The following is a 42711-nucleotide window of genomic DNA, read 5'->3' on the forward strand; positions in this document are numbered from 1 at the left end:
TTCTTTTCTTGTTCTTTGCCTTCTTCATTCTTTTTAGGATCTTCTGGTTTCTTTTGATCATCTATTTTAGGATCACTAGGTTTTTTATCATTATTTGAACTGCAAGAAATAACAGTTGCAGCTGTTATAAAAGGTATTGAAATGCTTGCTAATGTTAATAAAATTTTGTTAGATTTCTTCATGATATCTCCTTAGATAAAATTTTTATATACAAAACAAAATTATAGTTTTTTTTTTTTTTTGCAAAATTTGGTAGCAAAATAGCAAGAATTTGTTTTTTTGTATGCCATAACATATTATTTTAGCTTTACTACGAATTTGCTATTATCAAAAACATATGCAAAAATAAAGGTATCATTATCATTAACTTGTTCGTCAAATAATTATATTTATGAGAATTTTACAATTAAAATTAACTTAAAAAATGAGATAATGTTGTTTCCAATTTAAGGCATCTCTTTAATCAGACTCAATTTCTCAGTAGACACAAATGATAAATAACAAAAAAATAACCAAACATCAGATACAAAAATTTTTTCAATTATTTTGTTGTTTGGTTATTTTTATATAATAAATTTAAATTTGTGTAATTACCATTCTCAAATCTCTTAATAAAAAGTAAGCTAGAAATTAATTTACACAAAAAATTCTTACACTTCCTTATTAAAAAGATTTAAATTATGTTCCTTATTTTTATACTTAAATGGAGGGCTATAGGAAAGCAAAATTACTTTTGCTACCTTTTTTATTTTTTTTAAAAAATCAAGCTTTAAGTTAAAGTTTATTTAATTTTTTAAGCTAAACGATACCTCTTAACTTCTGAAAAATTTATTAATCTAATAGCATTTCAGCATTCCCTTAGTGAATTTATGAAATGTTTATGCATTATTTTATTGCTTCTTTATTTTTTGAAGTTCTTTTTCTTTAACAGATACATTTTCTTCTTCTAATTTTAATTCTTTTTCATTTTTTAGAATTTGTTTTTTTATATTATCACTTTCGCTAAGAATATTTTTAATACTTAAATCAGCATCGTTTATTGTTTTAATTATTTCTTGATTAAGACTATAAATATCATTAAATTTATTTTTTGCTTTCTCTAATTTTTGCTGTTTTAGATTAATTTCAATAGCTATTTTTTCTAATTCCTTTTGTGCTTCTTTGAGTTTATATTTTTCATTATTTAGTTTCAGTAAAGCAGCGTCATTTTTTTGCTTAGCATTTTCATATTCTTTTTGTTTTTTATTTGTTAAATTATTATTATTATTATTATTATTATTATTATTATTATTTGTTTTATTGATAGCTTTTTCAATATCTTGCAGTTTTTTTATTATTCGCTCTACTTCTTTAGTTTTTTGGCCTACATTTTCAAACAAACTTTGAACTTTATGATTAGCACTATTTAATTCATGTTGAACTTTTTGCAATTCTATATTATTCTTGTTAGCTTTTTGCACAGATGCATTTTTATTAGAAGCTAGCAGTTCACGTCTTTTATTTAAATCACTTAATTCGTTACTTTTTTGATTTAACACATCAGTTTTTAAAGAAATATCATTGTTAATACTTTCAAGCGCCTTCATTAATCTCTTATTATTCATAAAAGAATTTTGCTTTTGCACTTCAACATTACTTTTACTTTTCTCATTTTTAGCTACTTCTTTTTGCTTTTCATCCACAATTTTTTTTGCGTCCCTTAGGCTTTGTTCCAATGCAGCTAAAATATCATTAGAACTATTTAATGCATTATTAGCATCTTGAATCTCTTGATTTTTTGTTATTCATTTTTCCTTAGTTAATCTTAAATTGTTTTCTGCATCTTTTCTACGTTTTTTAGCTTCAGCGGCTTCTGCTCTTGCCAATTGTAATAATTCAAACTTATCATTCTTTTGCTTCTCTTTGATTGCTACATTAGCATCAGCTTCTTTTAGTTTTTTTTCAGATTGGGCTTTTCTTTCAATATTTTCGTCTTTTTCTTTAGTTAACTCCAACAGTCTTTTCTCTGCTTGTAATATTTTTCCATCAAAATCTCAATATTCTTTTACTACTGGCACAATTTCCTTTTCGAGTTTTTTCTTTTTTTCTTCCCATTCTGCCAATTCTTTTTGTGCCCTTTCATAATCTTTCTCAATACTACTCTTTTCAGATTGAAGTCGATCAATTATCTCTCAAATTCTATCCTCCGCCGCAACTCCTCCATCACCAATACCAGTATCAGATCCATTGGCCTCAGCAATTCTATCTAATGTTTTATGATAATCACTTATATTTTTATTATATGAATCAATTAGTTTCTTATTTTTTTCAACCAATTCAGATACTTCTCCGATCTTGATTCTCATAGATGTACGATTATTCCCTAGTTCAACTAGGTTATTTTCTAATAATTTTTTTTGATTAGTAAATTCAGCTATATCTAATTTTTTTTGTTTTATTTCTTCTAAATTTTGCTTAATTCTTTTTTCGATATTTATAGAACTTTCAGCAGCACCATCTTTAAGATCATTTGCGAGTTTTAAATTTTGTTTCAAAATTTCATATTCAATGTTTAACTGGTTAGCATAACGATCTTTATCGATTTCGTCATTTCTAATATCAGCAATCAATTTTTCTATTTTCTTAATGGTTTCATCAACTAATTTTATTTCATTACCTAGTTTATTAATCTCTTCATTTTTTTGCTTTTTATTTTTTTTAATTTCATCTAATTGTGTTTGTAAGTTATTTTGTGTATCTTGAGCCTGTTTCAATAATCTTTTTGATTCTTCCAATTCATTATTTATTTGATTAAAATTTTGCTCTTTTTCTTGATATTCACGTTTAGAATTTTCAATTTGTTTTAAGATGTTTTTTTGATTGTCCTTTGCTTTTACTAGATTATTATTTGCTTCCTCTAATTCTTTAAAAATACGACCTGTGTCAATGGAAATTTCTTCTTCAAGTCTACTTGCTTCTTGAACTTGATTGTTTAGTTCAATGTTGGCAGAAATAAGACTATTCAGTTTTTGAGTTGTCTCACTTACTTCCTGCTTTGCATCATTAAGTTGTTTATTTGCTTGATCTAGTTGTTTTTGAGCATTATTTAATTCATTATTTATTCTATTTTTATCACTATTAAGAGCAATTATAGTATTATTAGCTTTTTCTGATTCTTTTTTAGCTTCTTCTAATTCCTTAGTTTTCTTTGCCAAATCATTATCTATATCAATAGCGTTAGAAGTTAAAGATTCAACGCTTTCTTGAGCATTTTTAACCTTATTTTTAGCTTTTTCTAGTTTCCTATTTGCTTCATTTAATTCTTTGGTTAGTTTATCTAACTCATTATTCGCATAAATAACGCTATTTTCTAATTCTTGTTTATTTTGCTCCGCATCTTTTTTTGATTTTTCAAGCGCTTTTATTTTTTCTTTAATAAGTTGAAGTTGTTTTTCCAAAGCTTCCTTATTTTTCCTGGTTTTATTTAGTTTTTCATTAGCCTTGTTTAATTCTTCTGCCTTAGAAATTACATCCCTATTTTTTAATAAATCATTTTGCTTTGCTTTCTCTAGTTCGCTGTTTGTTTTATCTAATTCATCTTGTGAATATTTTTGCTCAGCTTTTAAGGTTTTAAATTGATGAATAAAAACAATTTTATTATTATAAACCATCTGGAATTCATAATCAGTATTAGGAGATAACGGTTTCTCATTATTTATCCCAAAATGCATATTTTCGCTATTTTTTCCGACTGTGTAAGACTTTCTAACTATTTCATATGGTGTTTTTTTGGCATAAAATAAAACTAAAAATGTTCTATCCATATTATCATTTTCATCAATATTTTTCAAATTAAACACTGCTGAGTTTGAAGCAATTTTCTGGTCCTTTATTTTTAAACCTTTAATATCATTTGCGCTATTAACTCCATTTTTATTGGCATTTAAGAAATAATAAGCAACCAAAGCGCCTGTTGCAACGATTGATAGTGAAAGGGATAAAGCTAAAATAATGTTGCCACGTCTTTTCTTTTTTTGTTTGTTTTCGCTGGTGTTTTCCATAAATTTATACTCTTTCTTTTTTTAAGCTATCATTTTCAAATATTTTTCAATTTTTATAGGTTATATGTTACATTTTTTTTTTTTTTTTCGCAAAGTTGCTTATTTTGTAAGGCTATCATTATTTATAATAATGATAAAATTTGTATATGTTTTAGCTTATTTATCCAATATATTCATGCTTTTTAACCCTGGGTAATAAAAAAGAGGCAACTGCCTCTCTCTAAAATAATTTACTTTTAAAACAGGAATTCTTACATCTTCTTATTTTAAAATTTATTGTAAATAATTTCATTGCTTTCATCATCATTTGAATATTTATTATTCAAATGGGATTTAGATTTAGATGAATCAAAACCTGAAATTGTCAAATATTCTTGTGTATCATCATCTGTATGATTTTCGATTTCACTATTTGTGAGTTTAAAATCATTTTCTTCTTTATTGTTGGTTCTATTTATTCCTGTAGCAATTACAGATACATAAATTTCACCAAGTTTTTCTGCTTCTTCATTAGCAGGAGAACCAACGCCGAATATAACATCAATATTTTCGCCAGCAACATTCTTTAAAACATCAATTGCGGCTTCAAAATCATTGATAGTACTATTTCTTGATGACGAAAAATAAACTATTGCCTTAGTGATACCTTTTATATTACTTTCTAAAATAGGACTGCTTATCGCATTATGCATTGCTTTCTGCGCCGCATTTTCACCAGTTGATTGTCCGATTCCTACAATGGTTTCGCCACTGTTTTTAATTAACGTTTCTAGGTCGGCTAAGTCCAAATTAATCAAACCAGGTACAGCTATAATATCGACAACAGTTCTAATAAATTGCTTAACAATATTATCTGCAACCTTAAAAGCATCCTTAAAAGAAATTTCGCCAAAAGATTCTTTCAATTTATCATTTGAAATAATAATATAAGAATCTACATTTTTCTTTAATTCTTCAATCCCTTGGAGTGCAATCTGACTTCGCTTTTTTCCTTCAAATGAAAAGGGTGTAGTTACAATTGCTATTACCAAAGAATTTTGTTCTTTAGCTAATTTGGCAATCACAGGGGCTGCTCCAGTACCGGTGCCGCCACCCATCCCAGCAGTAATGACCACTAGGCTAGCATTTTTTATCTTTTCCTTTATTTCATGTGTTGAATGCTCGGCAGCTTGTCTTCCAATTTCTGGATTAGCACCAGCCCCGATACCTTTTTTATCACCTAATTGTAGTGTTAGTGATTTATCAAATTTATCTAGAATTTGTCTATCTGTGTTTGCAACAACAAATTCTAATCCATCAATTTTTGTATCAAGAAGACTTTGAATACTATTATTTCCACCACCACCAACACCGATAACCTTAATATTAGCAACGGAATTGAAATTTTCAAATTCTGGCATGGCAGTACTCCTTACTTTTTTCTACTTTATCTTTAATTTAACTAAATTATATAAATAAAATTGATTTTATTTTTTGTAATTAAAAGAATATCCTTTTTCCTCTCGTTTATTTACGTCTAAAATAAATAATTCAGAGGTTATAGTCATTTCTTTAATAGTATTTTGTCTTTTGTTAACAAGATTAATAATTCCCATCATTTCATAACTAATAACATCAATTGCGCAATAAGCTTTGTCTGATAAATAACTTAAAATTTTAAAGTTTTTAAACGTTTTTATAGTTTCTAGGAATTTGCTATTACTTACATTAAAATTAACTTTTATATTAATATCTTTTATATTTTTTAAAAAAGATTCAACATAATCATTAATTTTTTTTAAATAATATCCCAGAACTTTTTTAAATAATAAATTATTGCCAGAATTTAAGTTACATTGCCATAAATTAAATTTAGTATAAGCTATTTTTTTGGTAGTTTTCAATTGTTTAGCAATGAATTCAATTAAATAATCTATTCCTAAATTAACATTTTTTTTAATTATAACTACATCATTTTTTAAAACATTTAATTTCAAGCTGTAATCATCTAAATAAATTTGGGTAGCTATTCCAGAATCTCTTTGTTGATTAAAATAAATATTTTTAAGGAATTCATAGTCATAAATTTTTAAAATATTTAGGTTATTTTTCTTAAATAGATTAAAAATGTTTTTAGCAACATTTCATTCTAAAAGATTAAGACTTATTAATTGATTGTTATTATCATTATTTAGATATGAGTAATCAAATAAGTAATTACTATTTGATTTTTCTAAGTAGTATAGTTTCTTGGCTAATTCATAATTAGTTAGCTTTTGATTACTTTTATTAGAAATTATTTTCTTATTAATTTTCAAAAAAGGTGAATCTTGAATAACTACAACAACATTTTTTATTGTCAAAGATATGGTTGCTTCAATTTCTTTTTTAGTTTTGCAAATAAATGAATCTAACTCAAATAGGTTAAAAATTGTGCTACTAATGCTTCTTTTATAAATCAAAATATTTCCAAAAGAATTTTGCTCTATAACCTCAACAGAAAAACTGCTGACCTCAAATTTGTATGCTATAATAACACTTTTCTTCATAAATTAACCTATTTTTGTTATCACTCTCATTTTTGCGCTACGTGATCTTTTATTATTCTCAAATTCGCTTTGAGAAGGAAAAATAATTTTTTGTTTTCACTTTAATTCAGTCTGAACTGGCAATCTTTTTAATTTAGGATCTACATAATTTAAATTTTGAAAGAATCTTTTGACTTTTGCATCTTCCTTGCTATGAAAGGTTATAATAGCTAACTTGCCGTTAACATTTAATAAATCTATAACCTGATTTAGCAAATCATCTAATGCATTTAATTCATCATTAACCGCAATCCTTAAAGCTTGAAATACAGCTTTCGATGGATTCTTTTGTCTAACAATTTTGGCTGGTAATGCTTTTTTAATAATTTCATTTAATTCAAAAGAAGTACTAATTGGTCTATTTTTAACAATTGATTTCGCAACTATTCTTGCTAGCTTTACATCACCATAATCGTATAAAATTTGTGCAATTTTATCTTCTTCTCACTCATTGACTATTATATGTGCATTAAGTTCTGCATCCAAATCCATTCTCATATCCAGTTTTGTATCCTGTGAATATGAAAAACCTCTTCTAGCATCATCTAGTTGTGGACTAGATACGCCTAGATCAACTAAGATTCCATCAACTTTTTCAATATTAAGTTTCGCTAATTCTTCTTTCAAGAATCTAAAATCACTCTTAACTAATATAAAAAGGTCACTCACTAATTTTAATTTTTGTTCGGAATCACGTATTGCTTCAATATCTTTATCAAAGCAAATAAGTCTCCCGTTACCTTGGTCTTTTATTTTTTTTAAAATTTCAACACTATGTCCAGCTCTTCCTAAAGTTAAATCAAGATAAATCCCATTTGGCTTAATGTCTAATGAACTAACTACTTCATTTAGCAAAACAGGAATATGTTTTTCTATAATTTAACCCCTTGTTCAAATAATTTCTGAGCTAGATTATTAATGTCAATTTCATCTTCGAAATATCTTTCTTTTGCATCATAAACTTCTTTTGCAAAAAGTTCACAGGTGTTTCCTGATCCGATGAAGACAACATCCTTTTTGATAGTGGTTTTAAAAGCTAAATGTTTCGGAATAATAATACGATTTGACTTATCTGGCACAACTAATTCTGTATTTGCAAAGATAAATCTACTTAATTCTCTCAAATCTCTATTAAGCAAATTATTATCCTCAAGTTTAGATTTTAGTTTTTCAAACTCAACCTTATCTCTCAAAACTAATTGTTTGTCAAAACCAATTGTGATAAAAAATTCCTTTCCTAAATCATTAAGTATTTTAGGCGGAATGACAACTCTTAACTTGTCATCTAAGCTTCGCTCGTATTTACCATACATTTCCACTTCCTCCCACTATCAACCAAATTTTACTATTTTTATAAACTATTTTTTGAAAAAAGTATTTTTTTAATAAAAAGCGACAAATTTATATTTTTTAAAATTAACAAATGAATAATTAATAATTTAGAAAATTACTTTTTTACTAAAATTTGCTAAAATAATTTACATGCTGGTTTAGCTCAGATGGTAGAGCAACTGATTCGTAATCAGTGGGTCGGGGGTTCGATACCTCTAACCAGCACCATAATTGCCGATAATACGAGATATGATGGTGCTTATATAAATAAATTAAAAATTTTTATTAAGAAATATTTTTTTAGGTTATAATAATTAAGCATTTACTTATATGAGTGCCGACTTAGCTCAGCGGTAGAGCAGCTGGCTGTTAACCAGTTGGTCGTTGGTTCAATCCCAATAGTCGGCGCCAGTATGGCCCTATGGTGAAGTGGTTAACACATATGGTTTTCATCCATACATGCGTGGGTTCGAGTCCCGCTAGGGTCACCATTTGGAGAATTAGCTCAGTTGGGAGAGCATCGCCCTTACAAGGCGAGGGTCGTGGGTTCGAGCCCCTCATTCTCCACCATTTGTAAATCACCAATAAATAATGCCCTCACGGCATTTTTTTATGTTTATTTGTTATCCACTAATTTAAGTGCATAACAAATAAACCAACATAATAAGATTTTTAACTATAAAAAAAAGTAATTGCGATTACCGCAATGAATTATCATATATGAAATAATTGCATCAATATAAAAATCACAAGCACCCAAACTAACTGCTTTAAAATTCAATTTATGCTCTAAATTCTTAAGGGTTTTATATTGACTGCCAATGCCTGAAAACATTTCAAATAATTTTATTTTCCTCATAACATATTAAGTTTAGCGCGCAATTTGAATTATATTAATTATTTTTTCATTATAAAATTTAAAATAAAAAAGAAAGGCATTTATAGCCTTTCTAAACAACATATTTAATGATATGGTGCGCGAGGAGGGACTTGAACCCTCACGCCGGAAGCATTAGTGCCTAAAACTAACGTGTCTGCCAATTTCACCACTCGCGCATATATGGTGCCGTTTATAGGACTTGAACCTACGACCTACTGATTACAAGTCAGTTGCTCTGCCAACTGAGCTAAAACGGCTTACTTATTTAATGCTATATTATTATATATAATTTTTTTGTTATTTAATAAAAAAAGTAGCATATATTTTAATTTTTTGAAATATGATTCAAAACACCTATTTTTATTTTATACACTTTTATAAATTAGTAAATTAGTGTTTTTTATAAAATAAAGAGATATTTTTTAACTAGCAAATCAAGTAAAACTTGTCTCATGATAAATATGGTAATCTTCGTTAATACATAAATCCAACACTTAATTTAAAAACTAAGAAGATAAAGCTTTTGATATTCAGTTATCTCATCAATAACCCCTTCAATTGACTAAATAATTTAAAAATGATATAATAAATTACATTGAGGAAAAATGTTTTTTAAGATTAATAAAAAAAGAGGAGAATCAAGTTTTTTTGCAATTAAAAAATTTGCAAAAGAACATAATATTAAAAAGATTGGTCATAGCGGTACTCTTGATCCGTTAGCCCAAGGTCTTTTAATAGTTGCTAGTGATGATGATACAAAAGTTTTGCCATGACTTATTAATGATACAAAACAGTATTTTGTTGAAGCTTCACTTCATTGCTCTTCTAAAAGTTATGATGAAGGTGAAGAAGTTATTTTTTTAAAAAATAAAAAAATGATTACCAAGGAGCAATTAGAAAATGCGCTAAAACATTTTAAAAATCAAACCAAACAAATTCCTCCAGTTTTTTCGGCCAAAAAAATAAATGGACAAAGAAGTTATGATTTAGCTAGAAAAAACATAGATTTTTCATTAGCAGAATGTAATATTAAAATACACAACTTGGAGTTAATAGATTTTAACTATCAAAAACAATCATTCATCATTAGGACAAAAGTATCAAAAGGAACTTACATAAGGTCATTAATTCATGATATTGGAACATATCTTGAAACGGATGCTGTTGTAAATATTTTAAAGCGAGAGAAAATTGGGAATATCAAATTAAATGAAAGTCTCGATTTTGAGCAAATCAATAACATAAACTCTCTTTTTAGAGTAAAATTATATACACTTACACATTTTGAAGTGAAATTAATAAAGTCAAAATCGGTTTTTTTCGATAGATTTAAAAACTTTAACGGAAAAGGCCTTTTTACATTTAATAATCAAATAATTGGTTGAGGACAAATAAATAACGGTTTCATAACCTTCGACAAGGTTTTATTCAACCGTATATTTTCATTGCCTAGTTAAGAGGTTAAAATGAATAACAAGTACAAGATGGTTGTGTTTGATATAGACGGTACATTGCTACCATTTGGCATAGATGAACTTTCTCTAAGAATGAAAGAAATGTTTCGCAAATTAAAAGATGCAGGTTATATTAATGTGCTTTGTTCAGGACGTGATATTTTTACAGTCGGAAAACAAATACATAATCCATATGTTGATTATTTTATTGGTGCAAATGGAACATTTATTTTAGATTTAAAAACTAATGAATACATATTTGAACAAACTATTGATTATAATGATTTTGTAAAGTTCAGATTATTTGCTAATGAAAGAAAGATACCATTTTCATTTGTAGGATATAAATGGGGCTATTATAATGATTTATTTAATCTAAATCACTGATTCTATCTACCTTATAAAGATAAATTTATATCAGAAAAAGAATTCGAAACAAAAAATGATAAAAACTATCTAATCACTGTTAGCACAAATAATCCCGAATATTGATCTAAGCAACTTAATATTTTATTCGAACACCATAATATGAATATGTGAGTTTTAGCAACATGACCTGGGGGAATATTTCTTTCAGCCAAAGGCATTACCAAGGCCGTGGGTCTAGAAGTATTGGGCAAACTGTTGGATATTAAGCCAAGTGAAATGGTTGCATTTGGTGATTCTGAAAATGACATTGAGATGCTAAAACTAGTTGGTTTAGGGATAGCTATGGGAAATGGAGAAGATACCACTAAAGATGTTGCTAATGAAATTTGTTTACCTGTTACTGAAGATGGACCATATTTCAAACTAAAAGAAAAAGGGTTTTACGAGTAATCGTAAAATTTTTATTTATTTTTAAAATTATTAATTAAAGTAAAATTATTAATATGAAAATTTTTGAATGAAATTTTAAACAAATTTTTGAAATAAATAATGACTTAATTATGGTTTTAGGCAGTTTTGAAACTCTTCATCTAGGGCACTATGAATTAATCAAAATTGCAAAGGACCTAAAAAATTCAGGGGCAAATTACAAATTAGCAATTATGCTATTTAACCAACCATATAAAAAGTCGAAAATACATGAAAACAAGGCCTTCCAAGTCCAAACAAGACTATATACATTATTTAATTTAGGATTCGATTTCGTATTTTTGGTTGATGTTAATGAAGATACAATGAATGTTTCACATTATGATTTTTGCAATAATTTAAAAAATAATAACGTTAAATATGTTGTATGCGGTAATGATTTTTATTTTGGCTTTCGTAGAAGTGGCGATGTTAATTACCTTAAAAAAAATTTTGAAGTCTATACAGCAAACGAACGAAAGATTAATAAAAGAAAAATTTCCTCAACATTAATAAATGAATTAATTGATGAAGGCAACATTTCGGCAATAAATAATCTACTTATTGAAAAATATGCTTTTATTACCAATTTTGAGAAATTTCATTTTAAATATCCTGAAAATATCAAAAAAATTAAATCAGGAATTTATATTACAAACGTTGTAATTAATGATATAGAATATCACGGTTTAGTTAAAATTGGCATAAAAAATGATGAAGGTTTTGATAATGTTGCCTATCTTTTAGATCTTGATATAATTCCAAGCAAGTATCAAGAAATATTTGTCGAGTTTGAAGCATTAATAAGATATATCAGTCTTAATCATGAAAATAAAATTCAAGACAGCGATATACAAATTGCCAAAAAATGATTTGCTAAATAAATTAAATTTGGATACTGTGGATAATTTTGTATAAATCAGTCTCAAACTTATTTTGAAGGTAATATAGAAAATTTTGTGTAAATTTATCTCTGGCTTACTTTTTATAGTAAGAGATTTTTGAGATTAGCAATTACTAAAATCTAAATTTATTATGCAAAAAACAACCAAACAACATGACAAAATTGGAGAATTTTTCTTCCAAATATGTTGTTTGGCGGTACTGTAGATAATTTTGTGTAAAAATCTTCTATTAAATATTTGCTATTTAGTGATCTCTACACAAAATTATCTACGATAGCATTTTAAAGCACGAATGCTATAGACTTTCAATAAAATCATCAATTTTTTGACTAAATTCGGTGGTTTTTAATTTATTGAAAAAAGGCATACCAATAACTCTTCAATTACCATTATTTGGCACAAGATTGATGTCACTGTTTATCAAGCTCAATAAATTCGCTTTCCAATTATCATGTTCGATTAGATGTGTACCTTTAGGTTCGACAAATACTTGCGAACTTATTTTATTGGTTTTGAAATAAAGAAGAAAATCAGGTTCAAAACGATCACCACTATCAAAATCATAAAGTGCAAGATCACTAAAACGTTCATTTCTAACTAAATAGAATTCAATATTTTTGTTTTCGAGTCGCTTTGCATAGTTATCACTAAATCATTTGACAAATTCTTTTTCTTCACTTGTTCCATAATTTTCATTAAAAACATATCATTTTTTAGAACTAAGATCCATTCTAAGTTTTTCGCTTGCTTTACTTTGAGGGTTACCATTTCCGTCTTCATCCTCAACATTAGCAACATATATTAATTTATCTTCAATAACATCTTTAAGATATTTAGGACGTAGAACTTTTTCACCTACACTTGCATCTTTAAGCGAATAAAGATAATTTTCAATTTGTTTAAACGCAGCCATAACAGCACTAAAAATATCTCTTCCACTTATTTTTGCTTTCGAGTCATTAGACTTAAAGATAATTTTAACATTTGAACCTAGATAATCAGATGAAGTTAAAAATTCTTGAAGTGATTTAAGATTAGAAAACTTAGATTTTAGAAAATCAAACTTCAGTGTTTCAAAATAAAGCGCACAGCCCTCAAGAATGTGATATTCAACATCTTGAAGATTAAGTTGTTGAACAATTTTAAGTTCTTCTATTTCATTATCTGATTGTGTGTCTAAATCAAAAAGTTTTTCCTCATTAGCCTTAATTTGTTTAACTTTAAAATCAATAGTTTTAGTAAAATTAACTTTATCTTGCTCGCTTGGCATACTATTTTGTTTTGGAACTCTTTTGTTAGTTCAAACTAAAGCATTTTGAAAAAATTCTGAATTTTTAAATTCTTCTTTGAGTTTAATTTCAACTACTTTACCATTATCATCATCAATAAGACCAGTTTGTTTAAGTGTATTTTGAAGGTCATTGATATAGCGTGAATCGTTTTTGCAGTGATAATAAAGAGTTTCTAGAACACGATATTTATTGCTTAAGTCTGCATCGAATTTTCGTTTGTTTCGATTTTGCTCATCATTGTTATACACAAAAGGACAATAACGGGCTCCACGTCCAATTAATTGAGCTTCTTTGATTGTATACTTGTTGGTTTTTACACGTGTATTTTCTTGACGTTCATCATGCAGTCTAACAATGTCAAAAAGGTTAAGCACATCTCAACCCTCGTTTAGTTGATCAACTACAAAAATACCTCGCAAGACATTGTCTTTATCTTCCAACGTATTGAGTAACACTTGCATTTGTGCATCAATCGCGCTTTCAGCGGATGAGTTAATAATGACTAGTGTTTGCTCACGAAAACTTTCTTTAAGTAGATTAACTAATAATTGATAATCTTGATGTCCTATTTTTTTAAAGTAACTAAGACTTTGCTTCATAATTGGAATATCAATAGTTTTAAGAGCCAATATGTCTTCAATGCTTAGTTTTTGAATTTTTTGCTTAAACTCTTCAAAAAAATTTTTACTTTCTGCAATGCTTTTTGATTTAAATAAAACCACAGGTTTTATTTCTAAACCTAAATCATTAAAAAGCATATGACGATATTCACTCATAATTAATGCTATAAGCGATCTTTGTCAATATGTTGTCTCAGAACTTATGTTTTGAAAGTTTTTGGTTCATTTTTCGTCTCTAAAAGTTTTAAGTGGATAGTCAAAAACTAGCTTATCAATGTATTTTTTGTTAATATCTTCATGATTAAGACCTGCAGTTGCGCTAAATTCAAGTAGAAGCGATTCGGGATGTTTATTATATAAACTAATTACAGTGTTTTCCCAAGAAGGTTCTTCAAATATCTCGGGTTTTTGTACTTTACTTTTGGCTTTTGTGCTTGCATTTAGATGATGAGATTCATCGCTAATAAATACTACTTTATGATTGCTAAAATCATATTCACTCATAGCATTTTCGCGTGGACTAATAATGTCATTATGTAATTTTTGAATGGTTGTAAAACATATATTAATTGAGTCTTTATCAATGTTTGAAGCTTGAAAATTATCAACAATATTGATTTTTATTGTTTTATTGAAGCATTTTAAAGGCGAAGCAAATAAATATTTTGAACTTGCTGGATTTGCAAAGTTTTCTTTAGTTTTTTCAAGAATATTGGTTTGTGATACAAAGAAAATAAAGTTTCTATAACCTTGTTGATATAAAAATAGAATTAAAGCAGCCATTATTACTGTCTTCCCACTCCCTGTTGCCATTTGGAATAGGTTGTGTATTTTATCTTGAGTACGTAATTTTGTATTACCTTCATCAAGATAATACAAAATAAATGACTGAATTGCTCTAGTTTGGTAATCTCTCAATTTAATTTTAGGATTTAGTCCATTTACAATAAATGTATCAAGGTCTTTAGGTGGAAAATAATCTAATATATTTTTTAATTTATCAGCTAAATTATTATTCATTCTCTGCCTCATAAAACGATTTGCTAAATTGCTTGTCAGCTTCACTAATTCCATATGACTCATCATCTATTTGAGAATAATTTACATACAATTTGTTTTTGTTAATTATTGAAATAAGACGAGCTTTTTTCTCATCAAGACTAAGTGAATCAAAAGCACTTAAGCTAGATTCAATTTCTGCTTTACTTAAATAAGGAATTATGTCATTAGAATTTAGTATTTGGTCTTTAACACAAACAATGTCTTTGCTAGTTGCTTTTTTTACCAAATCCACTCATTTTTGTGTATTTTGGGCTAATTCACAGTACACAAATGAACCGCCTCCTTGTCAGCCTACTAACTGAGATATTCCGCCTTGTTCACCATCAATAACTTTTTTAAGCCTTGCTAGCGTGATGTCTTCGATATAGTCCATTTGCTCAATACCAATATATTGTCGATTCATTTTGTGTGCTACAGCAGCGGTTGTTCCTGAACCAAGAAAGAAATCTAGAATAATATCACCCTCATTTGTAGTAGCATCAAGGAGTTTTTTTATCAATTCTTCAGGTTTTTGACCCGCACCAAAACCTACACTTTGTTTTGCTCCTACGATCCAATCCATTGAATAAATCCCGTTTTCCTTTGCTTTTATAATGCTTGAAGTCATTATTTTAGAACCTGAACTTGATAATTCAAATGTATAGGTAGGTTTATAAAAAATTTTATTACGCACCTTACAAAAATGGTAGATCGTTTCATGAACACGAGGCCATATGGTGCTAGTCGCTTTATACCCAAAAGGTTTTCCGCTTTCTCATATTAACTCTTTAAAATAATCAAATCCCAAACTTCTAATCAAAATATCTAAATATGACTTCATATTTTCGTCTATACTTATAAAAATACTTCCATCATCCCTTAATAATTTTTTGGCTAGCTCTAATCTGTTCTTCATAAATACAAGTCATGTTGAATTGTTGAATTTATCATTATAATTAAATGAATCATTGCCAGTGTTGTAAGGTGGATCGATATAGATACATTTAACTTTTCCCTCATATCTCTTTAATATAGAGCTTAATGTTATAAGATTATTCCCTTTAATGATAAGATTATCTTTTTTATTAAATAATATGTTTTGTTCAACTCCTTGTGAGCTATAACGTTTTGCATTAACTAGGGCTTTAGGATCAAGAAGTCTGTTAATATCATCAAGCCCAAGAGTTTCATTAAGCATAACTTCGCTGCGTTTTTGGTCATCTTTGTCTTGATTGCCAACTAAAACACAATCTTTGTAAGGGAATGAAAGTACAACATCGTTGCTTTCGTCAAGAAAGTGTCCATTGTTATCAACAAGGCCAATGCGATTTTTAAAAGAAGTAAAACTATCAGGCATAAAGTCTTTTAGATTGATAAAATCTATGAATTTTTTGTCATTAAAAATTCAGATTTCTTTAACCTTAACAAAGAAATTTTTGCGTATTAACTCATTTGAATAAAGAATCTCCATAAGATCGCTATCATGATTATTAACTGCAGCAAAAATATTACCTAATAAAAGCTTATTTTGTTCAGAAGAATAATACTTATTATTATCTTTAAGTATATCTAATAAACAATGAGTTAATGACGTGATTTTTAGTTCCATATTAATCCTTTCTTTGCGGTTTTTTGTTGCAAAAACTATAATTAAATTTCTTATCTTGTTCACTTATGTTGCGGGAAGTAAAAAACTATAATTTTGTTTGAATTATATAAAAATTTTATCTAAGTTAAGGTGATATTGTTAAGAAATACAACAAAATTTTATAGACATTAGAAAGTATTTTACTACTATTCATAAATACAACAGCAGTTATTCCTAATTGAGGACCTGCTTTTAATTAATTACAAATTATTTTTGAAAAAGAAAATTAAATAATTAAAATAACCAAACAACATATTTGGAAGAAAATTTATCCAATTTTACCATGTTGTTCGGTTGTTTTTTTGCCTAATAAATTTAGATTTGTGTGATTGTTATTCTCAAATCTCTTACTAAAAAAGTAAGCAGGAGATAAATTTACACAAAATTTCCTACACTACCGTGGATTATTTATTTTGAAAACTAAAAACCTAAAATGTTTATTAAAAATATATGATTATTAATGTTTCATATTAAGAGATTCTAGCAATCCATTAGCTTTTGAAGCCTCTTTTTTAGCCCTATCAAGTTCTTCGATTTTACTATTTGAAATAGATTCTTTTTGTTTAATTTCCTTATTTGATTGGGAAATCTTCTTATTTAATTTTAAATCCTCTAATAAAGCATTCTGAAGATTATTATTCGTTGTGTTAATCATAGAATCTGCTTCCTTATTTTTTTGGATTGCTTCTTCATTATCTAAAATCGCTTTGTCTAGTTGTTTTTGCTTTTGATACAAATCGTGAGTTTTATTTTCAAAGTCTTTATCAACATCTTTTATTTGGCCTTGAATATTGTTCTTTTCAAATAAAGAATCATTATTTGATTTCTTAGCATTTTCATAATCTAATTGCTTCTGAGCTAATAAATCAGTTTTATTTTTTACATCTTGATTAGCTAAATTAACCTTATTTTTAGCATTGTCCTTAAGGTTATTAGCATGAAGTATTGCCTGATTTAATTCACTTAAACTATTATTTTTATCTTCCAATTCTTTCTTTTTTTCTTCTAAATTAGTATTTAAATTTATAAGATCTTGTTCTGTTTTTGCCTTATTTTGCGATGCTTGTTCAATCAATTTAGCATTATTTTTTAATTCATTATTTTTATCAGCAACTTCTTTACTTTTATTATTTGTGTTTTCAAGTTCTTGTTGGTACTTTTGATTAGCTAAAGTTATATTATTAAGTGCCTCTTGCAATTTATTATGAATATCGGTTTGTTTTTGAATTAACGCTTGATGATTTTTTTGCAACTCTTGATGCTTAGCATTTGCACCATCTAAAGCCTTTGTTTTTTTATTGACATCTTCTTGTTTCATGCTAGCTTCTTCATTCGCACTTTGCAATTTCTTTTCCAAATCTGTTTTGCTTTTTAGTGATTTTTGGATTTGCTTATTAGCGTCTTGAACAGCACCTTGCTTTTGAGATACTAAAGTTGTCTCATTATTAACCTTTTGTTTTAATTCATTTAATTTTTCTTGTAAGAAAGACTCTTCGTTTTTAGCTTGTTGCAATAATTTTTGAGCGCTCTGAAGTTGCTTATTTTTATCATCTTGTTCTTGTTTAGCTGATTGCAATCGATGTTCTGCATCTTTTTTAGCCTGGCGCGCTTGTTCTGCCTCAACACGCGCAACTTCTAATCGACTAAGTTTTTGTTTAATTTCTTCTTCCTTATCCTTTACGGCCTTTATTGCTGTATTTTGTTTCTGCACAGATTGAGATTTTAGCTGCTCATTGTTAGATTTGGATTCTTCTAGCATCCTTTTATCATTTGTCTTCTTGGTAATATCAGCTTCAATTTCTGAAATTTTTCGCGAAGTTTCCCCAATTAGATGTTGTTGCTGATTTATCTGGTCTTCATATTTCTTGAGAGAACTAGTCGAAATACTAATATTTTTATTAATTTCAGCAATTTTATTATGAATAGCATTTTCATTATTCTCTTGCTCATAATATTTTTTAACAGCATCCGACCATTTTCTTTCAGCTTCTTGTTCTTCTCTTAAAGCTTCATTATATAGAGATTCTTTATGTTGCCTAATAAAATATTCATCTCTACCTCTTTTTGAATTAATTCAATCTTTTCTTTTTTGCTCTACGTCAGCCTTTTTTTGTAAATAAGCTTGATATGCCTTTTGCTTTTCATCTTCCAATGAATTCTTGCTTCTTAATATCTTTTCCAGTTCCTTTTCTTCTTTATTACGCTCATCAACTTCCAAACCATTTTTTGTTTTTAAATCTTCATAATCATGATTCAATTCATTAAGTTTTTTATTATGATTTTCTTTAATGCCCTCTTGCTCTACTTTCATCCTATTAGCTTGATCAATATCTTTTTGCTTTTGTGCTAAATCTTTAATTGTTTTTTCAAGATCTCTATTTCTTCTATCGACTTCGCTTTCTGCGCTATCCTTTAAACCTTGAAGTCTCATTAGATCTTGCTTTAATATTTCATACTCATTATTCAATTGATTAGCATATTGGTCTTTATCAGTCTCATTTTTTGATGCGCTATCTAGCTCTTTTTGAAATTTATTTCTATCATTTTCTGCGTCGGTTTTTGCTTTGTTTTTCTGCATTAAGTCATCATTTTTTTGTTTAGTGTTTCTTGCTGCTTCTTCTAGTTGAGACTCAATTTCTCGGTTTTCAGATGTGGCTTGTGCTAACGATTTTTTAGCTTCTTCTAATTCCTTGGTTTTTTGATTTAAATTTTGTTGTTTTTGCTCATAATCAAAATTGGATTTTTTTATTTGTTCAGCAATACTGTTTTGAGTTTCTTTTACCTTTGACAATTCAGAATTTGCATCTTGCAAATCTTTAGAAATACGAGCTATATCATTAATATTCTCTTTTTCCAATTCATTAGCTTGTTGTACTTCATTATTTAGTCTTATATTTTCGTTGGTAAGGTCTTCAGCTTTTTGTCTAGCATCATTTGCTTCTTTTTGTATATCTGCAAGTTTTTGATTTGCTAAAGCTAATTGTTGCTTAGCGTTGTTTAACTCATTATTGATTCGGGTTTTGTCAGTATCAAGAGTATTAAGAATTCTATTTATCTCTGCAACTTCATTTTGCATACGATTTATTTCTTTTTCAGATTCATTTTTAGCCCTTAATGCACTATTATATTCATCCGTTTTTGAATTAAGATCCTTAATTTTTTTATTGATATTTTCCTCTTGTTGTTCAAATTCAGAATTAGCACTGTTTTGGGCATTTATTGCATCTTGCAATGCTTTTTTTGCTTCATCTAACTCTTTGACTTTTTTAGCTAAATCATCAGATTTTAGAATAGCATCTTTATTAACGCTATCATGATCTGAATTAGCCTTATCTTTTTTATTTTTTGCCTCTTCTAGGGCTTTTTTTGCTTCTTCAAGTTCTTTGGTTAAACGCTCAACTTCTTTAGTGGTGGAAATTACATTATTATTTGTTAGTAGCTTATTTTGTTCGGCTGCTTTTTTTTGTTTTTCAAACTCCTTAATTTTTTCCTTAATACTTTGTAATTGTTTTTCCAATTCATCTTTAGATTTTTTAGCTTCTTCTAGTTTCTTATTTGCTTCACTTAGCTCGTTGGTTTTGGAAATAACATCATTATTTTTTAATAAAGCGTTTTTCTTAGCTTGCTCTAGATCTTGTAATGCCTTTTCTCTAGCTTTTTTAGCTTCTTCTAGATCTTTATTTGCTTTATCAAGTTCTGCCTGCTTGTCTTTTTCCTCTAGCTTCAAAGTTTTAAAGTGATGAATTAAAACTGTTTCACCATTATAAATCATCTGAAACTCATAATCAGTATCTGGATATAAAGGTTTTTCATTATTAATCCCAAATGACATAGATTTTTCTTCTTTATTAATAACATGAGTCTTTCTTTGCACATTATAAGGAGTTTTTTTAGCATAAAATAAAACTGAAAAAGAACGGTTAGTGTCATCATTTTTATCAATATTTTTTAAATGAAAGATCGCTGAGTTTGCAGTAATTTTCTGGTCTTTTATTTCCAAAGCCAAAAGGCTTTTTTTATCATGCTTATTTTTGTTTGTAAGATAAAAGGCTGCAATAGCTCCGGTTGTAATTGATGCTGCCAATAAAGCTGATGTTAATAAAATAACATTACGTTTTTTTCTTTTTACTTTGTTTTCTTCTACATTTTTATTCATAATTTCTTATACCTCTCTTTGATAAAATTAGCTTTTGTAAAATGCCCAAGATTTTTCAAGAAAATATTAACATTTTTTTTTTTTTTTTGCAAACTTGCTACCAGTGTTTATGTATCATTATAAAATAATGATAAAAAGAGGCTATATGCCGCCTCTTTTATCATGTTTTAAAAAAAATTGCTATCTTTTTAATTTATTCAAATCTTTTTTTAATTCATCCAGCTTATTTGTTTTTTGCAAAATCTCTTGATTCTTCTTATTAACTTCCTTATTAATTTTATTTAACTCTTGGTGTGTCTCATCCTTGATTTTTGATAATTGCTTAATCGAATTAACCATTTGATCTATGTTTTTTTCATTCTTTGTTTTTTGATTATTAAGGTCTTTTAATTTCTGTGCTAATATCGATAAGGAATTTTCTTTTTCTTTTTGTTGTTTTTCATAGTTAGCAATATTTTTAGACTCCTCATCTAATTGCTTTTTAATAATTTCTTTTGAAAACTGCGATGCTTGTGTTTCTTGCAAAAGAAGATTTTTATCATTTGTTTTAGCTTCAACGTTCTTTTTTTGTAAACTAATGTTCTTATTTTGCTCTTCAATTTGATGTTGAACTTTTGAAATATCTTCCTTAGCTTTTTTGATTAACTCATTTAAGAGAGGAATTTCATCATTAGCTTTTTTTAATTCTTTCATTCTATTCATTAGTTCATTTTCTAGTTCGAGCAATTTATTATCAATAGCAGCCTTTGCTTCTTTAGCTTCCTTAAATTCATCATCTTTTTGTTTAACATCTTTTATTTTTTGGGTAACTTTATCATTTTCTTGAGTTAATTTTTCTCTTTTTTCTTTCCTTAGTTCTTCAGCTTGTTTTTTATCTTCTAGTAATTTTTGCAGTAGCATTTCTGCATCTTTTTTCTTTTGCGCTACAGCTGCCATTTTTTGTTTAACATCATCTAATTCATTGGTTTTTTGTTCTAATGATTCTCTTTTTTGCTTAATTTCTTCTTCTAAATTACTTAGTTTATTTTGAATATTGCTTTCAGTTATAAGGTTTTGTTGATTTTTTTGCTTTGCTGCATCTACTTCTTGTTGATTGGTTTGCACATTGCTTCTATTTTGTTCCACTTTTGCATTTGCATCATCATGTTTTTTCTTAGCTTGTTCACTTTTAGTTTTTGCCGCTTCTAATACTTGCGTTGCTTCAGAAATTTCATTTGATTTTTGATTTAAATCACTAGTTTTTTGTGCAATTGTTGCTGAAATGGAAGATAATTGATCATCAACATTTTGCTTTTTGTTTTTTACAGCATCAAATATTGTTTGAGCATCATTTTTATCGTGGTCTGCCTCAGCCATTTCCTTTGTTTTTTGTGCAAGTGATTCTTTTAGTTTTTTTAGTTCTTGTTGCAAATTAGTTTTTTGCTGATTGATACTTTCTATTTCTTCTTGAATTTTTTGTTTCTTTTGTGTTTCTTGTTCAATATTTTGCTGTATTTTTTGATCATTCGTTTTTAATTCTTGTATTTTAGATTCAACATCTTGAACCTTACTTGTAGCGCTTTTAAATGAAGCATTAACTTCATTGTTTTTATTTGTTAATTCTTCTTTAGTTTTTTGAAGCTTACTTAATTGCGATTCTTTTTGCGAAACTTGTGCTTCTTTAGTTGTTTTTTCTTCATTAGCTTGTTTATAATCTTTATCTGCTTGCTCTTTTGATGATTTGGCTTCTTGCCACTCCTTTTCTGCTTTTTTAAATAATTTTTCTTTTTGGGCTAGTTCTTGGTCTGCTTGTTCTCGGGCTTCTTCATTACCATCTAAGGCCTTTTTAGCGGCTTCTTTTTGCTCTTCGAGTTTTCCCAATTCTTTTTCAAGGTAAACTGCTTCTTGTTTTCTTTGTACTAGTTCGTTCTCTAAATACTCTCTTTCATATTCTTCATCATAATCAGCATCTGAAATTTTTAATTCTAAGTCATCAATTTCAACCGATATTTGATCTAGTTCATATTTTTTACGGTTTACCTCAGAATGTAATCTTTGATGTTCATAGAGCGATTCACGATATTTTTTATCAATATTGAATTTTTTAGATTCAGCTTCTTTCTTAACTTTATTGGCCTCTTCTTTTGCGCTTTGTTTCGATTCTAATTCTTCAGTTTTCTTATATAAATCATCTTTGGCATTTTTGGCTTCTTCTTTTGCGCTTTGTAATTCGGCCTCAAGTTTTGATTTTTCTTGTGTTATAGTATCAACATTTTTTGAAGCCTGCTCTAATTCTGATTCAGTTTTGCTCTTTAATTTTTCAACTTCCATTAAGTTTTGCTTTTCTTTTTCTAGTTCCGCTTGAGCTTGTGCTAATTCAGAATTATTTGTCTTTCTTTCTGATTCTTTGTCTTGTATATTTTTAATGGCGTTAGTTAATTGTTGCTGCTTTTGTTCTTCTTGTTGCTTAATTTGCTGATTTTTTAATTCTTCTTGCTGTATTTCTTCTGTTAATTGTGCATGTTGTTTATTGATTTTTTCTAAAGAATCTTTTTTATTTTCCAATTCAATACTTGCATTATTTTCTTCTTCAGCTAGCCTATCAACCTCCTTTTGCAGCCTATCTTTTTCTTGCTTGGTTTTTTGTATTTCTTCTTGAATTGCTTGTTTTTCCTTGTTTTTTTGAGTCAAATCAGATTCTTTTAACTTAGCATTTGCTTTTGCACTTTCAAATTCATCTTTGGCTTTTTGCTGATTTTCTAATGCAATATCCAATGATTTCTTAGCCATTTCTAAATTCTTAGCTTTTTGTTCTAATTCATTTGCACTTTGTTGTAAATTTTTCTTTGCTTCTTCTAATTTTTGTATCGATTCTTTTTGCTTTTCTAATGCGGCTTGCAATTCATTTGTTGCAACATCGACTGCTTCTTGTTTAATGCTTGCCTCACTAGACTTTTTTTCTAATTCTTTTGTTAATTGCTCTATAAGTGCTTCAGCATCGCTTATTTGTTTGCTTAGGGAATCTATTTTATTTTCTACTTCTTGATAATTTAATTGAGCTTCTTTTTGTTTTTGCTTTAATTTTTCAAGCTCATCTTTTAAAGCTGCTAGCTCTTGCTGTTTTCCTGAAAGATTTTTGTTAGCCTTGTATTGTTCCTCAGTAACTTGTTTTATATTTTCCTTTACTGTTTGTATGACTTGATTGGCGCTATCTTTTATACGCTTTTGTGACTCTAAATCATTCATTTTTGTTTGGACATCAGCCTGTAATCTGCTTAACTCTTCTTGAAGTAACTTGTTTTGATTCTTAGTTTGCTCTAAGTCCTTTTTAGCTTCCTCTAATTCCTTAGTTTTTAATGCTAATTTCTTAGCTTTTTCTTCAAAAACTTGTTCTGCTTTTTTAAAATCCGATATGGTTTTTTCGTGCTGCGATTTTAGATTATCTAGTTGTTTTTTTATTTCTTCTAAAATCCGACTATGTTCTAAAACTTCTTTTTCTTTTTTTATAGTCTCATTTTCTATTTGCTTTAATTTATCCTGAGATTCTGCATTTAAAGCCTCAAAATTTTCGATATTTTTATTTATTTCATTAATTTTTTTGTTTAATATTTTTTTCTTATTTTTTAGCTTTAACAGCATGTTTTTAGCAAGAGATAATTCTCTTTCCTTCTGCTCAATAACCTTTTTATTTAAAGATTGCAAATTAGAGCTATCTTGTTTTTTGCTTATACTATAAACAAAAACAGAACCAGCTGCCACAACTAAAGCAGACGATAATGATAAACACAATGCTAAGGTAATTTTCTTTTTTTTCATTACAATACCACCTATAAAAAATGCTTTATTTTAATGTATATATATAAATTATTTAATATAAAAATAAACTAGCCTAATATCGGTTTTTAATCAAAACAATATATATATATATATATAGTAAGACATATACTAAAAAACAGATAATAAATGGTACTTTATACTCATTTTTTATGCTTTTCTTGCACTTTTTTTAGGATTAGTGCTAATAAATTATTTAATTATCGCCCTATCTATTTTTTGTTTTATTTTGTATTTTTTCTTATTTTGCATGTTTTAACATGCCATATATTGAGATAAATAAAAAAGTAAAACAAGAAACTTCTAAATGAAATTGGTTGTTTTACTTAAAAATATTTTTTATCTTGTTTGGGTGGCTTTTAGTAAATCTTGTTTAGCAGCTTCTAGACTCTCGGTTTTTTCTGCGACATCCTGAATTTTTTGACTAACTTCACTAGTAAGTTTATCTAATTCTTTTTGTGCTAATTCTTTATTTTTTAGTTCTTGCTGAATTTTAGTACCAAAATTATTGATTTTTGATTCGGCTTCTGCTTTTTGATTTTTAATATCTTCTAATTCTTTATTTATTTCAGTTATTAAATTTGTTTTAGATTCAACATCATTTTGTTGTTTCTCTATTTTTTTATTTGCATCGTTTAGCAGTTTTTCCTTCATTTCCTTAGGAAATTGAACGGCTTGTTTTTCTTGCAATGCAACATTTACAGCATTTTGCTTTTCTTGAATATTTTTTTCTTGTTGGGAAATGTTTTTACTTATATTTTCAATTGCTTGAGGTGCGTTGGCAATTGTTTCGCTAGCTTTTGCTATAGCCTCTTTTATTTCTTTTATTTGTTTATTTGTATTACTTAAATTACTATTAGCATCATTAAATTTTTGAATTGCTTCATTATGTTTTTGGTCAGCAATATCTTTAGCTTCCTTTGCCTTAGATTCAATGCTTTTAACTTGATTTACTGCTTCAATTTTTGAATCAACTTCCTTAGTCTTTTCATCTAATTTCATTTTGGCTCTACTTGCATTTTCTTGTGCTTGCATTCTTTTGTTAGAAAGATCAGTTTTAGCAATTTCTAAATCAGCCTCCGCAGCTTGTTTTTCTTTTTTAGCTTCCTTATTTTCTTGTTGCGCAGTTTTTAAATCATTTGTTGCTTGCTCCAAGTTTCTTGTTTTTTGTTGGAAATTATGATCAGATTCATCAAAGGTTTTCTGGGCTTCATTTTTCTTTTGAACTAAGTCTTGATTATTTTTTTCAGATTCATTTTTAGCTAATTGTTTTTCCTCAAATTCCTTTGTTTTTTGAGCTAAATCAGTTAATGCATTAGTTTCTCTTTTTGTGGATTCTTCATTTCTAGTTTTTGCTGCTTCAAGCGCTTCTTTATCTTTAGAAATAATATTTTTTTGTAGGTTTATATTGCTTTTTGTTTGAGCAATCTCAGTTGTTAATTCTTCTAATCTTTCGAAATAGCTATCCTTTTGTTGCTTAATTTGTTGGTAAGCGCCTTCAGCTACACTAGATGCTTCCTCTTTTTGAGCCTTTTCTTCTGATTTTGATTTAAATTCTGGTTCAATTTTGGCTTTTTCAGCTTCGGCTTCTGTTTTCTTAACATTAGCTTCATCCAAGGTTTGTTGCGCTTTCGCTTTATTTTCATTTGCATCAGCTAAATCTTTTTCAGCTTGCTTGATTAGTTTATTAGTTTGCTCTATTTCTTCATTTTTAGCATCAATTTCATTTTTAGCTTGCTCAATAGCCGTATCAGCATCATTTTGAGCCTTTAATAGAGCCTCAACCTCCGCTTGAAGTGTATTTGTTTCAGCGAGAGTAACTCTAGCTTTCTCTTCTGTAGTTTTCAAAGTATTTAAAACAGAATTATACTTAGCACTTGCCTCACTTTTGGCGTTGTTATAGCTTTCTAATTCAGCTTCTAGACGTCTTAATAATTCGTCCTTCTCTGCTATTTGTGCTTTAGCATTTTCTAGTTCTTGTTTTTTAGTATTAACAGATTCCTGAGTTTTAACTTTTTGTTTTTCTAAATTATCCTTGTTAGTCTTTTTATTATTTCTTTCTCGCTCTTTATTGCTTAATTTAGTCCTTGTGGGATTAAAAGTTTTTCTAAGATAATTATGAGCTTCTACATCGAGTTTATGATATTCTTCATAACTTACTTTTCTATTATCATGCTTTGCCTTTAGATCAATAAGCATTTCAAAAAGTCTATCTTTCTCTTTTTCTACCTTATTAAATTCCGCTTTAGCCTCTTGGGCTTCTTTTTCGGCTTTTTCATATTCAGTATTTGCACTAGTAATTTTAGCTTCTAATTTAACTAATTCGCCTTCTAAAACTAAAATTTCCTGAGCTAATGTATTTTTGTTTTGCTCAGCTTCCTGCTTCGCTTGCATTGCTTCACTCTTAGCAGTTTCTTTTTGACTTAATTCTAAAATTCTTTGATCTAGTTCGCTTTTAGCTTCGTTCTCATTATTTCTTTTTTCTGCCAATTGTTCTTCAATCTCGGTTTTTTCTTGCAGTTTAGACTGGTATTTAGCATCTAATTGCGGAAATTTTTGCTTTGCATCATCCGATATTTTTCAGTCTTGCTCTTGTTTATTTTTAATTTCTTCTAATGAACGCTGTATTTCGGTTATTTTATTTTTTAATTCTTGAATTTCAACTGGTTTAGTTTGCGGTGCATTTGTAGCATCTTCTATTTTCTTCAAGGCTTCCAATCTTTGCTGCTCTATTTCGGCAACTTTTTGTTGTGCTTGTTCAAATTGTTGAGCCACTTGTGCATATTCTTTTAAAACTTGTTCTAACTCATCTTTCTTTTCTTCAAATTTAACTTGCGCCTCTTGTTCTTGCACTTGGAGATCATCAAATTTTTGGCGTAAATCGCTTTGATTATTTTCAAGAACTTCTTTTTCTTTTTCAAGTCTATTTTTTTCTTCTTCGTTTTGGGCTAATTCTATTGTTTTTTGACCTAGATTTTGTTTTGCATCAACTATCTCTTGTTTAGCATTTTGTAATTCTTGTTGTGCTTCTATCAAGGCTTGATTAGCATTGTTAAATGATTCTGTCTTTTGTTTTAAATCTTCATCGCTTATCGACAAGTGTTTTTTTGCTTCATCTAGTTGCATTAAAACAATGTTGTGAGGTTCTCTAATTTTTTCTATATCATTAGATAAATTATTTACTTCTTCTGTTTTTAAAGTAATCGTATTGTCAGTTTCTTTGATTTTTTTAACAGCTTCTTCAATGCGTTTTTCATTATTTGTAACTGCTTCTGATAATCCATCTAATTTTTGCTTAGCCAACATATATTCATTAGAAAGTTGATTTTGCTGCGTTTTTAATTGATCTAATTCACTTGTTATGCTATCTAGATCTTTCTTTTTTGATTCATACTCAGTAGAAACCTTAGTTGCCTTATCCGAAGCATTTTTCTTCTCATCAGTAGCATCTTGAATAGCTTGCATTAATTGTGGTAAGGATTGTTCCTTTTGAATTAATTCCCCTGATTTTTGTTGACTTAAAATTTTGGCATCTTCCAATTGCTTCTGTGCTAATTCTTTCTTTGTTTTTGCTTCTTTTAATAACTTATTAGCTTCTTCTAATTGCGCTGTTTTTAAATTAAAATTTTCTAATTTTTCATCAAAAAGTTTTTTGGCGCTATTAAAATCAGATTGAATTTTTTTCTGCTCTTGTTTAGCATCTTCTAACTTAGTCTTCGCCATCTCTAAAGCACTATTAGAAGTACTAAGTTCTGCTTCCTTGCTAACTAAATTTAAACTAGCTTGGTCTATCTTATCTTGGATATCTTGATTTGAAGATTGAATATTTTTAATATTTCTTTCAATATCGCTAATTTTCTTACTCAATTCTTTTTGTTTATCTTGCGCTTTTGTTAACTTATCTTTTGCAGATTCTAATTGCGCTTGCTTTTGATTAACAAGTTTTGTTTTTTCGGCAATCAATAAATCTCTTTGAAGCCTTATTTGATTGCTTTTTTTAATCGACGTATAAGTTATTGCTGTTGCTCCAGCAATAACTAAGCTAGCTGACAATGTTAAACACAATGCCAACACTAGTTTTTTTCTTTTCATCATAATTATTCCTTTATAAAATATTTCATCAAGACATATATAACATTATGTTTTTTTATGACTAAAATCAATGTTTTTTATATTAATACAATAATTTATATATGCACTTATATTGTATAGAGCACGAGAAAAAAATTATAATATTTCCTAAATATTTTTAAATAGTAACCAATTTTAATAACATATTTTTTATAAGTTTATGTCTTTATATTATAAGAGATTCATACATCAACAAAATTAAAAAACAACTTAAAATAAGTTGAATTTTAATTTTTTTAAATTTCATTTTTTAATTTTATAAATAGTTATGCTTCTTAAAATTGTCTTGCTTCATAATTTATGGCTCTAAGTAAAAGAAAATAAAATTTATATGCTAAAAGTCGTTATTTTATTTAATTTTTAATGCTAGCGATACAAAGTCATTTGCATTTAGCGAACCCTTTCCAACAAGATATCCGCTCAAATTCTTTACTTGTTCCAATCTTTCTATACTATTAAAGCAAACAGAGCCGCCATATAAAACAGGAACATTTTTATCCAATTCATTGTGAATAAAATTTACAACATTTTGGATATGTTCAACCTTTGGAATAATTCCATTACCAATACAATAAACAGGTTCATATGAAATAATTAAATTATTATAATCACTAATGCCTTTTAGGGCGCTTTGGATTTGCTTTTGTAAAACATCAAACGTACGGCCAGTTTCGAATTCGTTTATCGATTCCCCGATACATAATATAGTTTTAATATTAGTTTTTTTAAGATGCAATATTTTTTGGTTGATTAATTCATCAGTTTCGCTAAATAATAATCTTCTTTCACTATGTCCGATAATTACAAAATCAACATTTGCTTCAATTGCCACATTAAGCGATACTTCACCAGTATAAGCACCATTTAATTCATGGAATATATTTTGCAATCCAAATAAATAACTACGCTGAGGATTATTATAAGCTATATATGTGCTATCAAATGAAGGGGCAATGCCAATCTTAATGTTATTTAATTTGGCTTTATTTTCATCTATGAGATAATCAAGAGCATCGATATAAGATTCGACATCTAAAAAAGTTTTATTCATCTTAAAATTTCCGATTAAATATTTCATAAAAATTCCTTCTTTTGTTTTTTAATTTATTATTAATTAAAATTCTTATAAATGTATTGCTAGCATACCAATAACTAGTGTAAGGGAGGAAATGCCGATAATGAGATATGAAGCCAAGTTAGTTGACCCTAAAATATTTTTGTTCTTGCTTTTTTTTGTTTGTTCGATATTATAAGCATTTCTTTCACTATTTAAAATCTTATCTTTTTCAAATTGATTCATACCAGAATAATATTTAGCCTTGGCACGCATGTTAATGCGATAATTATGATAAAAGCTTAATATCGGCGATGCCAATCCTTTACCAAATCCGCTACGAGAAATTAAGACCAATAAGCCAATACCCATAACAGTTACACAACCAACGCTAATTGCATTAGACCATGTTATTTTTACAGAACTCTGCTTTTTTAAAAAACCTGTTAATAATATCATTAAAATCATTAAAAAAATTGAAATAAAAAAATAAATAATATTACCTAGTGTTCAGCTTCGTGATCAATAACTTCCAGATTTTCTATATTGACTTTTTCTATAATTTTTTTTCTTCATATCTGTTCTCTTTAATTACTAATTATACTTAATTAATTATAATTAAAACAGATAAAAAAACATTAGACAATATTATTCGTCTAATGTTTAATTAAACTATTTTTTAACTCATTTTGCAATTTGTTCTTTTGTTCCATATATTCAATGTTCTTTATCAACTTGATAATTAATTGGCATATTTGGAAACTGTTGCTCATAAATATAATCAATATTAAATGAAACATTTTGAAACTTTTCATTAGCATTTGATATTTTGGGAATTGCCTTAAATAAATTAATTGTATATGGGTGTAAAGGATTATTATAAATAGCTTCCGTTTTACCGCTTTCTACAATCTTGCCTAAATGCATAATTTGCACATTATCTGCAACATATTCAATCATACTCAAATCATGGGCAATAAATATTAAACCAATATTTTTTCTAATACATAAATCTTTTAACAAATTAACAACTTGCGCCTGAATAGAAATGTCAAGAGAAGCAATTGGTTCATCGGCAACAATAACTTTTGGTTCAGTAATCAATGCACGAGCAATAACAATACGTTGTAATTGTCCGCCACTAAATTCATGTGGATAGCGATATGCAAATTGTTTTAATAAACCAACATCTTCAAGAGAACGATAAATAATCATTTTATACAATAATTCTGAAATTAAATATTTAGCAAATGGAAATGAAAACTTATAATCATAAAGATTAAATCTTTTAGACCATTTCGTATGATGAACGTCAACATTTTCACTATTTTTCTTATTAAGATTTAATTCAACTCATTTATAGTCAATGCCAAGCAATAGATAAATACGCTTAATGTCTTTTCTTAAATAATCTCTTTCGATATTAAATGATTTTAATGTATCCTCTTTCAAGGCAATATCAGAGTTATACATTTTAACAACAGTATCTTTATCTTTTTTGATAGCCTGAATTTTTTCAAGAATCCTTTTGATATCTTTATTTGTTTTAAAAATATTTAGGTCATTAGGTTTTGCTTTTAGTGATTCTTTTAATACGTTATATTTCTCGGTTAGAGAATTAATTTTAGTATCATAAAGATTTTTAACATATTTAATGAATTCAAATTTATGTTTTTTGTATAAATCATTGCAAATAGTTTGATCAGCCACTAAACGTTGATACTCTGCCTTTTCAATTTGGATTTGTTGATACAAGTCATCAATAATTTTCTTATAACTTACTAAGAAGTTAGAGCGACCTTGCAAATACAGTTCTTTGGCCTCTTTAAGTTTTTTATGCGCTTGTGACAATTCTTGATGTGAATATTGCGGAATTTGTTTTAGCGCTATTCTTTGCTTTAAAGTAGATATTTGTGAATTTAATTGTTCTAATTCATCGCGAAAGTTTTGCTCATTTCTATTGGAAATTTCGGTATATTTAGAAAAATCAAACTTAAAATTTTCTTTTAATGTTTGCTTAATTTGCGCTAACATTATCTTTGAATACTCAATTTTTTCTAGATGTGTATTATAAAAGTTCAAAACATAACTTTCAAGCTCTTTAACCAATTGTTTTATATCTTCATAATGTAAAAATGTTAGACATTTTTTTAATGAATTCAAGGTCATCACTCTTGCTTTGAATAGATATTCATTTTTTAAATTATACAAATAGAAATCTAAATCAGTAGACATTAGTCGTGCAATATTCACTAAGCCTCTTTCATTTTTATTTTCTACACAGAAGTTACTAAACGTATTTTTAGAAATATAAATTTGATGTTTATGCTCTTTTATTAGTTGTTTTTTCTTAGTAAGAAGATATTCCAATTCCTTCACATCATCATATTGTTCACAAGATAAACAACTTAATTTACTAATTTTCTTAAATTCTTCTTGTGCTTTTCGATATGCTAATTCTTCCTTAGATAATTCTTCGCGACGGTATTTAGATTGCATTTCATAATAGAAATTTATCAACGACGAAGCGTTTGAATACATATTATTAATAATCAAACTTTCCATTCTTTGTTTTTCTTCTAGGTAGGCATAAAACAACGAAAAGTTATCTTCACGGCTCAATTCCTCATCTAATTTAAAATCAGCGAATGCCTTTTTTCATTTTGAAAAGAAAGGATTAGCAAGGCGATTAATTTCTTGATAATTTTGAAGTTCTAGCTTCATGGCTTGAATTTGAAATGTATATTTAAATGTTTTTTTGACTTCTAACCAATCTTTGAAAATATCATTTATTTTAGTTTTCATTATACCGTTGACTAATAACGGTTCTCTTAGGATTGTATAAATATTTTGTTGACTATTTAAAGAAGCATGAGGATCTTGAAAAATCATTTGAACGTTTTTACGTAGATATTTTTTAAGCGATAGGCTAATATGCTTACCTGAAATTATTTTATCTTCTAGTCGCACAAATCCATTATAGTCATCATAAAGTCTCAATATTGTTCTACCAACAGTTGTCTTCCCTGAACCAGACTCACCAATAAGACCAACAATTTCTCCTTCATGAAGATCAAAAGATACACCATCAACAGCTTTATTAATGATACCTTGACTAACAAAATATTTTTTAAGATTATCAATTGATAATATAACTTTTCTTTCTTCTTTATTTTTCATTTTGAAATGCCTTTTTAAATAATTCTAAACGATTTTGTAGATCTTTTGTGAGTTCAACCTTCGGTGCTTCAGGACTTAATAATCAAGTAGCGGCTGAGTGTGTTTCAGTTATTGGGATTAAAGGAGGTTCTTTAATAAAATCAATTTCAAGAGCGTAATCATTACGAGGAGCAAAAGGGTCACCAACAGGAAGGTTAGCCATATCTGGTGGCGTTCCTTTAATGTTATACAATTTTTCCTCTTTTGATTCAGGAATAGCAGATATTAAAGCTCATGTGTATGGGTGCGCGGGTTGTGTAAAAATTTCTTCTTTCGAACCTTTTTCAACAATTCTTCCGGCATACATAACATAAATATAATCGCAGAATTTCGCAATGACGGAAATGTTATGACTAATTAAAATAATGGAAATCCCCATTTTTTGTCTAATTTCTTCAAATAAAGCGAGAACACTAGCCTGAACAGTAGGATCAAGAGCAGTAGTTGGCTCATCAGCAATAATTAAATCTGGTTTAAGAGCAACTACCATAGTAATAACAATTCTTTGTTTCATACCACCTGACAGTGTATGAGGATAAGCACTAAAAATCTTTTCGACATCCCTTAAACCAAATGTTTTTAATAAACCTAATAAATAGGATTTTTTTTCAGTATATGTTTTAGCACTTCACTCAGTATTATTATTAAGTGCATCTAATAATTGTTTTCCAATGGTGCGAGTTGGGTTTAGCGATGTTAAGGGGTCTTGAGGAATATATCCAATTTTTTGACCTCGAACAATTTGCCAATATTTTTCTTTTTTAAAAATGTTGCTTAGTTCCAAATCACCAATTTGAATTTTATCAGCACTTATAATTCCATTCTCATTAACATTAATTAACGTTTTTGATGTTACTGATTTGCCAGAGCCTGATTCACCAACTAATCCTACAATTTGCCCACGCTTAACATCCAAGTCAACACCACGAACAATATGAATAGTTTTTTTTCTGCCTGCTGGAAAACTTACATGTAAATTTCTTACTTCTAACAATTTATCATCTTCCATTATTTCTTGCGATTGAAATCTAGAATATAAATATGATCGCTTTTGAGTAGTTTGTTTTTTAATTTGTGACATAATTATTTTCTCTTTCCCTTAGTTATTACTCTAGGATCAAGGGCATCATGAATACCGAGAGCCATAAAGTTTAGCGATAATGATAGTAATAATAATATTAATGTCGGAAGTAGGATTACTCATACGTTTTCACTAGCTTCTGAAGCCGATTCAATTAAGATCTGACCTAAGTTAGTATCATTCCCAGATTTAAAGAAACCAAGAAATGCCAATGATGCAACTCATAAAATTACACTTGGGACATTTTTAACAAACGAGTTAGCAATTTTCCCAATAATTGCAGGCAAGGCGTGAACAAATATTTGTCTTGAGGCAGAAGCACCTATTGCTTTTGAGGCTGTTATATATTCCTCGTTTTTAACGGTTATTATGTATAACCTTGTTAAACCCACAAACAATGGCCATCCAGCAATAGACATAGCTAAAATCAAGGAAATTTGGTTTGTCCCAAAGATTCCGACAAATATAAGAATCCAAATAATTGTTGGTGGAGCATTAAAAATATTAATTATTCTCATAATGATTGTATCAATTAATTTACCTGCATAAAAACCAAGGACCGCACCTAAAGTGATGCCAAACACAGCTTGAATTATTGTGGTAATAATAGCAATTTCAATGCCTCTCCATGTTGCATATCACGTTGTAACTCATATATCATAACCGGTTGAAGAGGTTCCTAAAATGGTTTTTAATGTAGGAACTTGCGGTATTAAAACCTTAGTTACATATTCATCAGTTAGTAAAACTCCGTTAGGTCTTGAGTTAATTAAACCATTCAGAACTCACGCTTTAAATAAATGATAAGCATTATAGTGAATAAATAATTGACCTTGATCATTAGTGTCAATGGTTGTTGAATTTGTAAAGAATGCAAATCAATTATTTCATTCAACTTCTTGTCCTAATTCCTTTCCATGACTAACAACATAATTATAGAATTTATAAATCTGATCGTCGGGTGTTATAGCTTTAGTTACAAAAGGTGAATATGCCGGCGGCAACGAGTTAATAAAATCATAACCATTAATTGGTTTGTTGGGGGTATAATTTGTGACTAGACTTGATGGAATTAATAATGATGCCAGTAATATAAACAAAAACACAATTAGCGAAACAACAACAATTGGGTTTGAAAAGAATCTTTTTATAATTTCAATAGCCATTTTTTTAGGGCGCCCTGCTATTGAGGAGGTTTGAACCTTATCACTTTCAGAAACAAAACCGAACTTTCTAGATAGTTCAGAACTTATTTTGTATTTTTTGTTAAATTCTTTAATCTGAGATTGTAAATTATCTTCCATATTTAACGTTCTAACCTACCTTTCATTATGGATTTTGAGACATAGAATTATGGTTTTGTTGATTCAATGCCCTTTTTGCATATAGATCTTTTTCAAGTTTCTTTCTTTCTAAAAATGCTTTAAAAAATAGCCAATAATTTTTCTTATTTTGTGCAGAATATGTAATTTTTGGATCTAATACAGCAAACATTACATCTACAAATATCTCAGCAGCTAATCCAATTCCAGTAAAGAATATCGTTGAAAACATAATAATATTAATTTCTCCAGTTGGGAATGAATTAGCAATAACAGTGCTTGTTCCTGGAACATCTCAGTATCTTTCAATAATAATTGAACCAGACAATAGCCCAAGGAATGAGCCAAATAATAAGCTAAATAATGGAATCGAAATATTTCTTAATACATACTTAAAAAATATTTGAGTAGCCTTCAATCCTTTAGTTTTCGCTATTAAAACATAATTAGATGTTAATACAGTAATTACTTGATTTCTTGTATAACTAACATATACAGCCATTGAAGTTAAGGTAATAATTAACACAGGCGGTAGATATGATACAAATAATTTACCGAATGTTGGTTCAAGAGCGTCTCTCGGAACTACGGTTGGAATACCAATTTTTAGTGAAATGGTAATTAATATCGGAGCTAAAACAAATGAAGGAATTGCTACAAATAATAGAACAAATAAATTAGCGCCAGAGTCAAATAATTTTCCCCTTTTATAACCGGCAAAAACACCAATAGTTATACCGCTAATTGAGCTAATAATAAATGCAGGAAGAGTAATTCTAATCGAATATTTTAATGGGGTAAAAAATAATAATTGTATGTTAGTATATTCAGAAGGATTTGGATTATTTTCTTTATTAATAATAAATCCAAAATCACCACGAAAGATATTTCCGATATAGCGGAAATATCTTACGATGATAGGAATGGGCGTACCATCTTCATATCTAAGCCCAAAAGCTATTTCATTGTCATATGTAAGTTGCTCAATTGAGAGCTTATTTTTAGGATTTTGAAATAGTTTTTCAACTATTGCTTTAACCGGACTTTGCCCAAAAGCGCTGACAAGTGTATATACAACAAAAGTTATAATAAACAATGTCAGGAGTGCAAATAATATTCTTTGACGTATATATCTAAACATTGTATAAATTAGTTTTTAATCTTTCAATCTACATATAGATCGACACCAGGATTTGTTGAATCAGGTACGACAAATTTTTTCTCGACTAATGCTCTACCAAATTCGTTCTTTTGTTTAAAAATTGCATATGTGAATCCAATATTAAAGAATGATGTAAATTGTTCCATTAACTCAATCGCTTGTTCATTAGTATGTTTTGCAATATATTGTAATCAAAATGCTGCTGTTCATGCATAAGCATCTGTTCCATGCTTGCCATAATGTGATGTTCAAGGGATTGCTTTATTATTGTTATCCCTTTTTAGAAAATAGTGTTCTTTCCCGTTTTCAGTTCTTTTTTCAAAGGTAACGGAGGTAGTATATGGTAGGTATTGTCCCTTATATTTGTTTTCAACTAAATGAAGATCCGCAAACGGTACTGAACCAATTCACTTATGTGGTCCATCCTCGTTAGCATATTTAACCATATCCTTTGCAAGTTGATAAATTTTTGGATAATTTTCTTTTATTAATTTGTTTTTATCGCCCGAATCATTTGCTGCTATTCAAGTTAATGTCGGAACTAGGTTTGCGCTAAATGAAAGGCCGTCATATCCTGAACCGATTGAGTCGTAGTCATATGATCACGAAACAGTTTCTGATCCATTTGATCCTCTTGATCTAAAATTATCAAATCTAGGATCATCTTTATTATCAGTGTAATATATTGATAATTTTAATTTTGGATGTAATTGTGAAAATGTTTCTTGAATACTTTCAAATGCTGTTTTATATCCCTTAGGTATATTTATAAATGGAAAAGCATATTTAAACTCAATATCTTGGTCTTTATATTTAGGAAATTCTTTATAAAAATTATCAATTAATTTCTTTAGTTCTTCTTTAATTTGTTCAAAACCGGCAGATTCAAGTTTTTGTGATCTCGTTCCATTCTTTTTAAATAACACTTCTTCATTTTCGCTAGGACTTATTTCTTTGCCTATTGTGCCAAAATCAATTTTTCCAGACTTATCTGCCTTTAGAGCAAATAAAGAGTTTATTCTGTCTCTGACATCATTTGGAGTTCTGAATTTTGATGATTGTTGGTCACTACCGCCAATTGGTGAACCATCTGCAACTTTTGCTATTCATGCCGATGACTGAGAACTGGTTGCTTGCGAAGCAAACTCATCTCAATTAATTGCAGCATTTATTAAAGTTCTAAAAATTAATCCACGACCAGATATAAATTCACTTGGATCATTTAAACCTTTTGATAGCTCGTCTCTTGTTGCCCCATAAACTAATTTGGCAAAAGCATCATTGAATTCATAGAAACTATTATTTTGCCCTTGAGGAAGTGCTCTAACAAATGGTTGTGCAACGTTTCTATAAAATGGTCTATTTGTATTTACAACTTGAATGTAACGCAATCCAAATTTATTACCATCTCTCAAAATTTCATCTTGTTGTGCTTTATTTAATTGACTAAATGCAATTTGTGAAACGCTACCTTCTTTGTACTTATTAAAAATTCTGTCTGCAAATGTTTCTGCCGCAACGTTTTGATTATATATAAACACTATTTGTTCAATAGTATCAGGGCTATTCACAAATTTTTGATCATAGTAATTCTTATTTTTCTTAAGAATTAACTCCTGGCCTTTTTGAGGTGATATATAATATGCACCATTGTATAAAGTGTTTTTTAAACTTACCCCATATCAATAGGCCCCAACCTTATATACTATAGAATTTTTATCTAATTTTTTAATCTTATCTTCAAATTTTTTGGTTTCACCATTTTGCAAACCGTTATAGTTATATACTGGCAATTGCTCTGTTTGATTCTTTTCATCAATATATTGGGAAGGAGCTGGTTGAAAGGTATAATCTCTCAATATTAACTTATTAAAGAACTCTGTAAATTCTGGATCATCATGATTAGAAATTTTTTCAAATGTTACAGCATCATCTAGTCCTACTTTTTGTATAAATTCTTTTTCTACAGAAAACTTCTTATGATCAATACCGAAAAGACTGAATAAATAATCATTTGAATACTCCTCTTTATCAGTAAAGGCTGATGAAGAAGCGTCTGATAAAACTTTGGCAGCCTCTTTATCAAGTTCCTCAGAACCACCATTTTTATCTCTGAATGATTGGCTGACAGAAAGTGTTCTTAATCACGAGTAATAAAAATCTTTTGCATTAACTTCATATTTCGTCTTTTTACCCGTTTCGTCAACTCAAAAAACACCTTTTCGAATAATAAATTGAACTTTAGTAGCTGATTTTAATTTATTATCAAAGTTAAAACTGTTGATAGATTTTTGATTATTCGATTTTAATTCTACTGAAGCAGAAGTGTAATATTTAACTCCGTCTTTTTCACCATTAGGCTCTGTCATGATATCAGCATCATCGGAATCAAATGTTGTTATAGAACCATTTTTGTCTGTTATAACAACTGCAGAAGCCATTGCTAATGCCTTTTTTGTTCAAGTTGGAGTTGTGATATATTGAGCAGTTCCAATTATTTTACCACTTTGATCCTTTTTGACTTTGTTAGTTAAAACTGGTTCTCCGATATTTTCAATGCGAACCAAACCAGCTGAAGTTTGTTGTGTCGTTGCGACACTTACATATCCACCATACGATCTTGAAGCATCATATACAAATGCTTGTCCTGTATAAGGTGAGTTATATTCAAACACGTATTTATGAACTTTACCGCTTTGTAAGTTGTTGCTGCAGCTTGCTAAAAGCAGGGGTACTGAAGCACTAAGTAAAGGTAAAGAAGCTAATAATATTTTGTTTGCTTTTTTCATTTTAATCTCCATTTTTTATAATTCCATAAAAGTCACTAAGGTGTTATTGTATTTAAAAAATTATTATCTAGTTATATAAAATGACTTATATAAAATTACAAAATAATTATAAATTATTTTTAATCTTTTGTTAGGTTTTGCTCTTAAAGAGGCGCATTTTCTCTTGTCTTTCAATGTGACTTTTTTAATACATTTTTGATTGATTTTTATTACTTTTTTATTGAAATTATTTAAATCTGGGTTTTATTAAGAAAATGCTAAAAGATACTTTTTTATTAAGAAAATTCTTATGTTTATTGAGTAATTATGTACCTCTAAAATCCATAATCTTAGGACGGTAAATAATGTTGAAATATGAAAAATCTATATTATTCTTTTTAATTTTAATCTTATTAATTATGATATTTAAATGTATAAGTTGCATTACAAATTCCTCCAAGAATAATATTTTTAATTCACGAATTCATAGAATTCATCTTAATAATACCCTTGTTGAAATTAATAATTTCAATAGCAAAAAATGCAGCTATTATAGCTGTGAACATACTAGAAATTTGATAATTTTCATTTATTTTTTTTATGTCCATCATTTTTTCCTAACATTTATTATTTTAACAACATTTAAAATTTTTTTGCAAAAAAATATAATACTTTTTAAATTTATTTATAAAAATCGACTTAGTTTTAGCAGTTTTATTAATATAAAAAATAAAATAAAAAAATAAAGCAATATTAGATATTTTTGATATAATTTTTTTAATTCAACTTGTTATAGCTAATTATTTAGCATAATGAATTGGATTAACATAGTTAATGTCTTATCCGAGCTTTTTTGCTTATTTCACTAAATAATTTAGATCAGGGTCTGCGGAGTCTGATTTTTTAAAATTGTGATAAAATTTTACTATTATGAATTCAAAGACAAAAAATATTATTTTTAACGAACATAAAGACAATATTAAATGAGACATATATTTTATGTCCTTAGCCAAATTAAGTGCATTTAGATCTAAGGACCCAACAACAAAAGTAGGGGCCTGTATTGTAAGCCCAAATAATTATGTCATTTCATTAGGTTACAATGGAATGCCAACTAGTTTTAATAACACCGAGGTTGATAATGACCTAGCCTTTCCATGGAATCGACCAAGTTGTTCTGATGATGTGCTACATTCAAAATATACATATGTTGTTCATGCTGAAGCAAATGCTATAATTAATGCTAATCTAACTAATTCTAAAATTGAACCAGGTTCAGCAATTTATGTTACACATTCGCCATGCTATAACTGTGCAAAATTAATTGTCCAATCAAAAATATCAAGAGTTTATTATGCTAGTGAATATAAACCGGAAGCAGATGATTTTAAAGCTAGCCTAAAAATATTTAGCACCTTTGGTGTTGAATTTATAAAAATAAAAAATGATTTTGATATTGATTTTAAAATAAAGAAATAATTTTTTATTTAATTTAAATTTTTAGGTCTTAAAAATAAATTTAATATCACAAGTTTGATAAATATTTTTAAACTATAAAAATGTTGCAATTTGACTAAGAATTAACAATTTTCTAATAAAAAATTAGAAAAAAATAGTTCTACTTTAGGAATTTCATAAGAAATTGTTTTATTTTTTTCATCTACTTTAAAATCAAAATAATTTCTTATGAAATAAATAAGAAAAATTATCAAGCAGGTCTTGATAATTTTAATTATTTTGTTATAGTTTCTCCACATGATTGAGAGCTCAAAAGAGTTGCTAGATTTATTAAATATCGATGAATATTTTATTAAATCAAACATAAAAAAATCAATTTAAACTTGTTTTAGTTATAAAAACCGCTAAAATTTAAGTTAAAAAAGAATAAAGCCATCATTAAATTAAAAAAAATCCCACTTTTTGGGGAAAAATTAAACAACTAAAAATATAAAAAAAATTGCCTATATTTATGGCAAGCTTTTTTGTTCCCTGAAAACTGAATATCGACTTTTTTTGTTTTAGATAACTTCTATAGAATCACTATTAAACCAATCAATTTATTAGTACTGGTCAGCTGAATATATTGCTATACTTACACCTCCAGCCTATCAACCTCATAGTCTATAAGGAATTTAATAGGGAATACTCATCTCTGAGGGGGCTTCCCGCTTAGATGCTTTCAGCGGTTATCCCTGCCGCACTTGGCTACCCAGCTATGCTTCTGGCGAAACAACTGGCACACCATCGGTGCGTCCACTCCGGTCCTCTCGTACTAAGAGTAGCTCTCATCAATATTCCAACGCCCACATCAGATAGGAACCAAACTGTCTCACGACGTTTTGAACCCAGCTCGCGTACCGCTTTAATGGGCGAACAGCCCAACCCTTGGAACCGACTCCAGCTCCAGGATGCGATGAGCCGACATCGAGGTGCCAAACCTTCCCGTCGATGTGATCTCTTGGGAAAGATAAGCCTGTTATCCCCGGGGTAGCTTTTATCCGTTGAGCGACGGCCTTTCCACGAAGAACCGCCGGATCACTAAGTCCTGCTTTCGCACCTGCTCGACTTGTAGGTCTCACAGTCAATCACACTTCTACCTTTATGCTCTTTGATACGGTTTCTGACCGTATTGAGTGTAACTTTGAACGCCTCCGTTACCCTTTAGGAGGCGACCGCCCCAGTCAAACTACCCACCACACACTGTCCTCTTACCAGATCATGGTAACAAGTTAGAAGTTCAACGTAACAAGGGTGGTATTTCAACGACGACTCCACTTGAACTAGCGTCCAAGCATCACAGTCTCCCACCTATCCTACACAAGTTAAATCAAACTCCAATATGAAGTTATAGTAAAGCTCCACGGGGTCTTTTCGTCTAGATGCGGGTCTCCGGCGTCTTCGCCGGAACCATAATTTCACCGAGTCCAATGTCGAGACAGTTAAGAGATAATTACTCCTTTCGTGCAGGTCAGTATTTAGCCGACAAGGAATTTCGCTACCTTAGGACCGTTATAGTTACGGCCGCCGTTCACCCGGGCTTCACATCAATGCTTCGCTAATGCTAACACCTTTGCTTAACCTTCGGGCACTGGGCAGGAGTCACCCCATATACATCATCTTACGATTTAGCATAGAGCTGTGTTTTTGATAAACAGTTCCCCCTTACTATTCACTGCGGCCCACTTGTTATGGTGGGCATCCCTTCTTGCGAACTTACGGGATGAATTTGCAGAGTTCCTTGACATTGGTTTTCTCGCTCGCCTTAGAATACTCATCTTGGGGACGTGTGTCCGTTCTCGGTACGGGTTTCCATAAACTATATGTTAGAAGCTTTTTTAAGAGGTATGAAATCATCCAATTCGCTACTTAGTTGCCCTTTCACTATGCAT

At 28.6% G+C, this 42711-nt stretch carries 22 protein-coding genes, 6 tRNA genes, 1 rRNA gene and 1 pseudogene; 8 read left to right on the forward strand and 22 right to left on the reverse strand.

What is annotated here, in order from left to right; translation table 4 throughout:
* The 6 genes and pseudogenes from ACWXVK_RS02460 to ACWXVK_RS02485 form a co-directional block, all read right to left on the reverse strand.
* Window positions 1-182, reverse strand: a pseudogene (locus ACWXVK_RS02460) (hypothetical protein); the annotation flags it as partial.
* A 708-nt stretch (window positions 183-890) separates the two neighbouring features.
* On the reverse strand, window positions 891-4040 hold the full coding sequence (locus ACWXVK_RS02465) for a hypothetical protein (RefSeq protein ID WP_456017137.1): 3150 nt from the start codon (window positions 4038-4040) through the stop codon (window positions 891-893).
* 266 nt (window positions 4041-4306) lie between these two features.
* A complete protein-coding gene (gene ftsZ, locus ACWXVK_RS02470) occupies window positions 4307-5440 on the reverse strand; it encodes a cell division protein FtsZ (RefSeq protein ID WP_455966233.1) in 1134 nt (377 codons plus the stop codon).
* Window positions 5441-5506: 66 nt separating this feature from the next.
* On the reverse strand, window positions 5507-6568 hold the full coding sequence (locus tag ACWXVK_RS02475; RefSeq protein WP_456017139.1) for a hypothetical protein: 1062 nt from the start codon (window positions 6566-6568) through the stop codon (window positions 5507-5509).
* A 3-nt stretch (window positions 6569-6571) separates the two neighbouring features.
* Window positions 6572-7486, reverse strand: coding sequence for a 16S rRNA (cytosine(1402)-N(4))-methyltransferase RsmH (gene rsmH, locus ACWXVK_RS02480; RefSeq protein ID WP_456017152.1), 915 nt, complete (start codon window positions 7484-7486; stop codon window positions 6572-6574).
* Window positions 7480-7920, reverse strand: coding sequence for a division/cell wall cluster transcriptional repressor MraZ (locus tag ACWXVK_RS02485; RefSeq protein ID WP_438340860.1), 441 nt, complete (start codon window positions 7918-7920; stop codon window positions 7480-7482). The genes rsmH and ACWXVK_RS02485 overlap by 7 nt, the downstream gene beginning before the upstream one ends.
* A 171-nt stretch (window positions 7921-8091) precedes the next feature.
* Between ACWXVK_RS02485 and ACWXVK_RS02490 the strand changes: the two genes are divergently transcribed.
* The 4 genes from ACWXVK_RS02490 to ACWXVK_RS02505 all read left to right on the forward strand — a co-directional run bounded on the left by ACWXVK_RS02490 (window position 8092) and on the right by ACWXVK_RS02505 (window position 8509).
* Window positions 8092-8167 (forward strand) — tRNA-Thr (locus ACWXVK_RS02490).
* A gap of 108 nt (window positions 8168-8275) precedes the next feature.
* Window positions 8276-8350: transfer RNA gene (locus ACWXVK_RS02495), tRNA-Asn, on the forward strand.
* Between the two features lie 4 nt (window positions 8351-8354).
* Window positions 8355-8430 (forward strand) — tRNA-Glu (locus tag ACWXVK_RS02500).
* Between the two features lie 3 nt (window positions 8431-8433).
* Window positions 8434-8509, forward strand: a tRNA-Val gene (locus tag ACWXVK_RS02505).
* 402 nt (window positions 8510-8911) lie between these two features.
* On the opposite strand, the gene ACWXVK_RS02510 is transcribed toward ACWXVK_RS02505, so the two are convergent.
* Both ACWXVK_RS02510 and ACWXVK_RS02515 read right to left on the reverse strand, forming a co-directional pair.
* Window positions 8912-8995, reverse strand: a tRNA-Leu gene (locus tag ACWXVK_RS02510).
* Window positions 8996-9000: 5 nt separating this feature from the next.
* A tRNA-Thr gene (locus ACWXVK_RS02515) sits at window positions 9001-9076 on the reverse strand.
* Between the two features lie 348 nt (window positions 9077-9424).
* Here ACWXVK_RS02515 and truB point away from each other — a divergent pair.
* Genes truB through ACWXVK_RS02530 form a run of 3 tightly spaced genes read left to right on the forward strand, consistent with a single transcriptional unit; the run spans window position 9425 to window position 11994 of the window.
* On the forward strand, window positions 9425-10276 hold the full coding sequence (truB, locus tag ACWXVK_RS02520) for a tRNA pseudouridine(55) synthase TruB (protein ID WP_444705150.1): 852 nt from the start codon (window positions 9425-9427) through the stop codon (window positions 10274-10276).
* Window positions 10277-10285: 9 nt separating this feature from the next.
* Window positions 10286-11092: a YcsE-related riboflavin metabolism phosphatase gene (locus tag ACWXVK_RS02525; protein WP_438340862.1), complete on the forward strand. Its 807-nt coding sequence runs from the start codon at window positions 10286-10288 to the stop codon at window positions 11090-11092.
* A gap of 53 nt (window positions 11093-11145) precedes the next feature.
* On the forward strand, window positions 11146-11994 hold the full coding sequence (locus tag ACWXVK_RS02530) for an FAD synthase (protein WP_444705152.1): 849 nt from the start codon (window positions 11146-11148) through the stop codon (window positions 11992-11994).
* A 316-nt stretch (window positions 11995-12310) separates the two neighbouring features.
* Here ACWXVK_RS02530 and ACWXVK_RS02535 read toward each other — a convergent pair whose 3' ends face one another.
* The 13 genes from ACWXVK_RS02535 to ACWXVK_RS02595 form a co-directional block, all read right to left on the reverse strand.
* Window positions 12311-14947 carry a DEAD/DEAH box helicase family protein gene (locus ACWXVK_RS02535; protein WP_456017141.1) on the reverse strand — a complete coding sequence of 879 codons (2637 nt, stop codon included), beginning with the start codon at window positions 14945-14947 and terminating at the stop codon, window positions 12311-12313.
* The gene (locus ACWXVK_RS02540; RefSeq protein ID WP_456017142.1) at window positions 14940-16577 is read right to left on the reverse strand and encodes a DNA methyltransferase; all 1638 of its coding nucleotides are present in this window, start codon (window positions 16575-16577) and stop codon (window positions 14940-14942) included. The genes ACWXVK_RS02535 and ACWXVK_RS02540 overlap by 8 nt, the downstream gene beginning before the upstream one ends.
* A gap of 496 nt (window positions 16578-17073) precedes the next feature.
* On the reverse strand, window positions 17074-20772 hold the full coding sequence (locus ACWXVK_RS02545; protein ID WP_456017143.1) for a hypothetical protein: 3699 nt from the start codon (window positions 20770-20772) through the stop codon (window positions 17074-17076).
* Window positions 20773-20952: 180 nt separating this feature from the next.
* Window positions 20953-24567 carry a hypothetical protein gene (locus tag ACWXVK_RS02550; RefSeq protein WP_456017144.1) on the reverse strand — a complete coding sequence of 1205 codons (3615 nt, stop codon included), beginning with the start codon at window positions 24565-24567 and terminating at the stop codon, window positions 20953-20955.
* Window positions 24568-24924: 357 nt separating this feature from the next.
* Window positions 24925-28680 (reverse strand): hypothetical protein, encoded by a 3756-nt coding sequence (locus tag ACWXVK_RS02555; protein ID WP_456017145.1) that lies wholly within the window; start codon window positions 28678-28680, stop codon window positions 24925-24927.
* A gap of 385 nt (window positions 28681-29065) precedes the next feature.
* A complete protein-coding gene (tpiA, locus tag ACWXVK_RS02560; RefSeq protein ID WP_438340870.1) occupies window positions 29066-29794 on the reverse strand; it encodes a triose-phosphate isomerase in 729 nt (242 codons plus the stop codon).
* 45 nt (window positions 29795-29839) lie between these two features.
* Window positions 29840-30346 (reverse strand): hypothetical protein, encoded by a 507-nt coding sequence (locus tag ACWXVK_RS02565; RefSeq protein WP_456017147.1) that lies wholly within the window; start codon window positions 30344-30346, stop codon window positions 29840-29842.
* Between the two features lie 96 nt (window positions 30347-30442).
* On the reverse strand, window positions 30443-32950 hold the full coding sequence (locus tag ACWXVK_RS02570) for an ATP-binding cassette domain-containing protein (protein ID WP_456012979.1): 2508 nt from the start codon (window positions 32948-32950) through the stop codon (window positions 30443-30445).
* On the reverse strand, window positions 32940-34070 hold the full coding sequence (locus tag ACWXVK_RS02575; RefSeq protein WP_438340873.1) for an oligopeptide/dipeptide ABC transporter ATP-binding protein: 1131 nt from the start codon (window positions 34068-34070) through the stop codon (window positions 32940-32942). Before ACWXVK_RS02575 ends, ACWXVK_RS02570 begins: the two co-directional genes overlap by 11 nt.
* 2 nt (window positions 34071-34072) lie before the next feature.
* Window positions 34073-35374 (reverse strand): ABC transporter permease subunit, encoded by a 1302-nt coding sequence (locus tag ACWXVK_RS02580; protein WP_438340874.1) that lies wholly within the window; start codon window positions 35372-35374, stop codon window positions 34073-34075.
* Between the two features lie 25 nt (window positions 35375-35399).
* Window positions 35400-36533 (reverse strand): ABC transporter permease subunit, encoded by a 1134-nt coding sequence (locus ACWXVK_RS02585; RefSeq protein WP_438340875.1) that lies wholly within the window; start codon window positions 36531-36533, stop codon window positions 35400-35402.
* A gap of 8 nt (window positions 36534-36541) precedes the next feature.
* A complete protein-coding gene (locus ACWXVK_RS02590) occupies window positions 36542-39343 on the reverse strand; it encodes an OppA family ABC transporter substrate-binding lipoprotein (protein ID WP_456017149.1) in 2802 nt (933 codons plus the stop codon).
* Between the two features lie 392 nt (window positions 39344-39735).
* Entirely contained in the window at window positions 39736-39933 is a 198-nt protein-coding gene (locus tag ACWXVK_RS02595) for a hypothetical protein (protein ID WP_456017150.1), read from the reverse strand.
* 319 nt (window positions 39934-40252) lie between these two features.
* On the opposite strand from ACWXVK_RS02595, the gene ACWXVK_RS02600 reads away from it, so the two are divergent.
* The gene (locus ACWXVK_RS02600; RefSeq protein ID WP_438340878.1) at window positions 40253-40801 is read left to right on the forward strand and encodes a deaminase; all 549 of its coding nucleotides are present in this window, start codon (window positions 40253-40255) and stop codon (window positions 40799-40801) included.
* A 560-nt stretch (window positions 40802-41361) separates the two neighbouring features.
* Here the strand turns inward: ACWXVK_RS02600 and ACWXVK_RS02605 are convergent.
* A 23S ribosomal RNA gene (locus ACWXVK_RS02605) occupies window positions 41362-42711 on the reverse strand; the annotation flags it as partial.

This window comes from Mycoplasma sp. 3398, assembly GCF_053851555.1.